The organism is Melioribacteraceae bacterium 4301-Me, from assembly GCA_041538185.1.
Classification (GTDB): Bacteria; Bacteroidota; Ignavibacteria; order Ignavibacteriales; family Melioribacteraceae; genus Pyranulibacter; species Pyranulibacter aquaticus.
On the sequence record JBGORM010000004.1, the window covers coordinates 173,015 to 230,685 of the forward strand.

47 protein-coding genes (2 of these 47 running past the window's edge) are annotated in these 57,671 nt (G+C 32.6%); 33 read left to right on the forward strand and 14 right to left on the reverse strand.

The window, feature by feature from the left end:
* The 6 genes from hpnC to ABRY23_08585 all read left to right on the forward strand — a co-directional run.
* A protein-coding gene (gene hpnC, locus ABRY23_08560; GenBank protein MFA3783099.1) for a squalene synthase HpnC crosses the window boundary here: on the forward strand, nucleotides 1-295 show its final stretch. Its footprint begins 557 nt before the window's first position; only the last 295 of its 852 coding nucleotides appear in the window; its start codon lies beyond the left edge, outside the window; the stop codon is at nucleotides 293-295.
* A 1-nt stretch (nucleotide 296) separates the two neighbouring features.
* Nucleotides 297-1,139: a presqualene diphosphate synthase HpnD gene (gene hpnD / locus ABRY23_08565; GenBank protein MFA3783100.1), complete on the forward strand. Its 843-nt coding sequence runs from the start codon at nucleotides 297-299 to the stop codon at nucleotides 1,137-1,139.
* A complete protein-coding gene (gene hpnE, locus ABRY23_08570) occupies nucleotides 1,139-2,425 on the forward strand; it encodes a hydroxysqualene dehydroxylase HpnE (protein ID MFA3783101.1) in 1,287 nt (428 codons plus the stop codon). Before hpnD ends, hpnE begins: the two co-directional genes overlap by 1 nt.
* Nucleotides 2,426-2,555: 130 nt before the next feature.
* A complete protein-coding gene (locus tag ABRY23_08575; protein ID MFA3783102.1) occupies nucleotides 2,556-3,878 on the forward strand; it encodes a citrate (Si)-synthase in 1,323 nt (440 codons plus the stop codon).
* Nucleotides 3,879-4,045: 167 nt separating this feature from the next.
* A complete protein-coding gene (locus ABRY23_08580; GenBank protein MFA3783103.1) occupies nucleotides 4,046-5,053 on the forward strand; it encodes a lytic transglycosylase domain-containing protein in 1,008 nt (335 codons plus the stop codon).
* 1 nt (nucleotide 5,054) lies between these two features.
* Nucleotides 5,055-9,887: a GNAT family N-acetyltransferase gene (locus ABRY23_08585; GenBank protein MFA3783104.1), complete on the forward strand. Its 4,833-nt coding sequence runs from the start codon at nucleotides 5,055-5,057 to the stop codon at nucleotides 9,885-9,887.
* A 76-nt stretch (nucleotides 9,888-9,963) separates the two neighbouring features.
* Here ABRY23_08585 and ABRY23_08590 read toward each other — a convergent pair whose 3' ends face one another.
* Nucleotides 9,964-11,619 (reverse strand): exonuclease domain-containing protein, encoded by a 1,656-nt coding sequence (locus ABRY23_08590; GenBank protein ID MFA3783105.1) that lies wholly within the window; start codon nucleotides 11,617-11,619, stop codon nucleotides 9,964-9,966.
* A gap of 409 nt (nucleotides 11,620-12,028) precedes the next feature.
* Here ABRY23_08590 and ABRY23_08595 point away from each other — a divergent pair, with 409 nt between their 5' ends.
* From ABRY23_08595 to aroA, 6 genes are all read left to right on the forward strand, one after another.
* Nucleotides 12,029-12,838, forward strand: a complete 810-nt coding sequence (locus ABRY23_08595; protein MFA3783106.1) for a TIGR00282 family metallophosphoesterase — start codon at nucleotides 12,029-12,031, stop codon at nucleotides 12,836-12,838.
* 7 nt (nucleotides 12,839-12,845) lie between these two features.
* Complete coding sequence (gene folD / locus ABRY23_08600; protein MFA3783107.1) at nucleotides 12,846-13,736, forward strand: bifunctional methylenetetrahydrofolate dehydrogenase/methenyltetrahydrofolate cyclohydrolase FolD; 891 nt, start codon at nucleotides 12,846-12,848, stop codon at nucleotides 13,734-13,736.
* A gap of 194 nt (nucleotides 13,737-13,930) precedes the next feature.
* The gene (gene deoC / locus ABRY23_08605) at nucleotides 13,931-14,608 is read left to right on the forward strand and encodes a deoxyribose-phosphate aldolase (protein MFA3783108.1); all 678 of its coding nucleotides are present in this window, start codon (nucleotides 13,931-13,933) and stop codon (nucleotides 14,606-14,608) included.
* Nucleotides 14,609-14,610: 2 nt separating this feature from the next.
* Nucleotides 14,611-14,850 (forward strand): type II toxin-antitoxin system HicB family antitoxin, encoded by a 240-nt coding sequence (locus ABRY23_08610; protein MFA3783109.1) that lies wholly within the window; start codon nucleotides 14,611-14,613, stop codon nucleotides 14,848-14,850.
* A complete protein-coding gene (locus ABRY23_08615; protein ID MFA3783110.1) occupies nucleotides 14,834-15,433 on the forward strand; it encodes a TrmH family RNA methyltransferase in 600 nt (199 codons plus the stop codon). Before ABRY23_08610 ends, ABRY23_08615 begins: the two co-directional genes overlap by 17 nt.
* The gene (aroA, locus tag ABRY23_08620; protein MFA3783111.1) at nucleotides 15,430-16,707 is read left to right on the forward strand and encodes a 3-phosphoshikimate 1-carboxyvinyltransferase; all 1,278 of its coding nucleotides are present in this window, start codon (nucleotides 15,430-15,432) and stop codon (nucleotides 16,705-16,707) included. Before ABRY23_08615 ends, aroA begins: the two co-directional genes overlap by 4 nt.
* Here the strand turns inward: aroA and bshC are convergent.
* Nucleotides 16,704-18,329 carry a bacillithiol biosynthesis cysteine-adding enzyme BshC gene (gene bshC / locus ABRY23_08625; protein ID MFA3783112.1) on the reverse strand — a complete coding sequence of 542 codons (1,626 nt, stop codon included), beginning with the start codon at nucleotides 18,327-18,329 and terminating at the stop codon, nucleotides 16,704-16,706. The two genes, aroA and bshC, sit on opposite strands and share 4 nt — an antisense overlap.
* A 269-nt stretch (nucleotides 18,330-18,598) precedes the next feature.
* Here bshC and ABRY23_08630 point away from each other — a divergent pair, with 269 nt between their 5' ends.
* Both ABRY23_08630 and ABRY23_08635 read left to right on the forward strand, forming a co-directional pair.
* The gene (locus tag ABRY23_08630; protein MFA3783113.1) at nucleotides 18,599-19,399 is read left to right on the forward strand and encodes a DUF6662 family protein; all 801 of its coding nucleotides are present in this window, start codon (nucleotides 18,599-18,601) and stop codon (nucleotides 19,397-19,399) included.
* Entirely contained in the window at nucleotides 19,396-19,632 is a 237-nt protein-coding gene (locus ABRY23_08635; protein ID MFA3783114.1) for a hypothetical protein, read from the forward strand. The genes ABRY23_08630 and ABRY23_08635 overlap by 4 nt, the downstream gene beginning before the upstream one ends.
* Before the next feature lie 73 nt (nucleotides 19,633-19,705).
* Here ABRY23_08635 and ABRY23_08640 read toward each other — a convergent pair whose 3' ends face one another.
* The 4 genes from ABRY23_08640 to ABRY23_08655 all read right to left on the reverse strand — a co-directional run bounded on the left by ABRY23_08640 (nucleotide 19,706) and on the right by ABRY23_08655 (nucleotide 25,672).
* A complete protein-coding gene (locus tag ABRY23_08640; protein MFA3783115.1) occupies nucleotides 19,706-21,661 on the reverse strand; it encodes an ABC-F family ATP-binding cassette domain-containing protein in 1,956 nt (651 codons plus the stop codon).
* 11 nt (nucleotides 21,662-21,672) lie between these two features.
* Complete coding sequence (locus tag ABRY23_08645) at nucleotides 21,673-23,895, reverse strand: two-component regulator propeller domain-containing protein (protein MFA3783116.1); 2,223 nt, start codon at nucleotides 23,893-23,895, stop codon at nucleotides 21,673-21,675.
* A 266-nt stretch (nucleotides 23,896-24,161) separates the two neighbouring features.
* A complete protein-coding gene (locus tag ABRY23_08650) occupies nucleotides 24,162-24,986 on the reverse strand; it encodes a PHP domain-containing protein (GenBank protein MFA3783117.1) in 825 nt (274 codons plus the stop codon).
* A gap of 8 nt (nucleotides 24,987-24,994) precedes the next feature.
* Nucleotides 24,995-25,672, reverse strand: a complete 678-nt coding sequence (locus ABRY23_08655) for a Crp/Fnr family transcriptional regulator (protein ID MFA3783118.1) — start codon at nucleotides 25,670-25,672, stop codon at nucleotides 24,995-24,997.
* A gap of 185 nt (nucleotides 25,673-25,857) precedes the next feature.
* On the opposite strand from ABRY23_08655, the gene gap reads away from it, so the two are divergent.
* From gap to ABRY23_08675, 4 genes are all read left to right on the forward strand, one after another.
* Nucleotides 25,858-26,931 carry a type I glyceraldehyde-3-phosphate dehydrogenase gene (gene gap, locus ABRY23_08660; protein ID MFA3783119.1) on the forward strand — a complete coding sequence of 358 codons (1,074 nt, stop codon included), beginning with the start codon at nucleotides 25,858-25,860 and terminating at the stop codon, nucleotides 26,929-26,931.
* A gap of 92 nt (nucleotides 26,932-27,023) precedes the next feature.
* Nucleotides 27,024-28,223 (forward strand): phosphoglycerate kinase, encoded by a 1,200-nt coding sequence (gene pgk, locus ABRY23_08665; protein ID MFA3783120.1) that lies wholly within the window; start codon nucleotides 27,024-27,026, stop codon nucleotides 28,221-28,223.
* Between the two features lie 162 nt (nucleotides 28,224-28,385).
* Nucleotides 28,386-29,315 carry a rhomboid family intramembrane serine protease gene (locus tag ABRY23_08670; protein ID MFA3783121.1) on the forward strand — a complete coding sequence of 310 codons (930 nt, stop codon included), beginning with the start codon at nucleotides 28,386-28,388 and terminating at the stop codon, nucleotides 29,313-29,315.
* Nucleotides 29,293-29,616, forward strand: a complete 324-nt coding sequence (locus tag ABRY23_08675; protein MFA3783122.1) for a hypothetical protein — start codon at nucleotides 29,293-29,295, stop codon at nucleotides 29,614-29,616. The genes ABRY23_08670 and ABRY23_08675 overlap by 23 nt, the downstream gene beginning before the upstream one ends.
* Nucleotides 29,617-29,619: 3 nt before the next feature.
* Here the strand turns inward: ABRY23_08675 and ABRY23_08680 are convergent, their stop codons facing one another.
* Nucleotides 29,620-32,211, reverse strand: coding sequence for a RecQ family ATP-dependent DNA helicase (locus ABRY23_08680; GenBank protein MFA3783123.1), 2,592 nt, complete (start codon nucleotides 32,209-32,211; stop codon nucleotides 29,620-29,622).
* A 151-nt stretch (nucleotides 32,212-32,362) separates the two neighbouring features.
* Between ABRY23_08680 and ABRY23_08685 the strand changes: the two genes are divergently transcribed.
* The 7 genes from ABRY23_08685 to ABRY23_08715 all read left to right on the forward strand — a co-directional run bounded on the left by ABRY23_08685 (nucleotide 32,363) and on the right by ABRY23_08715 (nucleotide 39,492).
* On the forward strand, nucleotides 32,363-33,295 hold the full coding sequence (locus ABRY23_08685) for an ATP-binding cassette domain-containing protein (GenBank protein ID MFA3783124.1): 933 nt from the start codon (nucleotides 32,363-32,365) through the stop codon (nucleotides 33,293-33,295).
* A 1-nt stretch (nucleotide 33,296) separates the two neighbouring features.
* Nucleotides 33,297-34,124: an ABC transporter permease gene (locus tag ABRY23_08690; protein MFA3783125.1), complete on the forward strand. Its 828-nt coding sequence runs from the start codon at nucleotides 33,297-33,299 to the stop codon at nucleotides 34,122-34,124.
* Between the two features lie 83 nt (nucleotides 34,125-34,207).
* A complete protein-coding gene (locus ABRY23_08695; protein ID MFA3783126.1) occupies nucleotides 34,208-35,143 on the forward strand; it encodes a 3-hydroxyacyl-CoA dehydrogenase family protein in 936 nt (311 codons plus the stop codon).
* Between the two features lie 14 nt (nucleotides 35,144-35,157).
* Nucleotides 35,158-36,378, forward strand: a complete 1,221-nt coding sequence (locus tag ABRY23_08700) for an acetate/propionate family kinase (GenBank protein ID MFA3783127.1) — start codon at nucleotides 35,158-35,160, stop codon at nucleotides 36,376-36,378.
* 87 nt (nucleotides 36,379-36,465) lie between these two features.
* Nucleotides 36,466-37,062: a MarC family protein gene (locus tag ABRY23_08705; protein MFA3783128.1), complete on the forward strand. Its 597-nt coding sequence runs from the start codon at nucleotides 36,466-36,468 to the stop codon at nucleotides 37,060-37,062.
* Nucleotides 37,063-37,066: 4 nt separating this feature from the next.
* A complete protein-coding gene (locus tag ABRY23_08710) occupies nucleotides 37,067-37,858 on the forward strand; it encodes an SDR family oxidoreductase (protein ID MFA3783129.1) in 792 nt (263 codons plus the stop codon).
* 68 nt (nucleotides 37,859-37,926) lie between these two features.
* Nucleotides 37,927-39,492 carry an FAD-dependent protein gene (locus ABRY23_08715; GenBank protein ID MFA3783130.1) on the forward strand — a complete coding sequence of 522 codons (1,566 nt, stop codon included), beginning with the start codon at nucleotides 37,927-37,929 and terminating at the stop codon, nucleotides 39,490-39,492.
* 274 nt (nucleotides 39,493-39,766) lie between these two features.
* On the opposite strand, the gene ABRY23_08720 is transcribed toward ABRY23_08715, so the two are convergent.
* Entirely contained in the window at nucleotides 39,767-40,999 is a 1,233-nt protein-coding gene (locus tag ABRY23_08720; GenBank protein ID MFA3783131.1) for a C1 family peptidase, read from the reverse strand.
* 189 nt (nucleotides 41,000-41,188) lie between these two features.
* Nucleotides 41,189-41,728, reverse strand: coding sequence for a helix-turn-helix domain-containing protein (locus tag ABRY23_08725; GenBank protein MFA3783132.1), 540 nt, complete (start codon nucleotides 41,726-41,728; stop codon nucleotides 41,189-41,191).
* A 283-nt stretch (nucleotides 41,729-42,011) separates the two neighbouring features.
* Here ABRY23_08725 and ABRY23_08730 point away from each other — a divergent pair, with 283 nt between their 5' ends.
* Both ABRY23_08730 and ABRY23_08735 read left to right on the forward strand, forming a co-directional pair.
* A complete protein-coding gene (locus ABRY23_08730; GenBank protein ID MFA3783133.1) occupies nucleotides 42,012-42,380 on the forward strand; it encodes a cupin domain-containing protein in 369 nt (122 codons plus the stop codon).
* 233 nt (nucleotides 42,381-42,613) lie between these two features.
* Nucleotides 42,614-42,943, forward strand: a complete 330-nt coding sequence (locus tag ABRY23_08735; GenBank protein ID MFA3783134.1) for a hypothetical protein — start codon at nucleotides 42,614-42,616, stop codon at nucleotides 42,941-42,943.
* On the opposite strand, the gene ABRY23_08740 is transcribed toward ABRY23_08735, so the two are convergent.
* Entirely contained in the window at nucleotides 42,944-43,558 is a 615-nt protein-coding gene (locus ABRY23_08740; protein MFA3783135.1) for a YqaA family protein, read from the reverse strand. It abuts the gene before it with no gap.
* Nucleotides 43,559-44,131: 573 nt separating this feature from the next.
* Between ABRY23_08740 and ABRY23_08745 the strand changes: the two genes are divergently transcribed.
* Both ABRY23_08745 and ABRY23_08750 read left to right on the forward strand, forming a co-directional pair.
* A complete protein-coding gene (locus ABRY23_08745) occupies nucleotides 44,132-46,306 on the forward strand; it encodes an ATP-dependent helicase (protein ID MFA3783136.1) in 2,175 nt (724 codons plus the stop codon).
* A gap of 37 nt (nucleotides 46,307-46,343) precedes the next feature.
* Nucleotides 46,344-47,390 (forward strand): 6-phosphofructokinase, encoded by a 1,047-nt coding sequence (locus tag ABRY23_08750; GenBank protein MFA3783137.1) that lies wholly within the window; start codon nucleotides 46,344-46,346, stop codon nucleotides 47,388-47,390.
* 138 nt (nucleotides 47,391-47,528) lie between these two features.
* Here the strand turns inward: ABRY23_08750 and ABRY23_08755 are convergent, their stop codons facing one another.
* Together ABRY23_08755 and ABRY23_08760 are read right to left on the reverse strand one after the other, a co-directional pair.
* Entirely contained in the window at nucleotides 47,529-47,960 is a 432-nt protein-coding gene (locus tag ABRY23_08755; protein MFA3783138.1) for a hypothetical protein, read from the reverse strand.
* Nucleotides 47,957-48,187, reverse strand: a complete 231-nt coding sequence (locus tag ABRY23_08760) for a PGPGW domain-containing protein (protein ID MFA3783139.1) — start codon at nucleotides 48,185-48,187, stop codon at nucleotides 47,957-47,959. The genes ABRY23_08755 and ABRY23_08760 overlap by 4 nt, the downstream gene beginning before the upstream one ends.
* 397 nt (nucleotides 48,188-48,584) lie before the next feature.
* Here ABRY23_08760 and ABRY23_08765 point away from each other — a divergent pair, with 397 nt between their 5' ends.
* The 3 genes from ABRY23_08765 to ABRY23_08775 all read left to right on the forward strand — a co-directional run bounded on the left by ABRY23_08765 (nucleotide 48,585) and on the right by ABRY23_08775 (nucleotide 54,822).
* Nucleotides 48,585-49,871 (forward strand): Glu/Leu/Phe/Val dehydrogenase, encoded by a 1,287-nt coding sequence (locus tag ABRY23_08765; GenBank protein MFA3783140.1) that lies wholly within the window; start codon nucleotides 48,585-48,587, stop codon nucleotides 49,869-49,871.
* Nucleotides 49,872-49,969: 98 nt separating this feature from the next.
* Nucleotides 49,970-51,637, forward strand: a complete 1,668-nt coding sequence (locus ABRY23_08770; GenBank protein MFA3783141.1) for a PEP/pyruvate-binding domain-containing protein — start codon at nucleotides 49,970-49,972, stop codon at nucleotides 51,635-51,637.
* Entirely contained in the window at nucleotides 51,631-54,822 is a 3,192-nt protein-coding gene (locus tag ABRY23_08775) for a PEP/pyruvate-binding domain-containing protein (GenBank protein MFA3783142.1), read from the forward strand. Before ABRY23_08770 ends, ABRY23_08775 begins: the two co-directional genes overlap by 7 nt.
* Here the strand turns inward: ABRY23_08775 and ABRY23_08780 are convergent.
* Nucleotides 54,817-55,680 carry a metallophosphoesterase gene (locus ABRY23_08780; protein MFA3783143.1) on the reverse strand — a complete coding sequence of 288 codons (864 nt, stop codon included), beginning with the start codon at nucleotides 55,678-55,680 and terminating at the stop codon, nucleotides 54,817-54,819. The genes ABRY23_08775 and ABRY23_08780 overlap by 6 nt on opposite strands.
* Before the next feature lie 128 nt (nucleotides 55,681-55,808).
* Here ABRY23_08780 and hisH point away from each other — a divergent pair, with 128 nt between their 5' ends.
* Nucleotides 55,809-56,393, forward strand: a complete 585-nt coding sequence (hisH, locus tag ABRY23_08785; protein MFA3783144.1) for an imidazole glycerol phosphate synthase subunit HisH — start codon at nucleotides 55,809-55,811, stop codon at nucleotides 56,391-56,393.
* 11 nt (nucleotides 56,394-56,404) lie between these two features.
* Here hisH and ABRY23_08790 read toward each other — a convergent pair whose 3' ends face one another.
* Nucleotides 56,405-57,671, reverse strand: partial view of an aminotransferase class V-fold PLP-dependent enzyme gene (locus ABRY23_08790; GenBank protein ID MFA3783145.1) — the 3' portion only. Its footprint extends 230 nt past the window's final position; only the last 1,267 of its 1,497 coding nucleotides appear in the window; its start codon lies off the right edge, out of view — the gene reads right to left on this strand; its stop codon occupies nucleotides 56,405-56,407.

Below are 57,671 nucleotides of genomic sequence, written 5' to 3' on the forward strand. Positions count from 1 at the left end.
AGATGAAATGAAAAAGTTTAATGTAAATGAGGAAATCTTTGAGTTAAGAAAAATAAATATTAATTTTAGATTACTTATGGAATATCAAATTAATAGAACATATAATTTGTTCAAAACGGGGAAAGGGATTTTAAGCTACTTATCGGGTAGACTAAAATTCCAAATAAAATGGACAATTTTAGGCGGAGAAAAAGTTCTTGAGAAAATAAAGAACATGAATTACGATGTATTAAATTTTCGCCCAAAGTTAAACAAGTATAATTACTTATATCTAATGATAAAATCGTTAGTTTGAAATGGGAAACCAATCAAAACAAATAGCCAAGCGAAGCCAAAGCAGTTTTTATTATGCATTTAGTCTGCTTAATCCTGTTAAACGAGATGCAATGAATACAGTTTACGCTTTTTGTAAAAGCACAGATGATATCATTGATGAAGGATATGAACCAGACGAAGTTCGATATGATAAATTGCGTAAATGGAGAATAGAATTAGAAAAATCTATAAAAGGTAACTCCGAATACCAGCTTCTTAATAAACTAGGGTTAATTATAAAACAATTTAATATTCCTTTAGAACCATTCTTTGAATTAATACGTGGAATGGAAATGGATTTGCAAAGGAAAAGGTATTTAACCTTTGACGACTTAAAAGAATATTGCTACAGAGTTGCATCAACTGTTGGTTTAATGTGTATTGAAATATTTGGCTACAAAAATAAATCAACTAGAGAATATGCAATTAATCTTGGTTTAGCTCTACAATTAACAAACATTTTAAGAGACATAAAAAAAGATGCAGACCTTGGCAGAGTTTATTTACCTCAAAACGATATGGTAAAATTTAATTATTCTGAGCATGATATTTTGACTGGCAAGTATAATCAAAATTTCATATCGCTAATGCAGTACGAAGCTAATAGAGCAAAAATTCTTTTTCAAACTGCAGATGCTAAATTAGACTTTGAGGACAAACCTTCCATGTTTGCTGCACGTGCAATGGAGCATATTTATAAAAAGCTGCTTAATAAGTTGGAGTCACAGAATTTTGACGTTTTCAACAAAAATATTAATGTAAATAAACTTGAAAAAGCAGCTATCTCACTTGGTGTTTGGGCTAAATATAGTTTAGTATATTAATGACAAAATGCATTGTGGTGGGCGGAGGTTTAGCGGGGTTATCTGCTGCAACTTTACTTTTAGAAAAAGGAATCAATGTCCACCTTATAGAATCAACTCCTAAATTTGGCGGGAAAGTTTATTCACTCTTAAATGAGAAATATGATGACGAGTATGATAATGGTCAACATATTTTAATGGGATGTTATTATTCAACTCTCAATTTTTTATCACGCATTAATTCTATTGAAAATCTTGAATTCCAAAAATCATTAAGAATACCTTTTGTGAAAAAGGGAAATTACTTTTTTTATCTTGACACTCACCCCAAGCATTATCCACTTAATCTTCTAAAAGGAATCTTGAATTACAAAGCTCTTACTTTTTATGAACGACTTAAAGTAATTGACTTTTTCATTGACTTGATTTTTACTTACGATGAAGACTTAGAAAATTTGACAGTCAAAGAATGGCTGGTTCTAAAAAAGCAAAATGCTAATGTATTAAAATCCTTTTGGAAAATATTAGTCATAGGCGCATTAAATACCGAGTTAGAAATCGCTTCAGCCTCACAATTTTCTTACATATTGAAAAAAATTTTTTTTGAAGGCAACGATGCATCAACTATACTTTTGCCAAAAGTTAGCTTAAACAAACTTTTTGTAAATAATTCACTTAAATATATTAGAGAAAAAGGAGGGAGCTTTACAACCTCAGAAAAATTAACTGAGGTAGTCTTAAATAATAGCAGAGTATCAAAACTTAAAACCAATAAAAAAAATTATTCTGATTTTGATTTTGTTGTTATTGCAGTTCCATTTTATTCGTTAATTAAAATAAAACCATTTGACATGCTTTATAAAGACAACGAAGGAAGTTTTACATATTCATCTATATTAAATGTTCATTTATGGCTTAAGGAGAACAATTTTGATGAGCCTTTTTATGGTATGATTGACTCACCAGTTCATTGGTTATTTAATCACAATAAACATATTACATTAGTTAGCAGTTCTGCTGATAAATTAATCAGCCTTTCTAATTTAGAAATCTTAGAAATTTTTTATTCAGAGTTAGAATCCTTTTTCCAATCTTTTAATAAAAAAAATGTAATTGATTGGAAAGTTGTAAAAGAAAAACGTGCAACTTTTGTACCTGATAAAAAAATAATTCACATCAGAAAAAAGATAACCTCTCCATTTAGTAATCTTTTTTTTGCAGGTGATTGGGTAGATACAAACTTGCCCTCAACAATTGAAAGTGCAATTTACAGCGGTCAATTGGCAGTAGAGAAAATAATTAACTAAATTAGTAATAGAGATATATAAGGAAATATTATTAGTAGTAAATGAATAAGAATAGATATTTAAATCTATCAAGTGAATAGATAGTTTATTTCATGTTAACCATTACATTGTTCACAAGGAGGAAGAACTAATGTCAACCCTAAAAAACAAACTAGCACAAAAAATTAATGAATGGCGTCCCCGCACTGAAAGGTTAGTCAAAGAATATGGTGATGTTAAGATTGGTGAAGTTACTATTGGTCAAGCTATTGGTGGAATGCGCGGAGTAAAAAGTCTTGTTACTGATATTTCATATCTAGATCCTTACGAAGGAATTAGATTCAGAGGCTATACCATTCCTGAGGTGTTAGAAAAACTGCCTAAGGTACCTAATTGCGAAATGCCGTATGTAGAAGGCTTTTTTTATCTGCTGTTAACAGGAGATATTCCTACAATTGAAGAAGTTAAGGAAGTACATGAAGAGTTTAACAAACGGAAAAAAGTGCCTCAATATGTTTTTGATGTAATTCGAGCTATGCCTCGTGATACTCATCCGATGACTATGTTCTCTGCTGCAATTTTAGCAATGCAAAGAGAATCTATTTTTGTTAAAAAATACCACGAAGGTATTAACAAAATGGATTATTGGGATCCATATTACGAAGATGCGATGAACTTGTTAGCTAAACTGCCGGAAATTGCTGCTCATATCTACAGAATGAAATATAAAAATGATGATATTATTCCACCCGACCCAAATTTAGATTTTGGCGGCAACTTTGCTCACATGATGGGCATTGGTAAACCTTACGACGATGTTGCTCGTCTTTATTTCATTCTTCACAGTGACCATGAAAGCGGAAACGTAAGTGCTCACACAGGTCATTTAGTCGCTAGTGCGCTGTCAGATATTTATTATGCAATCTCTGCTATGTTAGATGGACTTGCTGGGCCATTGCATGGACTTGCTAATGAGGAAGTGCTGCGATGGATTCAGGGTGTGATGGAAAAAATGGGCGGCAAGGTACCAACTGAAGAGGAAATGAAAAAATTTGTATGGGATACACTGAAAAGTGGACAAGTAATACCGGGCTACGGGCATGCAGTGTTAAGAAAAACTGACCCTCGTTACATGGCTCAAAGAGAATTTTGCTTAAAACATCTGCCTGATGACTTGATTTTTAAATATGTTGATATACTTTATAAAGTTGTACCGCCGATTTTAGTAGAACAAGGTAAAGCTAAAAACCCCTGGCCAAACGTTGATGCGCAATCCGGAGTGATTCAATGGTACTACGGCGTTCGTGAATATGAGTTTTACACTGTTTTATTCGGCGTAGGCAGAGCCTTGGGTGTTTGTTCTAATATTATTTGGGCAAGAGCATTAGGTTATCCAATTGAAAGACCTAAATCACTTACTACCGCGATGCTTGAAGAAATTGCAGCAAACGCTACTAAAAAAGTAGAAGCTTAGCGTTCTTTTTCTCTTTTTCTGCTTTAGTTCTGTAATGTAAAATTAAAAGTAATCTGAGATTCCACTTTGACATAAGTGGAATCTCTTTTTATATATACGGTGCTTTTATTTATTCAAATGCTTATTATTATTACTGTCTGATAATTGATTTAATTGACAGTTACAGCTTGTCAATTCAAAAGAAGAATTTTCCTGGTGAGAAATCTAAATTAAAAACAATACTAACTATTATGGTTAAATTAAAAAATTACTTTTCGGTTTTTTTAATCTTAGTTATTGCATTAATACTTCTTTTTACAATAAATGCAATATTTCAGAAACAACCCGGATTAAAAAAAGAAGAAATTGCAGGCAACGACTTCTTAAAAATTGTTGTTCCGCTGATGCCAAAAGAACTAAATTTTTGTGGCGAGAAAGTTCCATTGAATGATATTGATGTAAAGGAAAGATTTGAAAGGGAATTAATAGTTAATACCTATTGGCATTCTTCTACAATATTAATATTAAAAAGATCTACCAGATGGTTTCCTGTTATCGAGCCTATACTAAAAAGAAATGGAGTACCTGATGACTTTAAGTATTTATGTGCTGCAGAAAGTAATTTAAGTAATGCAACTTCGATAGCAAATGCTGTTGGATTTTGGCAGTTTGTTGAAAAAACTGCCAAGCAATATGGATTGAAAATAACAAAAGAGATTGATGAAAGATATAGTGTCGAAAAATCTACCGAAGCCGCTTGTAAATATTTAAAAGAAGCTTACTCAAAATATGGGAGTTGGACTATGGCAGCAGCTTCATTTAACATAGGCTTCGATAATCTTGATAAACAAATTGCTCGACAAAAATCAAATGACTATTATGATCTTTTATTTAACGAGGAGACTTCCCGCTATATTTTCCGCGTCTTAGCAATCAAAACAATATTATTGAATCCAGAAAACTATGGCTATATTCTTAAAAAAGATGATTATTATCAGCCAATACCTACTTATGAAATTAAAATTACTGCACCTATAAATGACTTAGCTGATTTTGCAAAAGACAATAGTATTAACTATAAATTTCTTAAGTACTTTAATCCATGGCTAAGAGAAAATTATTTACCGTTGCAAAAAGGGGAAAGTTACATTATTAAAATCCCTAAACCAGATGCAATTAATATAAGCTTGGAGTAAAATGGAAAACTTAACTAATAAACTTTCCAGAATAATTAGTGCGTTATTGGCCGGCGAAAAAGCTGCTACAGAAGAAACTGCTAACGAACTGCCAAAACTATTGGATGAATGTTTGCTGAATGTTGTTGAGTTAAATTTATTACATGAAAAAGAAATTTTAGACAAGCTTTCTCAAATTTTTTCTTACTTGTTTGCATCTAATTTGCATAAAATAATTGTAAGTAGAATTGATAAAGAAATTTACTTCCTTTTTGGAAAATCTTTAGTTAATGAAGTTGCATATTCTGACCAGTTCAAAAATATTATTTACGATTATCTCGATTTATTTAGATTGCCGGAATTTTTAACTAAAATTTATGGTGATAAAAGATGGGAAAAACTAATTCTAGATTTGATTATAGTTTCTAACTTTGATATAGCTTCCTTAGTAAGCCAGCGGTTGAAAAATTACTATAATAAAACTCTATTCAAAGTATTCGATAATGGGACAATAAAAGAATATAAATGGCGCGAAGTTAAGTCAATTATCGATATATATTCTAAATCATTACTTTCATTAATAACCAAACAGCAAAATAAATTTGTTGCTTTTTTAATGGAAAACTCTTTAGAAACTGCTTTGTTAGATATTGCCTGCTTGTCTTCTAAAATTGTAAATGTTATGATTCCAGCAAATTCAGTTTCTAATCATATATTATTTATACTGAACCAAACAAAAGCCTCAGTATTGTTTGTTTACGATGAGAAGGAATTAATAAAAATTAGATCAATTAGGAAAGAATTAAAACACTTAAAAATAGTTGTCTTAGTTAAAGGAAATGTTACTGATGAATGGGTAATTCCTTTCAACAAATTTATTGAAATGGCTAACCAGCACTCAGAAGAGGAGTTTAATCACTTTAAATTGGCTTTTGGCAGTTCTGATTTTGTTAATGATGTGGCTACAATAATGTATACTTCTGGCACTACGGGTGATCCAAAAGGAATAATGTTTTCTCAGTTGAATATAATTTATAAACGTTTTTGCAGGGCTATGGCTATACCTCAAATCGGTGAGAACGACAGATTTTTAGCTTACCTGCCTCTTTACCACACATTTGGAAGATATTTTGAATTATTTGGCTCACTTTTTTGGGGTGCAGAGTATTGTTTTATGGAAAACCCCTCTGTCGAAACTATGACAGAAAATATGCAATTGTTCAAACCTACAATTTTTATCAGTATACCTAAAAAGTGGATGCAGCTTTATGAATTTATTTCTACCAAAGTAAATATTGAAATAGATGAACACGATAAAATAAAATCTACAATAGAAAATATAACAGGCGGTAATTTAAAATGGGGACTATCTGCAGCTGGCTATTTACCCCCGGAAATTTTTCTCTTTTTTCAACGTTATGGCATTGAGTTAATGAGCGGTTTTGGTATGACTGAAGCTACTGGCGGAATAACTATGACCCCGCCAGGCAAATATATCGAAAATTCTTTGGGATGTGCGCTGCCTGGAATTGAAATAAAGGTTAATCCAGATGGCGAATTATTAATTCGTGGACCTTATGTAATGCTGGGTTATTTCGATGAAGAAAAAAAGAAAACTTTTGATGCCGAAGGTTGGTTCCATACAGGCGATATAATGGAAATGGATTCTAATGGATATGTTGAAATTGTAGACCGTAAAAAAGAAATTTATAAGAATATTAAAGGCGAAACTATAGCACCTCAAAAAATTGAAAACCTTTTTAGAGATTTCGAATTTATTAATCAAGTCTTCTTGGTAGGAGACCATAGACCATTTAATACAATTCTAATTAATCCTAAAAAAGAATTTGAAGAAACTGTGCTTGCCGAGATGACTTTTCAGCAGAAGCAAGAGTATTTTGCTTCTACTGTTGTCTCAGTAAATAAATTTCTCTCACCTTTCGAAAGAATTATAGATTTCCGCTTGATTGACAGACCATTTTCAGCTGAATATGGAGAATTAACGCCTAAAGGGACTTATAAACGGCGGGTGATAGAGGAAAATTTTAAATCAATAATCGAACAAATGTATGTGAAACCTCACACTCAAATTGAGGTAAATGGCTTAGAAGTTTGGGTGCCTAACTGGTTTTTACGTGAGAAAGGAACTTTGAGCCGCGATGTAGTGGCTGATAATTCTTTCCTTTTAATCCCTAAATTAAATTTGTCACTGCGAATTGAAAAAAAAGATAATAACCAAATTACAATTGGTAGTTTTAATTATACAGTTAACATGGAACATGTTGATATTCAATCAATATTGACTAACCCTTACCTTTGGCTGGGAAATTTTGAATTATATAGGTTTGCAGGCGAATCAATTTTTGAGTGGGTCCGACAGGTACATCATGACAAAAATATTAAATTTCATTCGGTCTCTAATGAACTAATCGATTGCTCACCTTTTATTGATGTTTTCAAAAAAATTTTTGAACAGAGAGAATATTCGCTGCGTGGACTTAACTTAGCATCTTTAATTATTCAGACAGATTGCCAAGAAGCAAAATTAGCATTAGTCTACATTTCAAATCTGCTGCAAGATTCATCTCAATCAATTTACAAAATAGCTTTAGATTTAATTCAAAGACCTCATCTGGGAAAATCTATTGAAATAAGAAGAGAAATGTTTTTAACGGCTTTAACTGCAAAAGATAACTTAAATACATTTAATCTTTTTAACACATTTTTGAATTTCGACTATGATTTGCTGAACGATTATGTTATTGAAAAAATTATTAAACTTAAACGTGATATAAACATTATAACTGTTACAGAAAATTTAATTGATAAATACACAGCAGAAGTTTCTAAAAATTTAACTAACACTTTTATTCCATCTCTTTTCAAGCTGTTGAAAGTTTACGGCAGTTATCATCCAGCATCCTATCAGAGAATTAGACAAGTTTTTGTTAAGTATATAACTATTGCTAAGCAAGCTCAGAATCGTGAGGATTTGAGCGAACTCTCAAAATTGGTTTCAATTAATCTTAATGAATTGCAAAATAATTTTAGGGAATGGTTGGGTCCAAATCAAACTATTGCAGTAGATTCGGAATCTGGCTATGAATACACTTGGGGTGATGTTATAACATTTGATGAAAATGTAGATTTTGGTGATAAAGAAATAATTACTGAGGCAATAATCGATACACCTCTTTTGAGAGAGGCAATATTTATTTTTTCTCATGGTAAACTAATTAGATTAGACGATATTTTCCCGCGCGGTATATGGATAAGTCACCTGCGAAGCTATCATGATAAGTCAGTTTATAGAATTTCAGTACAAACACGATTTTATGGCGGCTTTGAACTGGTATTGAATATAAATAAGAAATTGCCTAAAGAAAATATTCTTGAAGAGGTGAACTGGCTTATTTTAGCCGGCAGCCGGCACTTTTTACATGAATTTACAGAAGACTTTGGAGGGTATTGGGAAAATTATGATATGTGGACAGGCAAATATGTGCCCGGTGATACGGTTAAAAAATTCATTCAAAAAGAATTTAGAAAATCTGAATCGAGTGCTTCGCAGAAAGATGAATCAACTGAAGCAAAACTTTCTTTACTATGGCAGTTTTTTATATGGAACGCTGCCGCTGCCTATTGTAATTTTTGGAGGTTAACAGGCTATAAACTTCAACTTACTGATCCTTCACCAAATAATTTTATTATTCCGCCTCACGACTATCAGACAGGCACTAAAGTTGTTTCTTTCTCAGAAAGAGGTGAGTTCAGTTCATTGGTCGATTTCTTAATTAGTTTTTATAATGGTTTTGTTATAGAAATTGAAAAAGAATTTCCTTCATTAAAATCTAAATCGGCTTGGGATTATATTTTTTCCGGCATGTTAAACGCTGAAGGTGAAAGAAGTGGATTAAAATTACTGCATATGCTTAAAGAAGAAATTAGTAAAAGTGAACTTAATACTCAACTTAAAGAACTATCAGATAAATTAACTGAATTTATTGAGCAAGTAGAAAATTATGGATATATGCCTAAGCAACTCTTTTTTGCAATTAAGCGCTTTAAGAGATGGTTTGCTTTAAATAAGGATGCTGATTTAAGCGCACAAGCTACTATGCTCTATGACCTTTATGAAACATATTTCTTACCAGATTTGGAAAAGAACTTTCCGGAAACTAGAATTAGATTTTTCTTGGAAACGGTTTTTAGCGACTCTAATAATTCTCTTAGGAACGCTTTGTTCAATATTATGAAACAACAAAAATTTCATTTAATCACTAAAGATGAAGCTACTATCCGTCTGACAAATTTGCATTCGGAATTTAACTTAACAGAAAAAGAGAATTTCTTTTTAACTCGACTTACATACCCATTTCTTAAACCAACTGATTCTGCTGCTATAATTAAAATAAAAGCCGAGGGTCCAGAATCATCAAACTTGGTTGTACAATTGGTTGACTACGATGGTAATGTTTTCTTAATTCGAAAGCCAATCTCTCCAAAAGAAATTTCACGGCTGCATCAATTATTTATTGAGGCTAATTTGATTGTTAATTTTCGTCCAGAACATCAATTTTTAGTAGCACTTTCTGAAAGAGGATTTATAATTGGTGGTTTGTTTTATCTTCCAATTGATGAGAATACTGTACACATGGAAAAAATTGTAGTTTCAAATATGTATCGAAGAAAAGGTATAAGTGAAGGCCTAATGAATGAACTTTCAAAAAGGCTAAAAAACGATGGTTATAAATCGCTTACTACTGGTTATTTTAGGCCAGAATATTTCTACAGATTTGGTTTCAAAATAGAGAAAAAATTCTCTGGCTTAGTTAAAGACCTCACTGAAATTTAGTATTGTTCGAAGAATTAATTTTTATTTTAAGAAGCAAGTTTCCCCTGATGCCCCTTTTTATTAATCATAAATTTCTTTAGTGAAAAATTTGGGCTGCATATAATTGTTCGATGGAGTTGTAATCTTTTAAATAATGGACTCTAACGGATTCCTTGTTTTTAATTAGCCAATTCAATGCAATTTTTAATTTCTCTAAATCATTTTTGTCTAAATCCTGTGAACGAAAAATGCTGCCGTTAAAATAATCTTGAAGCGATATTGTAAAATCATCGTTTTCTAATTTCATTTCATTTTTTATTGTCATTTTACCATTTATAAGTAAAATATAGTCTGGGCTGTTATAACCCCTAATTTCGAAAAGAACTTTAGCTTTATTGATTGGTTCTGCTAATATTGAAGTTTTGTGTATTTGATGTAGAATTTCATTTACAAGGTCTCTTACATTTGCTGCCTCTTCATACTTTTGTTTTTGTGCAAGTTCTTTCATTCTGTTCAACAGACGATTTACAGCCCATTGGTTTTCACCGGCTAAAAATTCATAGACTAAATCCAATTCATTTTTGTAATCATTGTCAATATTTTGGACACAAGGAGCCAGACAGCGGTCAATATCGGCTAAATAACATTTTTTCTTTTTGCTGAATTCTTTGTCACTGCACTCTCTCAACCTAAAAGTTCTATCGATAATTTCTAATAAAATCTTTGCTGTTTGTTTGCTTGAATAGGGTCCGAAATAATCATTGCCGTCGAAAAAAAAATCATTTGTTTGAACTGCTGTTGGTGCATTATGAGTCAACAAAATCTTTATAAAGTAATTTTTAGAATACTGTTTAAGCATTGTGTTATAATGCGGGAAATGGATTTTAATTAACTCTGCTTCTTTTAACAAAGCGGTTAGTTCTGAATTAGTTGGAGTAAAGCCTATTCTCTCAGCTTTTCTTACTATTTCTTTTATTTTTTTGGGGGCATTATTTAAAAAATACTGCGAGACACGTTGCTTCAAAGATTTAGCTTTTCCGATATAAATTATTTTTTCTCTTTTATCTTTAAAAAAATAAACACCTGGAGAAGATGGTAAACTGCTTAAGTCATCAGCTAATTTTTTTTTGATTATTCTATAGACAAGTGCAGAGCCGGGAGTTTTCTGGAAATTAATTAAATCGCTTATAGTCTCGATATTATGTTCATTGCGCAGAAGGTTAAACATTTTTATAAAAATTTTGGCTGTAGCCATTGAATCGCCTAGCCCTCTATGAACATTTCTGTGTCTGATTTTAAGATGTCTTACTAAAATTCCTAGTGACTTGCTTTTGAGTTCAGGGTAAAGCCTGCGTGCAAGTTGTACTGTACATATTGAAGGATTTTGAGGCGGATTCAAGTATAGATTTTTACATTCGCTTTTAAGAAATGAATAATCAAATTGAAAATTGTGTGCAACTAAAACTGAACTGCCAAAAAATTTTTCTATTTCCGGAAATATTTTTTCAAAAGTAGGTGCTTTTACTAAATCCTCATTTGTTATCCCTGTCATCTCAGTAATAAAAGCAGGAATAGACATTTCTGGATTAATTAATGATTGAAAAGTATCAGTAATCTTGCCTTTTTTTATTTTTACAATTCCAATCTCAATTACTCTATCGTTAAATGGTGAGGTACCTGTTGTCTCAAAATCGAATACACAGTATTCACCGTCCTCAAACGGTACTTCGCTTATGTCTATTTCTTTCTTCATTTTTTATAGACAAATTTAAGAAAATAGAATTATTATATGCGTATGATACGATTAGTCAAATGGCTTTGTATAGTAAAGGTACAACTTGTTGTTATTCATTTTTAAGATGGAATCAAATTTCCAATACACTTAAAAATTATTTTAAAAATAATTTTTTTCTTGTATACTTATTAGTAAGCTTAATTATTGTTTATTTTAAATAGCAACAGCAAAAAATTAAGCTGGACAAATATAAATTTAGTAAAAGAATTTTATGAAAGAAGATAATTGTTACCATTCACAATATGATAAGGCAATAAAATGTATGATTTCTTAAAGTGGCGCATTTATTAAAACAATCCACTTTTCACTATTCATTTGATTTTCAATATATTTCACGTCCAAAGAAAAAAATTATGATAAAAGATTAGTGAACATAAATATTTTATTCATTGGAGATATAGTTGGCAAGCCGGGAATGGATATTGTTCAGATGTATTTACCTGGGCTGCAAAAAAAATTTAGAGCAGATGTTACGATTGTAAATGGTGAGAATGCTTCTGACGGAAAGGGCTGCACTGAAAAGGAAGCTAAACAGCTTTTTGATTTAGGGGTTGATGCAATTACAGGCGGTAATCATACATGGGATAAGCCACAATCTCAAGAATTCTTAAAAAAAGAGCCACGCTCTATTAGACCTTTAAATTATCCAAAAGGCACTCACGGAAACGGTTATTATATAATTTCAAATCATAAAGGGAAAGTAGCGGTACTGAATTTGCAAGGTAGAGCTTATATGAATCCGATAGACTGCCCGTTTAGAACATCTGACTGGATAATACCTAAATTGAAGAACGAGACGAATGTTATTATTGTAGATTTTCATGCTGAAGCTACGGCGGAGAAGCTTGCCCTCGCAAATTATCTTGATGGAAAAGTCTCAGCAGTAATTGGAACACATACACATGTCCAGACAGCTGATGAAAGAATTTTCCCCAACGGTACTGGTTATATTACAGATGTTGGTATGACTGGACCTTATGATTCTGTTATTGGAATGAAAACAGATGCAGCAATAAATAGGTTCTTATACCAGACGCCACAAAAATACCAGACAGCTACTGATAACGTTCATCTTTGCGGGTTGTTTTTTAAAGTTGATGGTCAATCAGGTAAAACTTTAGAAATAGAGAGAATATTTATGCCCGAATTTGATAAATTAGCTAAAAGTTCAGGATAAAAACTCAATGGCCGTGATTATTGATGGGAAAAAAGTAGCAGCACAAGTTAAAGCTGAGCTTAAAGAAAAAATAGAATTTTTAAAAATAAAGTACAATAAAGTGCCCGGTTTAGTTACTATACTTGTCGGTAATAACCCAGCTTCCTTAAGTTATGTTAATTCGAAAGTTAAGGCATGCAGGGAAATAGGCATAAACTCTGTGTTTGAAAAATTTGACGCAGCAATCACTCAAGATGAATTGCTTTCAATAATAAAAAAATATAACAACGACGAAAATTTTCATGGCATTTTAGTTCAGTTGCCTTTGCCCGAACATTTAAAAGAGGATGTTGTAATTGAATCTATTAATCCATTAAAAGATGTAGATGGATTCCATCCATATAATGTTGGTAATTTGGTAATTGGTAAAGATACTTTGTACCCATGTACACCTTATGGCATCCTTGAGCTTCTTTTTAGATATTCAATTAATCCAAGCGGGAAACATGTTGTTGTTGTTGGCAGAAGTAATATTGTAGGCAAACCAATAGCGAATATGCTGTTACAAAAAAAAGATGGTGCAAATGCTGTAGTAACTATATGTCATTCAGCAGCTAAAGATTTAACAATTTATACTAAACAGGCAGATATACTAATAGCTGCAATTGGGAAACCTCTTTTCATTAAAGAGGATATGGTTAAAGAGGGTGCAGTTGTGATTGATGTTGGGATTAATAGAATTGAAGATAACACAACAGAAAAGGGCTATAGAATTGTAGGAGATGTTGATTTTGAAAACGTTGTTAACAAAGCTTCTTTTATTACACCTGTGCCTGGTGGAGTCGGATTGATGACGGTTGCAATGCTGCTTAAAAATACTATAACAGCATTTGAAAAAATTGAATCACTAAAGAATTAATAAATATGAATGCATCAATAATTGACAAGGTTGTTTCGCAAGTATTTATTGAAAAGGCACTGCATGATTTTTACTGCAGGGGCAACACATGCGAAGGATGGGAACGTAATGTTGTGGACCAACCGACGGCAATTCAAAACATAATAAAAAATGGTGCTGATAGAATTGCAGCAGGTTTGGGAATTGGAGATGACCTGCATGACAAAAGCTTAGCTAAGTACATCGATCATACTCTCTTAAAACCTGAAGCTACAATTGAAGATATTAAAATATTATGTTCAGAAGCAAAAGAGTATGGTTTTGCCTCTGTTTGTGTAAATCCTTGTTTCGTGCCTATATGCCGAGATTTACTAAAAGATACTGCTGTAAAAGTTTGCACTGTTATAGGTTTCCCATTAGGGGCTACAACAACAGAAGTTAAAAGATACGAAGCTGAACAAGCCCTTGTCAACGGCGCACAAGAAATTGACATGGTGATAAATATTGGTATGCTTAAAAGCGGTAACTATGAATATGTTTTTAACGACATCAATCAAGTAGTTTTAGCAGCAAAAAAGCATAACGGCTTGTGTAAAGTAATAATTGAAACAGCATTATTAACTGATGAAGAAAAAATTAAAGCATGTTTAATTAGTAAACAGGCAAAAGCTGATTTTGTAAAGACGTCGACAGGCTTTAGTAAGGGAGGGGCAACAGTTGGTGATGTAGCACTAATGAAGTATGTAGTTGGAAGCAGTGTTGGTGTAAAGGCTTCTGGTGGAATAAGAACTGCAGAAGATGCTGCGGCAATGATTGAAAGCGGCGCTGATAGAATTGGTGCAAGTGCAAGTGTCAAAATTGTTAAAGGCGAAAAATCACCGGGTGGATATTAAAAGTGGTTCTTGATTTAATAATTACAAAAAATGTAGATGGTTATAGTGCTGAAGTACCCTCTCTTAAAGGTTGTGAATCGTGGGCTCACAATGAAGATGTTTTGATAGAAAAAATTCTGGAACTAGTACGATTTTATCTGAAATTACCTAATAATAAAAAAATTATTATTGACAAGGCGCGAAAGGTAGGAAATATTACTGTATATAAACTAGTTTTTGATAAATATGATGAGAGGATTTAAGACACAAAAAAGATTGGAGAAAATTATTAAAGCGGCTTCAGCTAGGCAGTTTACACTTAGATTAGTATTAGAAAATATTCACGACCCGCATAATGTAAGCGCAATTTTTCGCACTTGCGATGCTGTTGGCGTACAAAAAGTGTCATTAATTTACAATGTAGAAAAATTTCCTAAGATAGGGCGGGTTAGTTCTGCATCAGCAAATAAATGGGTCGAATTTGATAAATATGTGGATGCTAAAACTTGTTTTAACGAACTGCGTAATCAAGGTCTTAAGATTTACTCGACAACTTTAGATGAAAAAGCAAAGGATCTTTATTCATTGGATCTAACAGAAAAAGTTGCAATAGTAGTTGGTAATGAACATAGGGGAATATCTGACGAAGTAAGAAAATTATCCGATGAGCTTTTTTTTATTCCAATGAGCGGTATGGTGCAAAGTCTAAACGTTTCTGTGGCTGCTGCTGTTATTCTATATGAAGCTTTTAGACAAAGATTCCTTAAAGGCATGTACAGTGAAGAGTACGTTAACAAATACAAGACTGAAGTAGAAAATTTAATTGATAAATGGTGTGAGAAGTGATAAAGGAGTTTAACAGAGTAAACAGAGTTAATGGCGAATTGAAATTACCGGGTGATAAGTCTATTTCCCACCGTGCTGTTATGATTGCTTGTATGGCAGATGGAGTATCTGTAATTAAAAATTTATCTTCATCTGAAGATGTTAATTCTACCATTAAATGTTTTGAACAGCTTGGCTGTAACTTTGAAAAAAATCGCTCAACATTGAAAGTTTATGGTAAAGGATTTAAGGGATTTAATAGACCAACACAGACACTTGATTGTGGTAATTCTGGTACAACTGCAAGGTTGCTAACGGGAATTTTATCTGCTCAAGACTTTGAATCTGAATTAGTAGGCGACCAATCCTTATCAAAACGACCTATGCAAAGGATTGTTGAACCACTAAGGAAAATGAATGCGAATATATTTACTTCAAATTCGGGGACACTCCCTTTAAAAATTTATCCCTCTGTTTTAAAACCAATTGAATATGAAATGCCTGTGGCAAGTGCACAAGTTAAAAGCTCCATACTTTTTGCTGCTTTACACCTCAATGAAGAAAGCACTGTTATAGAAAATTTTTCTACAAGAGACCATACCGAAAAAATGCTTGGCTTAAGAACAAGTCAAAATAATAGTATGAAAAAAATTTATTCTTCAAAAAAATATTACCCTTCTTCTTTCGTGATGAATATACCATCCGATATATCAAGTGCATCTTTTTTTATGGTGCTCGCTTTGCTTTTGCCGGAATCAGAATTACTGCTTAAAAATATATCCTTAAATCCTACGAGAATAGGTGTTATAAAATTATTAAAAGAAATGGGGGGAAATATAGAAATTTTAAATGCAAGTCATGAAAAAAATGAAGAGATTGGTGATGTAATAGTTAAATCAAGCAAACTGAGAAACGTTGAAATTGATAAAGCAATTATTCCTAATATAATTGATGAAATACCAATTTTATCGATAGCTGGTGTTTTTGCTGAAGGCAGTTTTAAGATTACTAACGCAAGAGAATTGAGGTTTAAGGAGAGCGATAGAATAAAAGCTTTATGTGAGAATTATAAACTTGCCGGCTTGAAGGTAGATGAGTTTGATGACGGCTTTGTAGTAAATGGAAATTTATCTAATGAAACTGTAATGTTTAACAGCTACAACGACCATAGAATTGCTATGGCATTTGCAATATTGTCTACTCTTCTTCCGCAAGGCGGTAAAGTGACCGATTTTGAATGTGTGAAGATTTCAAATCCAAGTTTTTTGGAACAATTAAGCTTAATTGCAAGCTAAATTTCAATAATTTGGTGCTCAAACTTATTGATAGCTAATTCACTATAGATTCTCTTTAAAAGATCTAAGCCATACTTATTAGCAAAATAAAAAAAGTTAAGCTCGCGCTCTTGTAAATTGTTGTTAGGTAATAACGCATTACTTACTTTTTTGACTTGTCTAACTGCAACCTCATATTTTCTTTGTTCTGCTTCTTGAGTTTTGGCTTTAATCGCTTCAATTGTCTGCAAAATCTTTTCTTTTGACTTATCTATAATATCGGTAAGGGTTTTATCTATAGTAACTAAATTGTGATTAAGGTTACCCATTATTGAATTTATCTCTGTGATTGTGTTTTCAAAAATTGCATCGAGATTCAATTCCGAAAGCGAACTGATTACCATATTAACTATTTCTTGTTCTCCCTTGAATACATCAAAATAAGTAAGGTTATATTTCTCTAATATGTTCTTTATGCCTTTTTCAACAAGAGTGGCAGAGGCGCGGGGATATATAAATGGTTGTGCTATTTTATAGATTTCGTACATAGGAGTAATTTGTGCGAAGTAACTTATTTCACTTGGACCAGCAATATAAAATGCAGTTGGAAATAAATAGTCTTGACATATAGGACGTAAAATTACATTTGGACTAAACCTCTCAGGCTGAGAACTGAGTAAATTAATTAATTCTTCTCGCGAAAATTTTTTTCTTTTTCCTTTAAGTCTGTAATCGTTATCAGTTGGTTCAATCAATAGTCTTTCGTTGTTATCTATATAAAAGAGATTTATAGGTTTCACTTTTACTTGTGCATGGTAAGCATCTTCAAGTTCGGCGCTCCGTTCTACCAATTTGTCAGCATGAGAGCTGTACTCAGTAATCTCTTTTATAAATACAGGCTTCAATAATTTTTTTACCTCAGCGTCTAATGGATTAAAAATTATTAGTCCATATTCATCAAATAATTTGAATAGTAAATCTCTAAAACTTTGGGCAAATGTTTTACCTTCTGTGTAAATTGATTTTAATAATGTCATTAATTGTGGTTTAAATTCGCTTTCACGTAAATTATTGCTAAGATTATTTAGTAGTTCATTAAGACTACGGTTAAATAAAATTTCTCCTACAGAGCCCCTATTTTGTTCTTCTATTTGTCCATCATCATATTTTAAGGTAATAACGTTATTGTTGTTGTCAATGATGCTGGTAGTGCTTGCTTCATCAAAATCATGGTCATCACCCTCCATCCAAAAAATTGGAACGAAATTAAATGCATCAAAATTTTCTTTTAGATTGCTGCATAATTTTATAGCTGAAATGATTTTATAGATTGTGTACAAGGGTCCACCGAAAATCCCTAATTGTTGACCTGTAATAACAGCCAATGTGTTTGAAGACCTTAATAACTCTATATTGTTTAATGTTTGCTGAGTAGGATTGTTGTTGGCATATTGACTTTTTATAATGTTAATTAAATTTTCTCTGTTAAAGTTATTCTTAGCAGTTAGTAGCTTAAAAAATTCTTCATAACTGCTTGTATCGCGGTAATTTCTATGATAATATTTTGAAACACTCTCATTATTTTGAATGTAATCTAAAAACAACTTTTGATTATAAGGCAATTTTGCAAAATTAATAAACATTTATACCTCATCTTTATATTTAATTTATAATTAAAGAACAGCTTCTACTCAACAAATTATAAATTTAATTGCTAATATAACTTAAAAATTTATCAAATTTCCCCTCCATATTTTTAGTAAAAAACTACCATAAATTGCTTAAACACATCCTACTTCCGAATCGATTTTGATGATAAATGTTTTTTAAACAAAACCTTAATCGAGCTTGCAAATTTAATTATCTTTATTTAGATTAAGGCTAAATAATAATAAATATTTGTGAGGTATAAATGAAAATCAATAATAAACTTTTTCTTTTTTCAAATCTCATTTTTGCTGGTATCTTAATTTCTTCTTCTGTTGTAAAAGCTGACAAAAAATATTTTGCCAGGTCATACACTTCATATACATTGCCTGCAGGGGCCCTTGAACTGGAAATTTGGCAAACTGGAAGAATTTCTAAAGGCTTGGGCTATTATTCTCGCTGGCAGCCAAGAATCGAGTTTGAATACGGAATAACTGATCGCTTGACAGGGTCGATGTATTTAAATTTTAATGAGGTGAAATCTTCTGAGAATAACTATCAATCCAAACCTTTTAGTTTTTCTACTACATCTTTTGAACTTAGATACAGATTGTCCAATCCAAACCAGTGGCTAATAGATCCTGCTTTATATTTTGAATTGGCTTACGGTGGTGATAAGGTTGAATATGAACCTAAGATATTATTAACCAAAAGATTTGATAAGATTATTTCGGTTGTGAATTTTAATTCGGAAATTGAGAGAAATATAACTGAAAGTGAGACTGAGTCTGCTTTTGAAATCACTATGGGAGTAGCTTATGAACTGACTAATAATTTAGCTGTTGGATTGGAATTTAGGCAAGATAGAGGCTATGAAGATGTTTATGGTAGTGAAGTTAATCGCGCTAATTTTATAGGACCAGTTGTTAGTTTTCAGTCAGATAAATTTTATATTGTTTTCAATTTTATTGCTCAAATTAGTGGAAACCCAGCTTCAAATAGCAATTTGGAACTTATTGGTCATGAAAAATACGAACTAAGAACAATTCTTGGCATCGAGTTATGAAATACTTTTTTTTACTACTCTTACTAGGCGTAATAGCATGTTCGTCAACTGAATACTTTAACAGTAACGGTGAAAAATTGTATTATAATAAGTGTAGCGGTTGCCACAGATTGTATAAAAAAGATGAATTTACAAAGAGCAAATGGAAAGATATTATGGTCGTTATGAAAGAAAAAGCTAAATTGAGTGATGACGAAACTAAAGCTATTTTAAATTTTTTGACTGAAAAATGAATACAAAAAATTTGTGGGAATGATTTTTCTTCCTTAGGTCCAATTGATAAATTTTTCCAATAGGAATTTAGGTTTAGTTGTTCTGCAAAGATGAAAAGCTTGTTTCTATTAGCTCTAATTTGTTATTAAGGTTTGCCCATTCCTCAAATAATTTTTCGAGTTCATTTTTAATTCGGAAATATTCTATGTTTTTTTCTTTGGAAAGTAGGGGGTTGGAAAATACGTTATAATCACTTAGCTGGTTTTCCAACTCCTTTTTTTGTTTCTCAAGTCCTTCTATTTTTTGTTCAATTGCTTGAATAGAGGCTTTAATTTCTTTAGAGGCTTCGTATTTTTGTTGCCTAATTTCAGCTTCTTTACGCCTAAGGTCTTTTTTCGTAAGGTTCTTTACTTCGTATTTATCTTGATTGCTTTCTTTTTCAGAGAAATTTTCTCGTTTGCTTAAATAATAATCTATGTTACCATTATAGATTTTTACTCCGGCATTTCTTAACTCAAAAACTTTATTTACTATAGGATTTACAAAGTCAATATCATGAGTTACGATAACAAGAATACCGTTGTATTCAATCAATGCTTTTTGTAAAACTGATTTTGATGAATAATCGAGATGATTAGTAGGTTCATCCATTACAATTAAGTTAGCTGGAGTTAAAAGGAGTTTTATTAAAGCTACTCTGCTTTTTTCACCGCCGGAAAGGATATTAATTTTTTTAAAAACATCATCGTCTTTGAATAAAAAAGCACCTAAAATGGCACGAAGCTGCCAGATGGTGAGTTCTTCATTTAATTCTGATAATGTATCAAGAATATCTTTATCACTTGAAAGTTCGTCTGCAATTTCTTGAGAATAAAAGGAAGTATGAACATTATGTCCAAATATAATCTCTCCAAAATCATGTGTTAATTTCCCAGCTATTAACTTTGATAATGTGGTTTTGCCAGCACCGTTTGGACCGACAATTGCGATTTTGTCACCCCGTTCAATAGTAAATGACAGATCCTTAAGCACATAATTTTCATTAAAGGCTTTACTTACATTTCTAAATTCGACTGCAACCGCTCCACTTCTGGTTGGTTCAGGAAACTTTATATTTATTTCTTCTTCAGGCTCAGTTAATTCAATTTCATTTATTTTTTCTAATTGTTTAATTCTAGTTTGTACTTGTTTGGCCTTTGTAGCTTTATATCTAAATCGTTCAATGAATCTTTGAGTCTGCTTTATTTTTTTTGATTGTTCCTTAATTAATTTCTTCAGTGAATTTTCGCGTTCCGACTTAAAAACTAAAAAATCATTATAAGGTTTGTTGAAAAAAGTTATACTGTTGTTATATATTTCTAATGTTTTGTTTGTTACTTCATTAATGAAATGGCGGTCGTGAGAAACAACAATTAAAGCAGATTTTATGTTTTTTAAGAAATTAATTAACCATTGCAATGAATCAATATCGAGGTAGTTAGTTGGTTCATCTAATAGTATAAGATCGTTTTCACCCAATAAAATTTTTGCTAACTGAATTCTCATCTGCCAGCCACCCGAGAACTCATCAGTTATCTTGAAAAAATCGTCCTCATTAAACCCTAACCCAATTAATGTTTTTTCAATTTTCGAATCAATTGAATAAAAATCAATTTTTTCTTTAGTATGATTTAGTGCGCCAAGCTCATCTAACAATTTTTCTTTTTTCTCTGGGCTAATATTTTTTTTATTTAGTTCATTTAACAAGAATTTTTCGGTATCGATAATTTCGATTGCATCTTTTATTGATGATTTCACCTCATTAAATAATCTTTTTCCTTTTATTTCGGTTAATTCTTGCGGTAAATAACCAATCGATATTCTATTCTGTTTTTTTATTTCACCAGTTTCAGGTTGAAGTTGGCCTGCAAGTATTTTAAGAAAAGTCGATTTGCCGGAACCATTTGAACCAACAAGCGCAATTTTATCATTTTTGTCAATGTGAAGGTTGACATGTTCAAATAAGCTTTTTCCTAAGAATTGCATGGAAAGGTTAGTAATATCAATCATACTACTGAAAATTATTTTTTTATTACTGCAAGTTTAGCTGTTGAGACGTTATTTGCTTCTTCATCAAAAGCAAATATAATGTAGATACCAGAAGACACTAGATTACCAGATAAATCTTTACAATCCCAAAACGCTATTCTACCCCCTGGTGTTGATAAATCAGCTATAAGTTTACCATTAATATCATAAATTTTAATTCTGCTGTTTTTCACTAAACCATCAATAGTAATGGTATTGGCTTTGTTATTTGTGAGTATAATTGGATTTGGGTAGACAAAGAGTTCATTGAAGCTTTCTTTTGGTTGAATTGATGCAGTTTTAAGAGAAGATAAACCGAAATCAGTTCCAATGTAAATTATTCCATTTTTTTCATCTATAGCAATGCTTTTAATGTTATCACTTGGGAGTGGACTATTAGAAGCTGTAAAGTGATTAAAAAGCTGAAGACCATCTTGTGAGAGTAAATAAACGCCATTGTTAGTGCCAATCCATTTTTGATCTAGCGGGTCAACGGCAATAGCGGAAATAAATTGGTTTCTCAATGCAAACCCAACCGAATTAGTAATACTAGATAATGGATGTGTAACATCTTGAATTACACTTATGCCTTGGTTAGTCCCTACCCAAAGTTGTCCGCGCTTGTCAATGGTTAGCGTAGTAATTTCATCGCTTATCAAGCCGTTATTTTGATTTAAGTAACCCTGTTTATCATCAGTTAGATTAGTTATAGTGCCGTTTTCATTAAAATAATATAAGCCTCTATCGCCAAATGTTACAATAAACCATTTTGTATCGTATTGATCAATTGCAAGTTTACCAATTAGCTCGTTTTCAGTGATTAAAGGATTAGTAAAATTGTAGTGATAAAGTGAATCATTGGTTGTTAGTACGCTTAATGGCGTTCTGGAAGCCGATTGAAGATTTGTCATCCATGCATTTCCTTTTGAATCAGTTTTTATATCATATATAACTACGAAGTTTGGGTCCTTCGGAATGCCTACCAGAGAGGAGTTAAATGCACTGTAAGTTCGAAAAGTCCCATTTTTTAAGACACTAAAACCTTTACCCCAATTACAAAAATATTTTGTATTATCTGGTGCAGCGTAAACATTGTGGAATGCATTCGATAGGAAGCTATTTGTGTTACCTGTATTGTAAACTTTCCAGTTAGAGCCGTCAAATTCAAAAATGCCGATTCCAGATACGTCGTTGCCTGTTGCAACCCATAATTTTCCGTCGTTGTCTACAGCTAAATTAATAAAATGGTTGCTTTCTGGACCGTTTGGGAAAAGGAAGGTGATGTTACCGTTTTTGTATCTTAAAATTCCTTTGTTCGTTGCACAGTAAATTGTACCATCATTTTTAATTTTTATGGAATTAATTTTGATGCCATCATTAGAATAGATTTCAGTTGGTTGTCCATTTTCAATTAAAAATATTTTTGTGTCAGAAACTGCATAAAGCTTATTCGTATCAATAGAAGCAATTTGATTGATATTTGTCCCAGAGAGTGAAAACTGTTCCCAATTATTTCCGGCTAATCTAAATAGACCGTTATCAGTTGAGGCTAAAATTTTATTGCCAAACTTTCCAACAGAATTTATGACTGTAGCAGCAATTTGAGATTTTGTATAAAAATTATCCCAAGATTCGGGTGCAGAAAGGTTGGTTGCTCCTTGTTTTTGAATGGCAATGCCAAGTTCTGTAGCTGCGTATAAAAGCTTATCTTTAAAGATGAACTTAACTTTTGTCTCGGAAGCAAAGCTGCCAAGTTTTAAAAAAGAATCGTAGAAAGAACCATTGGCAGGATTAATCAATGAAATTCCAAAATCAGTAGCAACATAAATTGTATCGCCGACAGAAGAAATATTGTTTATTTGCTTTTGGCTTTTAGAACTGTTATAAATATCGAGTATTTTAATAATATTGGCGTTATTTGGATTATAAGAATTAATGTAGCCTTCTTGTGAGCCTATCCACACTTTACCCTCTTTATCTATGGCAATTGAAGTTAAAATTTGGCTACTTAATCCATCAGATTTATTAATGATTTTATAACTGCTGTCCTGTTCGCTAAACTTGAATATTCCACCGGAAGCAGCTGCCCAGAAACCATCATTTGTAATAACAAGTTCCATTGTTGTCTTCATATCTGAATAATTTTTCCAAACTCCAATTTCTTGTGCGAAAAAGAAAGTCGGAACAAGCAAATACAATAATAATTTTAAAAACATTTGGTAACCTTTTGTTTATAAGTTTATATATAGTAGAAAACTTAAAAGCAAATTTAATCCAAATTACTTATTAGTAAAAACTTGTTTAGTCAATTGAAAATTGCAATAATAAATTAATCAGGAATAAGCTTTTAGTTTGTTATTATTATTCGGATATTCACCTTAAACTTTTTAGCATAGCGGATAATTAAAATAGTCACTTATCAATTATTATTTTCTATTGAACAGCTTAGAGTAAAAATATTTCGATAGGGCACCTTGGAAGTCTATGAATTGTTTTTAATTAGCATTTTACGCATAGCATCTAATTGACTTTCGGTAATATAATATTTTCCTAAGTTTCCTTCATCATCTTTTTTGCCGCCATGATAATCCGAACCTCCAGAGCTTAAGAGACAATATTGACTTACGATTCCTTTAAAAAAACGAATTTGAGTTTCAGAGTGACTTGGATGAATAGTTTCTATTCCATCTATGCCGGATTTAATCAAGTAGTATAGAATTGAGTCCTTAATATTGCCTGGATGCGCAATAAATGATAATCCGCCTGCGTCACTAATTAATTTTAACGCACTTACTGGTGAGACATGGATTTTTTTTTCATAGGCAGGTGCATAATCACCAATATATTTGTGAAAAGCTTCATAATAGTCGTTTACCAGACCTAAATCAACCAATGCGTAAGCAATATGCGGTCTGCCGACGGCAGAGTTTTTGGCTTTTTCCATCACATGGTCAATTGTAATATTAAGTCCTAAATTTTGGAGTTTTTTAACTATTCTTTTTGCTCGGTAAAAACGTTCTTCTCTAAAAAATTTTAGGTATTTCTGTAATTCTTCGTTGGTAACGTCGATGAAATAAGCAAGGAGGTGAATTTCGTTGTCTTCGAGGTCGGTGCTAATTTCCAAACCTGGTATAACTTCCACATTAAGGTCTTTACCGCATTCAATTGCCTCTTTAATTCCGTCAACATTATCATGGTCGGTAATACTAATAATATTTAATCCAGCTTTAGCAGATTTTTGCACAACAGTACTAGGGTCGTAGGCGCCATCGGAATAATTTGTATGAATATGAAGATCGACTTTCAAGTTTTTTCTCAGCTGTAGATTTCTCTAAATTTTTCGTAATTAAGAATACGGAGTTTGCCCCCCTCTAATTCAATAAATCCTTTTTTCGCAAATGAATGAAGCACTCTTGATATTGTTTCTCTTGAAGTACCTGCCATGTTTGCTAAATCCTGTTGTAAAGGTAACTTTTCAATTTCTACAATACCCTGTTTAATTTTGCCTATATCGTCGGCAATTTGTAAGATTACAGTAGCAACTTTGCCTTCAGCATCTTTTAAAGAAAGTGCTTTAATTTTTATATCTGCATTTCTAAGTCTTTGTGTTAGCTCTTGCAGTAAAGCTATCGAAATTTCAGGATGTCCCTTAAGAAGGTTTAAGAAATCATTTCGTTGAATAATAAACAATTCTGTGTTTTCAATTGCTGTAACGGTAGCAGACCTGGTAAGTCCATCGAGAATTGCCATCTCGCCAAAAAAATCAGAATCCGAGAGTATAGTTAAAATTACCTCTTTACCATCAGTGCTTTGCCGAGATACCTTTACTTTTCCTTTAATAATTAGAAACATTGCTGTGCCAACTTCATCCTCTTGTAGAATAATACTGTCTTTATTATAATTTTTTCTTGTTCCTATTTGTTCAATCTTTGTTAACGTTTCGTCATTAAGATCAGAAAAAATGGGAACGTACTTTAAAAAATCTGATGGCATTAATAAATCTCCTTAATTTTTATCGACGCCCTCGTAGTTAACTTATAAATTTTAGCTGCTTTGTAATATAAATACATTTTTAATAAAAATTTAGTAAAAATTATCTTACCGTAAAATTGAAACGGCTTAATAATTTGGGTATATTTGAAATTAAAAAAACTATAAATACTTATTTGGAGGATAAAATGGCAGTAAAAGTTGGTATTAATGGATTTGGCAGAATTGGTCGTTTGGTATTTAATGCTATTGTTGATAAAGGGTTGTTGGGGAAAGAAATTGATGTAGTTGCAGTAGTCGATATTTCTACGGATGCTGGTTATTTTGCTTACCAGCTCAAATACGATTCGATTCATGGGAAATTTAAAGGGCAATTAAGTAGCGAAAAAAGCGACCCTTCTTTAGAGACTGACGATATACTCGTAGTAAATGGCAATAAAATTAAGTGTATTTTAGCTCAAAAGGAACCTTCTCAATTGCCTTGGAAAGAATTAGGGGTAGAATATGTTATTGAATCGACAGGTTTATTTACTAATTTAGAAAAAGCACAAGGTCATATTACTGCCGGTGCAAAAAAGGTAATAATTTCTGCCCCTGCTAAAGGTGGTAACATACGCACCTTTGTTATGGGTGTTAACGATAATGAATACAACCCTAAGGAACATCATGTTGTTTCTAATGCTTCGTGTACAACAAATTGTTTAACTCCAATTGTATACGTTCTCTTAAAAGAAGGTATTGGTATAGAAACTGGTTTGATGACAACAATCCATTCTTATACTGCTACTCAAAAAACAGTTGACGGACCATCCAAAAAAGATTGGAGAGGGGGCAGAGCAGCAGCAATTAATATTATACCATCGACCACTGGAGCTGCAAAAGCTGTAGGGGAAGTTCTGCCTGTAACTAAAGGTAAGTTGACAGGAATGTCATTCCGTGTGCCAACTGCCGATGTTTCTGTGGTTGACTTAACCTTTAGGTCAGAAAGAGATACTTCAATTGAAGAAATTGATTCACTGATGAAAAGAGCTTCAGAAACATATCTCAAAGATATTTTAGGTTATTGTAACGAGGAAGTTGTATCAACTGACTTCATACACGATTCAAGGTCATCAATTTATGATTCGTTAGCTACTTTGCAAAATAACCTGAAAGGCGAGAAAAGGTTCTTCAAAATAATTTCTTGGTATGATAATGAGTGGGGGTATTCTTGCAGAGTTGTTGATCTTTTAACAAAAATGATAGATGCGGACCATAAATAAATATTGCCTATAAATAATTAGACGCAGACAGCCTTTCCCCGATGGGCTCTGCGTCTTTTTTTATGTGATTAACTTGTTAACCTGGAGGAAAAATGAACAAGCTAACTATTGATCACGTTGATTTAAAAGGTAAACGTGTTTTAGTTCGAGTTGATTTTAATGTCCCTTTGGATGAAAACCTTAATATAACTGATGATACGAGGATAACAGCAGCTTTACCAACAATCAAAAAAATAATAGAAAAAGGCGGTAAAGCTATTCTTATGAGTCATCTTGGTAGGCCAAAAGGTACTGTAAATCCTAAATACAGTCTTAAACCTGTGGCTATTCGTTTAAGTGAACTTTTGGGCTGTGATGTAAGATTTGCTAAAGATTGCATTGGAGAGCAAGTAGAAAAAATTGTAAACTCACTTAAAGACGGAGATGTTTTGTTATTGGAAAATTTAAGATTTCATGCGGAAGAAGAAAAGAACGATCCCGAATTTGCAAAGAAATTAGCTTCTTTAGGTGACGTTTACATTAATGATGCTTTTGGCAGTGCACACAGAGCTCATGCTTCTACAGAGGGAATTACTAAGTATATTAAAATTTGTGCTGCAGGCTACTTGATGCAAAAGGAACTTGATTATTTGGGGAAAGCTGTTTCTTCGCCTGAAAGACCATTTACAGCAATTTTAGGCGGTGCAAAAATATCCGGTAAGATTGATGTAATTGAAAATCTGCTGCCAAAAGTAGATAATCTCCTAATTGGCGGTGGGATGGCTTATACCTTTTTTAAAGCTATGGGCTATGAAATTGGAAGATCACTTTTGGAAGAGGAAAAACTGCAGCTTGCTAAGGATATATTGAATAAATTTAACAGCTCAAAAGCAAATGTTATTTTGCCTAAAGATGTAGTAGTTGCTCCAGAGTTTAAGAATGAAGCGCCTGCCAAAATAGTCGATGCAAAATCAATACCTTCTTATGAAATGGGATTAGACATTGGACCACTAACAATAGAAGAGTTTAAAAATGTTATTCTTGGCAGCAAGACTGTTTTATGGAACGGCCCAATGGGTGTTTTTGAATTTGAAAACTATGCAAAAGGAACAAATGCAATTGCAGAAGCATTAGCTGAAGCTACTTCTAAAGGTGCTGTTACTATTATTGGTGGCGGTGATTCTGCTGCAGCTATTAAAAAAGCAGGCTTAGAAGATAAAGTTTCTCATGTATCAACTGGCGGCGGTGCTTCACTCGAATTTTTGGAAGGCAAAATTCTGCCCGGTGTTGCCGCTTTAACCAACATTGAGTAATTCTTACTTTGGCATTTAATCTTATACTCTTGCTTGAAGGTACTTTAATTAAGAAATAAGAAGATTATAGACGGCTTTCTATTTCTATGTTATTTAGTTTGAGTCTTTTTATTCTCATTAAAATAATTTAATTTGCATTAGGGATACAATAAGGGAAGTTAAATGGGTTTAGATAGTAGAGATTATTATAGGCCAACAGGCTTTGGAGGTTTTTCTTTTTTTCCCCCTGTAATAAAAAACTTAATAATCATTAATGTTATCGTCTTTTTTATTCAAATGATTTCCGACAATATTTCTTTTGGCGGTATACCAGCTTCTGTCTTGCTTGATCGATACTTTGCTTTAAATCCGTTGACGGGTTATTATCGCTATCCTGACATCCCTTATAATTTTCAGATTTGGCAGTTATTTACTTATCAATTTATGCATGGGGGTTTTACTCATATTTTGTTTAATATGTTTTTCTTGTGGATGTTTGGGATGGAGATTGAAAATTTAATGGGTTCAAGGAAGTTTTTAATATTTTATCTTCTATGTGGTTTAGGAGCGGGTTTAGTTCAGTTACTTTTGCCACCTTTATTTTCAGATACTCTTGCTCCAACAATTGGTGCTTCGGGTGCTGTATTTGGTGTAATGATTGCTTTCGGAATGTTTTTCCCAGATAGGTATATTTATATTTATTTCCTAATCCCTGTTAAAGCTAAGTATTTAATTGCTTTCCTTGTAGTTATTGAATTTATGTCGGTCGGTAACCAAAGTCTTATTGCTCATTTTGCACATATCGGTGGTGCATTAACTGGCTTTTTGCTGGTAATGTTAGATAGAAGCAATAATTTTAATGTGAATTGGTTATTTAATAAATTTAGAGGTCACAGGGGTGAAATAAAAACCCCTTTTAGAACCCGAAAGCGTTCAATTTACGACGATGATGAAATTCAAGAGGCTAAGTTTTATGATATTGACGATAAAAATGATGAAATAATTACTCAAGAGGAAATTGACAGAATCTTAGATAAAATTAGCCAGAGCGGTTATCAAAATTTAACTGAACGTGAAAAAAGAATTTTGTTTGAAGCTAGTAAAAGAAAATAATATTTATTTGCTTATTTGGATTTTTTGCTCATTAGTGTTGTTAATTAATGGATGTAAAAAATCGAGTCGTTATGATGTAAAATTCCTTTCTAAAATTTATGTTGAAAATTTAGTTATAAAACAAAAGTATAGCCAAGATTCTCTTAAAATCATGCAAGAAAGATTATTTAAAAATTACGGGATAACTCAAGAAGAATTTGAAAATGAATTAAACTCATTTGCTGATAATCAAAAAAAGTGGTCAGAGTTCTTTAACGAAGCCCAAAATTATTTAACTGAGATTCAACAAACTAAAAAGTAAAGGTCAAGAATATTTATTTTTGGCAAGCACAATACGAATTTTGCCGTAACTAATATTACTAGGTAAAGATTTTTTTAATTCTTTTAAGTCTGTTAATCCTCCTAAAATGTTCTTTTGTATTAAATCTAATTCATCTTTCTTGATTAGTGATTTAATATTTGTTTCGGGAAATAGTTCAATAATTGATTCAATTTGCATCGATACTACCGCTTCTGGCAATTTTACAAGTTTACAAATATCTTCTAATAAATATTTTTTATTTATCAGCTCATATATTTGTTTTATGTTCTGCGGAATATCTTTGTCAATAAATTTTTGATTTACTTTCTCCTTCTCAATAAATTCCTTTATAGCTGATAAGAAATTTTCACCCACCTTATTGAACATTCTTAACGTGAAGTTTTTAATTGACATTAATTCGCTTGGATTTTTAGGCCTGACCCTGACAATTTCTCTAAGTATTTCATCACTGCAAATCATATATGGAGGTTGGCTGAATTTATCAGATGCTTCTTGACGAATTGTTCTTAATTTATTGTAAAGTTCAAGGTCAGCTTCGTAATCGTGGCTGTTTTCTTGTTCGATTTCTTTTTCATCGGTGTTTTTTTCTGGTGCGGTTAAAAGTCCATTTTTGTTTATAATTTTCTTTTGGTCGATTAGTTCATTTAAACAGAATAATAATTCTTGCTCAGAAAAAAGTCTGCAGCTTCCAAAACTTGAAACAACACTGAAATTGTTCGAAGATTTATCACCTCTCAAAATATTAATTAGAGTTTTAGAATTTATTTCATTGTCGACTTCTAAAATTGTATCTAAAATAATTTCCTTAAGGTATTGGTTTTTTGTCGTAGATAATGGAGTGCTGCCAGTGCAGTTATCGCATTTGCGGCATTCAAAATTTTTTGCTTCTTCTCCAAAATAATCGATGATAAACTTAAATCTGCATTCGTTTGAATGAACAAATTCAATCATTTTGTTGAGTTTTTCTTTAGCATTATTTAACAGTGAATTAACTTGCTCAAGGTCCAGCAGTAGATTATCAATCTTGACCCTTGTCTTTAAAAATTTGATAGTAGGGAAAATTGACGGCTTTTCGAGTTCAATTATTCCTGAGTTAGATAACGCATCAAAACTTTCAATTAATTCTACTTTTGGTATTCCTAATTCGCTTGAGATTTTTTCAATATTTATTTGCTGCATTGATATAAAAAGTCTGTTGCCGTATTTTCTTAAAAGATAGATTATAATTTCTTTAAGATTATTGCTTAAAGATTTCCTTAAATAATTTTTAAGCTGATTTTCTTCACACGCGAATTTGATGTAGTGCGCTTTGTAATATTCATCTTTAATTGAAATGTATTCTGAGTTGGTTAGCACATTAAGAATTGACGGCAGAAGATTTTTATTTATGCCTTTGGATTCCAAGAATGATGTTAGGTTTTCATCTATAGGGATTTCTTTGTCGCTTATATTACCCAGAGCAATTTTTGCATAATCGTTTAGTAAATTATAAGTACGAGAAACCAATTCAAATGTTGGGTGGGAATTTAAAATAAGAAATTCTTGAATTGCTCTATCAAAATTATTGTAAAGCAGGTAAACTTTTGATTCGAGATTGTCTCTTCCAGCTCGTCCAATTTCCTGATAATAATTTTCAATTGAACCAGGCATGTTATAATGAATAATAGTACGAATATCACTTTTATCTATTCCCATTCCAAAAGCATTTGTAGCAACAATTACTTTTAGCCTGCCGCTAATAAAATCATCTTGAATAATTTTCCTTAATTGGGAATTTACCCCGGCGTGATAAAATGCTGCATTAATTTTGTTCATAACTAAATATTCCGTCAGCTCTTCAGTGTTTCTACGGGTTGCAGTATATATTATCGCCGGCTTCTTTTCCCTTGAAAGAATTTCGACACACTTTTCTTTTTTATTGTTTGTCTTAATTACATTTATGGAAATGTTTGCTCTTTCAAAACCTGTTACAAAAATTTTCGGCTCTTTTAAATTTAACTGCTCTATTATATCTTTTCTTACCTCTGGTGTGGCAGTTGCAGTAAAAGCTGAGACTTTATTTATTGAACAAAATTGTGCAAAGTCTTTAATTTTTCTGTAACTAGGTCTAAAATTGTGTCCCCATTGGCTTACGCAATGTGCTTCATCAACAAAGAGATATTCTGGATTTAGACTTTTAATTTTTTCAATAAAACTTTGATTTGTAAGTTTTTCAGGGGATAGGTAAAGAAGTTTAGTTTTGTTTAACGATATTTCGTTTAAAACTTTTTCAGATTCTCTGTAGTCTAATGTGCTGTTAATAAAAGCTGCAATAGATTGACTTTCGCCTGCATTGCGGCAAATATGGTTTAGGGAGTCAACCTGATCTTTCATAAGAGCAATTAATGGCGAAATTATTACAGCAAATGAGTTACAAATTAAAGCAGGAATTTGGTAGCAAATGGACTTTCCCGCACCTGTTGGAAGAATTGCTAATACATTGTTACCTTTAATTATTGCTTCAATGATTTCTTGTTGCCCGGGTCTAAATTTTTCGTATCCGAAATATTTTTTGAGAATATCAGTTAATTCCAATTTCGGGTTTCCCTTTATGTTGGTCAATTATAATTAACTGTAATTTCTATAACAAAAATAAGATAAAAAAATGTCGGTGATAAATAAAAACATTAAATTAGCTACACGATAAAACGTGTTCAATTAAAATCAATTAATAGTGAGAAATTTTATGAATGCTGTTGAGGTCTACGACATTACTAAAATCTATAACGGCGGATTTAGAAAGCCAAAGGTTGCTGCTCTTAAGAATTTATCTTTGACTGTGCCAGAAGGAACAATTTTCGGCCTGCTTGGACCAAACGGTGCAGGGAAAACAACTCTTATTAAAATTTTATTGGGAATAACTTATCAAACAAGTGGAGAAGCAAAAATACTTGGGCAATCTGTTACAGATTATAAAATAAAACATAGGATAGGTTATTTGCCTGAAAATCATAAATTCCCGCCTTACTTAACTGGCGAACAGTTATTGAAATTTGCTGCCAAATTAACCAATACTCAAGAAAAAAATCTAAATAAACGAATTGATGCACTGCTGTCACTTGTTAAAATGAGTAAATGGAAGAAAACAAAAATTAAAAAATATTCGAAAGGTATGATGCAGAGGATTGGATTAGCACAAGCAATGATAAACAATCCGGATTTAATTTTTCTAGATGAACCAACAGATGGAGTTGACCCAATTGGAAGAAAAGAAATTAGAGACATTCTTATTGATTTGAAGTCGCAAGGGAAAACAATTTTTCTTAATAGTCATTTACTTTCTGAAGTTGAACTTGTTACAGACCGCGTGGCAATTTTAAATAAAGGAACTTTAATACAAGAAGGTACAGTTGAAGAACTAACTACAGCCAAAGAGATATATAAAATTACTTTGGAATATAAACTTTCTGAAGAACACCTTAAAAAATTTTCAGAGTACTCAATAAAATATGAAGAAAATAATTCTTATGTGGTTAAAGTAACTGAACTGGCAAAATTAAATTCACTTATTGATGAGATAAGAAGAAATAACATCAATATTAAATCGATTGTACCTTTACGAAAATCACTTGAGGATATGTTTATTTCATTAATTAAAGAAACTGAAAAAGAGAGATAAGATGAAAAATATACTTACAATCACACAATTGACAATTAACGAAGCATTGGCAAGGAAAAATTTCATAATGTTATCTTTAATTTCAACTTTTGTACTTCTTATAATACTTGGGATTTTTGCTTCGACCGATGTAAATGGGCTGATTGGCTCAATTAAAATAGAAGGAGAAAATTTTAATGGTGATATGTTAATGCAGCTGTCACATTTTTTTAGACTGATTATAATTATGCCTTTGTTTGCTGGTGGACTGTTTTTGTCAATTTTCTCTGTTTCCAGTTTTATTCCACATTTATTAGAAAAAGGTAATATTGATATTTTTCTTTCAAAGCCAATTTCCAGGGCACAATTAATTTTAGGTAAGTATTTGGGTGGAATTATAGTTGTCTTAGTAAATGTTTTTTATCTTGTAGTAGGAATTTGGATATTAACCGGTTGGAAATTTGGTGATTGGAATGTCTCGTTCCTTTTCACCGCAGTATCGATTACTTACGCGTTTTCAGTTCTGTATGCATTGATAATTCTTATTGGCATAATTACTCAAAGTTCTATACTTGCAATGATGCTTTCGTATTTAATCTTTTTTGTGTTTTCTCCATTATTAGTTGATAGACAACGGATTGTTAATTTCTTCGGCGGTGGTAGCCTCTTAAAGACTGTTTTAGAAGCACTTTATTATTTAGTTCCTCAAACTGCTGATTTGGGTACTTTAACACGTAACATTGCAGTTAATAATTCAGTGAATACCTTTTTGCCAATCTACGTTTCTTTTATTTTCATCGTTCTTATTCTTTCTCTCAGTATTATTATTTTTAATAAAAAGGATTATTAAAACACCATATTTAATCCTAATTAGCGGTAAATTTGTGGTATATAATTTGTTTTATATTAACAAAAACTTATTAGCAGGTAATTATGGCAAATGAAAAGTTAAAATTAGAAGACCTTCTAGAAGGCGTTCAAAAAAATGAGGAAGATGGAAGGATTGAATATGTTGCTATAATAGGGGGTGGACAGATGGGACAAGGGATTGCTCATACTGTTGCAGCCGCTGGTTTAGATGTGTTGCTTATAGAAAAAGATGAAGAGCATATTCAAAAAGCTCAAGATGGTATTAGAGCTGAAATGGAAAGAGAAATTTCGCGTTGGGCAATGACCCAAAGTGAAATGAAATCAATATTAAGCAGAATAATGTGGTCGACAGACAAAAACGAAATACCCGAATGCGACCTTATTATAGAAGCTGTTGATGAAAATCTTGAGCTTAAGAAAAAAATATTTAGAGAACTAGATGAGATAGCAAGACCTGATACTATATTTATCTCAAATACTTCTACTTTGAGTCTTACTAAAATTGCTGAAGCAACAAAAAGAAAAGATAAAATTATTGGTATGCACTTCCTTAATCCAGTTCCAAAAGTTCCACTTGTTGAACTAGTACGAGCATTAGATACCTCAGCTAAGACTGTTGAAATCATAAAAAAATTTGCCGAGAGAATTGGCAAAACTCCAGTAGAAGTGTATGAATATCCCGGCTTTGTAACTACAAGAGCAATAGTTCCACTTCTTAATGAAGCAATGCATATTTTGTTAGAGGGACTTGCATCTGCAAAAGATATTGATACTGCTATGAAGCTTGGTTACAATTTTAAGGCGGGACCATTAGAAATGGCTGATGCCATGGGATTAGATGAAGTATTGGCATGGATGGAGTCTCTTTGGGCTTCGTTAGGTGAACCGAGGTTTAGACCTTGTCCAATCTTAAGGAAATTAGTAAGAGAAAGAAAACTTGGCAAAAAAACTGGTGAAGGGTTTTATAAGTATAATTCAGAAGGTAAAATTATAGAATAACTTTGGAGCAATGAATGAAAGTTCTCGTTTTAAATTGCGGCAGTTCTTCAATTAAATATCAGTTTATTGATACAGAAACAAAAATTGCTTTGGCGAAAGGCATGGTAGAACGAATTGGAATGGCGAGTGCTGTTTTAACTCATACTCCGTACGGCAAAGATAAAATAAAAATAGTTGGTGAAATTTTAGATCATACTATTGCAATTGAATATGTTATTGCTGTCTTGCTTAGCCCTAATCATGGTGTTATTAAAGACAAGAAGGAAATTGAAGCGGTTGGTCACAGAGTAGTTCATGGCGGCGAGACTTTTTTCAAATCTGCTTTGATTACCGACCAAGTTATGCAGGCAATAAAAGATAATATTGAATTAGCACCATTACATAATCCATCAAATATTAAAGGAATTAGAGCCACAAAAGAACATTTGCCGGACATACCTCAAGTAGCAGTTTTTGATACTGCCTTTCACGTTAAAATGCCGCCCTATGCTTATTTGTATGGAATCCCTTATGAACTTTACAGAAGATATAAAATACGTAGATATGGTTTTCATGGTACATCACATAGCTATGTTTCCTCTCGTGCTGCAGCTTTGATTGGTAAGCCAATTGAAGAACTAAAAATAATCACAGCCCACCTTGGAAATGGTTGTAGTATGGCTGCAGTTGATTGTGGCAAGTCAATTGATACAACTATGGGCTTTACTCCTCTTGAAGGTTTATTAATGGGTACTCGAAGTGGAGATATTGACCCCTCTGTAATCCTTTATATTATGGGTAAAGAAGGACTTTCTTTATCTGAAGCAAATACTTTGCTTAATAAACATAGCGGCTTAATTGGTCTTAGTGGTGAAAGTAGTGATATGCGTGAAATCGAGGAGGCAGTTAAAGAAGGTAATAAAAAAGCTATCAGCGCTCATGATGTTTTTTGCTATCGTATTAAAAAATATATTGGTGCTTACACGGCTGTGATGGGTGGTTTGGATGCTGTGGTTTTTACAGGTGGAATTGGTGAAAACTCTTCATTAGTTAGAAAAAAATCTTTGTCAAATCTTGAATACTTGGGCATTGAGTTAGATGACCAATTAAATGAAAATCCTTCAGGTGAAACACTAATTTCAAAGAGTAACTCTAAGGTGAAAGTCTTTCGTATTCCTACAAATGAAGAATTAGTTATAGCACTTGATACCGAACAGATTGTGAAGGAAGAAGCTGTATCAAAAAATTTGTTGTAAACTTTTGTTGGATTCTTTAGATATTTTTAATATTGCGAAAAACACTTTTGAACATTCCACAGTTTTGTAGTACAGAACAATTATTTTATGGATATAAACATATTCTTGTTGACATTTATACCTCTTTTTGTAGCTATGGATATTATAGGCACGACACCTATTTTTATTGGGTTCACTCAAGGTATTTCTTCATTCCAAAGAAAAAGGCTAATAATTGAAGCCTGCCTTGCAGCATTTATCGTTGCGATTGCTTTTTTGTTTGGCGGCAAAGCGGTGCTGCGCTTTTTAGGCATAACAATTAACGATTTTAGAATCGCTGGCGGGATGGTCCTGCTTACTCTTAGTATCTATGATATTTTATCTACTGCTTCCGATAGCAGACGAAATCCACATACAAATGTTGGTGTTGTTCCATTAGGTATTCCTCTTATTATGGGTCCAGCAGCACTTACTACAATATTAATTTTAGTAGATAAATATGGGTACATTCCAACTATTATATCGATGCTAAGTAATTTTATTATTGTTGTATTAGTCTTAGTTAATGCTAAATGGGTTGCGAAAGTACTTGGAGAAGGTGGCACTAAAGCTTTCGCTAAGATTGCATCCTTATTCTTGGCTGCTTATGCTGTAATGATGATCCGTGAAGGAATAAATATTATTATAGAAAATTTTAAAGGATAACTTTATGGAATTGAATTTAGTAAATAAAACAGTACTTGTAACTGCTTCGAGCAGTGGCATTGGCAGAGCAACTGCTGAACTTTTTATTAAAGAAGGCGCTAAAGTTGCAATTTGTTCAAGAAATAAAGACAACCTTGTTAAAGCTTCATCAGAAATTAAAGCCTCATTAAATGTTGAACCTCTTTGGATTGTCTGTGACATAAATAAGGTAACTGATATAGAAAACACAGTAAATGTAGTTAAGAAAAATTTTGGGAATGTTGATATTTTAGTTAATAACTGTGGAGGACCAGCACCTGGTTATTTTGAGGAAATGAAAGATGAAGATTGGGAGTTTGGATTTAATCAAGTTTTAATGAGTGCTGTCAGATTTACAAGATTGGTACTGCCTGGGATGAAAGAAAAAAAATGGGGCAGAATTATTAACATTACATCTGTCTCTGTTAAACAGCCAATCGACAATTTAATTTTGTCTAACGCTTTTAGAAGTGCTGTAACCGCTTTTGCTAAAACTCTTAGTTTACAAATAGGTAAGTACAATATTACTGTCAATAACGTAGCTCCTGGCTTTACCCTCACTTCAAGATTGTATGAGCTTGCAGTTAACAGAGCTAAACTAACTGGGGAATCTCATGAACGTGTATTAGCAAATATGGCAAATGATGTGCCTTTGAAAAGGTTAGCTAGCCCAAACGAGGTTGCTTCTTTAATAGTTTATTTAGCTTCTGAGCAAGCGGGATTTATTACAGGTTCTACTATAACAGTAGACGGCGGAATAATTAAATCAACTTATTGATAAATTTAGAATGCTGTATTAAGAAGTGTTATCTAAATTTTTTTGTAAAAGTTAATTATACGGCATTAATGAAAAAAGAATTGGAACTTATTGTTGAACCAAGCCTTATCAACAATTATGACCACCTGAAAAATTTATCTGCTCAAAAGCTAAAACTTAACATCGAAGATATTTCAGCAGTGCAGGTTATTCGTAAATCAATAGATGCTAGAGTTCGTTCTCCTGTTTTTAAATTAAAAGCAGTGGTTTATATAAATGAAAATCCCGCATCACTTTTTTATAAGACTGAATTTCACCGTATAAAGACAGATAAAAAAATTATAATAGTTGGCAGCGGGCCAGCAGGTCTTTTTGCAGCCTTAAGATTACTTGAACTTGGAATCAAACCTATTGTTTTAGAAAGGGGTAAAGATGTTAGAAATCGTCGAAAGGATTTGAGAGCAATACAGCAATTTGGCATGGTTAATTCGGATTCCAATTATTGCTTTGGTGAGGGAGGTGCTGGTACTTACAGTGATGGAAAACTTTATACAAGAGCTACTAAAAGAGGAAATGTAAACAAAATATTAAATTTATTTGTACAGCATGGTGCACCGCTTGAAATATTGATTGATGCTCATCCTCACATTGGTTCTAATCGACTTCCTAAAATAGTCTCATCAATTAGAGAGACTATAATTTCTAACGGAGGTGAACTTCATTTTAATTCCAGAGTAACTGATTTCATTGTTAAAAATAGAAAAATTTTGGGAGTTATAGTTAATTCAGAAAAAGAATTTCTGAGTAATGCGGTAATTTTAGCCACTGGTCATTCTGCAAGGGATATTTTTTACTTGCTGGATGAAAAAAATATTAGACTCGAACCTAAGCCTTATGCAATGGGTGTTCGTGTTGAACATCCTCAGGAACTAATCGATGAGATACAATATCATTCAAATAAAAGACACCCTAATTTGCCCCCAGCAAGTTATAATTTAACATGTCAAATAGATAAACGAGGTGTATATTCCTTTTGTATGTGTCCTGGCGGTATAATTATACCGGCATCTACTAAAGGTGATGAGCTTGTTTTAAACGGTATGTCTGTTTCCAAAAGAAATTCTCGCTATGCTAATTCTGGTTTAGTGGTTACAATAAATGAAAACGATTGGGTTAAGTATTCTTCTTTTGGTGTTTTTTCTGGTTTAGAATTCCAAAAGGAAATTGAAAAAAAGGCATACGTAGAAGGCGGAGGTAATCAGGTAGCCCCTGCCCAAAGAGTTACTGATTTTATTAAAGGCAGAACTTCTTCATCGCTGCCAGAGTCTTCATATATTCCTGGAACTACCTCTAGACCGCTTCATGAACTGTTTCCATTAAATATTGTAAAAGCCATAAAAAATTCGCTTTTATTGTTTGATAGAAAAATGAAAGGATACGTTACGGAAGAGGCCCTAATCTTGGCTGCTGAAACAAGAACAAGTTCTCCAATAAGAATTCCCAGAGATTCGAATACGTTAATGCATATTGATATTGAAGGGTTATTTCCTGCTGGAGAGGGTGCTGGTTATGCAGGTGGGATAGTCTCAGCTGCTATTGATGGTCAACGCTCTGCTGAAACTGCAGTTAAATTTATTTTGTCCAAAGATTCTTAGTTTTTTGTCTTACTGTTTAGTTTAAGCCCAAATTTCCTGTAGAATAATTTGTCATTCTATATAATTAATATTTAGGAACTTCTGAAAAAATTTAACCTGTCATTGATGTCAAAATCTATTTAGCTGGTAAAATATGCTTATGTTCTATTTCCTATAAAACTTACTTTTAATTACCATGATGTTTATTTGTATGTGTATCCCAGTTTGCTCAGAATAAATACTCCTAAAAAGCTATTTTTTCAGAAGCTCCAAAGATTTATACAAATTTAGTTGCTCACTTTAATTCTATAAAATTCTTAACTGCATCTTTGTGCACCATAAAGTCCATCATTTTTAATTTAACGTAATCATCACTAAAGAAATAATAACCTTTGTGTGGACCGTCAAAAGCGCTTGAGCCAGAATCTTTAATCAAATACCAGTCCTTACCATCTTTCCCTTCTTTGTAACCGATTAGGTGAATTCCATGGTCGTCAGTTGTAGTTCCATTAGAAAATCTAAATTCTCTTGAGCTGTCATCTATGTATTCAGATGGTATATCGAAAGTTGGAACCACGAAAATTTCCAAATCGGCATTTTTGCCAGGCTCTGAAACATCACCCCCTATAGCCAGTGTAAATCCATTTCTAATTGCATATTTTATAATTTTCATGAACGTATCAAGAGGTACGTTGTAATATTCTTTACTATGCCACCAATTATCGGGAACCGGGTACTCTACTTGCTCACCAAAAGGTTTTTCCATTAGGGAAAGAATGCAAACATAATCACTCAAATTTAATTTTAGATAATTATTTAAATATTCGAGTGGAGTATAAGTTTGTCCTTCAACAGTAAAGGATTTTGGTGGTTCGCCCATGTAATGGTTGAGTATTGATTTAATTGTTTCTACAACTTCTTTTTCATTCCATGCATTATTATTTTTTACGGATTCAAGGTAATCTTTCATTTCCTGAAACATTTTACTATGGTTGTAAACTTTTTGACCGGGAAGCATTCCATTATAAACTTCTTCGGGAACAATACCATACTGCGACCAAATCCTTGTTACTGCATTTGCCTCGGAGCCTTCGCCAAATTCAGAGTTTCCTCTTTCATCTACAAATCTTTTTGCTTTTTCGATATATTCCCAATATGCTGTGTACATTGGAGATAGTTTAACTTTTTTCTTAGTTAGTCTGTAAACTTCTGATTCAAAAAACGATGTAGTTGAAAATGACCAGCAAGTTCCTGTATTACCTTGGTTTTCAGGTGTTGAATGCCAGTAATACTTAAATTCTTCAAGTGATTTTGGTGCTTCAACTTTACTAAAATCCATTGTGAAAATTTTCTTCTCAGGCTTTTCTTTTTTTTCAAAATCTTGAATTTCTTTTAGTATCACGTTCTGAAAATACCCGGCTTTTCTTTCTACAAATATTCCTTTGTCTTTAATTTTTTCCTGAGGATAAACTTGTGCGGCTAATAGATAAAAACAAGCAAAAAGAAAATAACTGAGTAGCTTTTTCATTTTTTACCTCAATTTTGTGATTAATACTAATTGCAATTGTGAAAATATAGAAAATCTATTTGCTTTTGAAATTTATGATTAACTAAAAGGAAAAAGAATTTTGCAAAATATTTTTTAATTCGTTGTAAATTTTTCAGCAAAAAGCGTTATTAACGAGAATAAGATTTGTTTGTGAATCTATCTTGAAAGCTAATAAATTCCGTTTTCCTTCTTAATAATAGATGAGATTTGTTGTAAGCTGTGCTTAAGTTTTTTTATTTTTGATTCGAGCAGTTGTATTTTGTAAGACTCTAATGATTCTTTTCCCCCCAGCAGCCAATTGATATCACAACCTAATCTTAATAATCTTGCAAGAATCTTTGAACCTGGTTCACGTTTGCCACTAATGTACTGTTGAAGTTGCTGTGGGGATATTTTCATTGCCGCTGCCAATTTTTTTAATGTTCCATACTTTTGCTTTGCAAATATTCTAATTCGTTCGCCAATTCCTAAATTAAATTCTTCGGAAAACAAGTCGGGCATTTGTTCTTCCTCTTCAAATAAGTCAAGTTCAAATTGATAATTGTCTATTATTTCTTTTATCTTTTCATATAACTCGTCGTCGAACTCTTCACTTTCGTAAATAAGATAGTTCAATGTTTGTGATTTAAGCCCTACTTTTTCTGCTATTGAACTGACTTTTATCCCTAATGTGTTAATTAGGTGTTTTATTTCATCTTGCTTTTTCATTAAAATTTATTTTTAATCAACTGATTGGTAGTTAAAATAGTAAATTTCGTTCAATATTCACATTCTTAATATTTTTATAACATTGAGCTTATACCTTAATTCATTATATCAATCTTATATTCTGAATTAGATTTTAATGATTTTATTAAGCAGAAACAAAGATTGAAGCGCAATTTAATTTGGACAAAGCTAAGCACCAGCTAAATTTTGCATTTTATTTTTTGTTTACAAACTATAGCAATATTATTTTTCTTTCTCTTTTATTTTATTAAAGGGAATTTGTATGCCTTTAAAAATTAGTACACCAACTAAGATTACTTCTATCGGCAACAAGACTAAAATTATTGAAGAATTCATTGGGAATGTTAATAGCCAAACTTCAGAAGTAAGTATAGCTAAGATGAAGGCTCCGCCAAATTGGATTGAGCCCGGTCAACGACCAATGTTTGATGAGTATACAATTGTGTTAAAAGGTCAGCTAAATGTTAAAACTGAAAGTGGAGAAATTATTGCCGTCAAAGCTGGCCAAGCTTTGATAGCAAAAAAAGGAGAGTGGGTTCAATACAGCACACCTGATTCTACAGATACAGAGTATATTGCAGTTTGTATACCGGCATTTTCACAGGAAATTGTTAACAGGGATAAATACTGAAGCATGACTTAATAAATGTTGTGATTAAACACTTTGAGACTATCAGCTTAAGAATTGAAAAATGTCTATGTGAAATAGGCGAAGAAAATTTATAGACTGACTTCAATGAAAATCTTGTTTCCATGTGTAATTTAATTTTGCATTTATGCGGTAACTTAACTCAATATGTTATTTCTGGCTTAGGAGGTGAAAAATTCTTTCTTTTGTTAATGAATTGATTAAGGTGAGAGATTATGATTGAAACTATAGTTAATATTTTTCTTGTAATTGAACATGGTTTTGTTGTTAGTTTTAGAGCTAAATCATATCGGATAGATGGTAGCGACGAGGAAAAAATTAAATTCTTAAAGAGAAAAGCTAAGGAAGATTTTGAAAATGCTATGATTTTTGATGCGCCAATAAATAGTAAAGGTCAGTTTATGAAGTACAGTAAATTTGCTAAACTTGAAAATGAGGGAATGCAATACCAATTATTTGAAGAGATATTTCAAAAATTTGGACTTCCTCAAAACCCATTGATTTGTGTAACACCAATAGTAGATGGTAAAAATTTAGGTCAATAATTATAAAAAGTATTTAATTACTACGAAGCCACCAACAAGCAAGATTGTAAAAGCTATTGCAAGCCAATTGAAATACTTATCAATAAACCCTTTTATCTGTTGTCCAAATTTCCAGATTAAGAAAGATACCAAGAAAAATCTTCCTGCTCTGCCAGCTAACGAAGCAAATATAAAGGCAATTAAGTTAATCTGAAAAGCCCCACTTGAAATTGTAAAGACTTTATAAGGAATAGGAGTAAATCCAGCAGTAAAAACAATCCAAAAATCCCACATCTCGTATAATTTTTGCACCTCAAAAAATGTTTTTGTGGAAAAACCAGGTACATGATTAAAGAAGAACAAGGCTATTGAAGAAAATTGATTTTCACCGTTCCACCATAGAAAATAGCCAATATAATAGCCAAGTAATGCTCCGCTAATTGAACCAATTGTACAATTCAATGCAAGCTTAAATGAGTTTGAGCGCGAACCTAAAGCTAATGCAATCAAAAGTGCGTCGGGCGGGATTGGAAAGAATGAAGCTTCTGCAAATGCTAACAAAAATAATGCTGCCGGGCCATAAGGTGTTTCAGCCCAATGCAATACCCAGTCATAAAGCCAACGTAATGTTTTCATCAATCAAGTTTCTTTTGAGTGCGCAATTATAGGAAAAATAAACTTATAAGAAAAAAATAGAGCATCTTTATTTTTTTATTTTAAGAAATTTATAGAACTAATCTATGCCAAAAAATTTTTTTAATGATGACATCTTTCCATTTTAATTATTTTTTGAGTAATAGAATAAAGATTCACCCACTGCTGTCCAAAATAATTTTGAAATCAAATTCCGAAGGGATGAATTACCAAATAAATTTTGAAAACTTCATGATTTTGGACTATTCTACTTGTCTTGTAAATCAATCCCTATCTCGTCCCTATGGGACTTTTAACTTCAGTTTGATATTTATTTATTCTATAACTATATAATCCCATTACATTGGTTTAAGCATAATCAAAGCTTTATTGTCCCGTCAGGACAAAATATTTATAGGATAAAGAACAAAGAAATAGATTAAGTCCCTTTAGGGACGAAATAAAAAATATATTGGACAGATATGGATTCACCAATTGATTGTAAATTTATGTTAGTGAGCTTAATTGATAATAGTGCTTAATTTTTATAAATTTGCCGACTAAAAATTGGCAAAAATGAAAATATTAAACGACCTAAACGAAAAACAAAAAGAAGCTGTTCTCTACAACGCTGGCCCTCACATGATTGTTGCAGGTGCCGGTTCAGGAAAAACAAAAGTATTAACGTATAAAATTGCATATTTAATCAGCGAAGGCATTGAACCCTCCACAATTTTAGCCTTAACTTTCACTAACAAAGCTGCACGTGAAATGAAAGAAAGAATTCGTGCGTTAATTGGTAAAAAAGTTGATTTACTTTGGATGGGGACATTTCATTCTATTTTTGCAAAAATTTTACGTGCTGAGTCTGATTCAATTAATTACAAGAGTAATTTCTCAATTTACGACAGGGAAGATTCTGTCTCATTGGTTAGTAACGTAATGCAGGCACTTAATATTAATATCGATACTCTAACTCCAGGTGGTGTCCAGCATAAAATTAGTTGGCTGAAAAATCAAATGATTAGTCCAGAAGATTATTTAAAAAGTTTTGCAACGACCCTGCCCGAAAAGAAAATTGCTGAAATTTATACTGAATACAATAAAAGACTTAAAGAAAACAATTCAATGGACTTTGATGATTTGCTGTTAAAGCCAATTGAACTTTTTAACTCATCACCTAAGATTTTGCAAGATTATAAAAAGCAGTTTAAGTATATCTTAGTTGATGAATACCAAGATACTAATCGTGCTCAGTATCAGCTGTTAAAAATGCTCAGTCCAGTTAAAGATAAAATTTGTGTCGTTGGTGATGATGCCCAGAGCATTTATGGATGGCGAGGAGCTGAAATTAGAAACATGCTCGATTTTGAAAAGGATTTTCCCAAGGTAAAAATATTCAGATTAGAACAAAATTATCGTTCTACTAAAACTATACTTGCAGCTGCCGATTCTGTTATTAAAAATAATATTGACCAAATACATAAAACGTTATGGACAGAAAATAACGATGGTGAGCAGCTCACCATTATGAAATGCTCTGACGAAAAAGACGAAGCTTTTCAAATTGCAAAAAGGATAAAAAAAGAAATTTCTACAAGAAAACTCTCGTTGAACGACATTGCTATTTTGTACAGAATTAACGCACAATCCCGAGCACTCGAAGATGCCTTGCGTAGAGAAAAAATTCCCTATAAAATTATTGGCGGAGTTGAGTTTTACAGAAGAAAAGAAGTTAAAGATGTTATTGCATATTTGAGGGTGTTAGCAAACCAAAACGATGAAGAAAGTTTATTAAGAATTATGAATTTCCCTCAAAGAGGGATAGGAAATACATCAATTTCAAAAATGATTGCCTTTGCAAGGAAATTAAATATTACTTTGTTCAAAACAATGGCAAGAGTTTTTGAAGTAATTGAAGTAAAAGAAAGAATACAAAAAAATGTTAAGCAGTTTAAACTTTTGCTTGATAAGTACATCGATTTAAAAGAAAAATTATCTTTGTATGAACTGATTTCTACTTTAGTTGATGAATTAGGTATTTTAAAAATTTACAAAGAAGAAAATACACCTGAGTCGTTGGCCAGATACGATAACATTCAAGAGCTTCTCGCAGCAATTCAAGAGTTTACAAAAGAAAATCCAAAAGCTACAATAGATGAATTTTTAGCTGAAGTATCATTAATTAGCGGTGTAGACCAGTTTAATGAAAAAGAAAATTCAGTTACATTAATGACAATTCATAGTGCAAAAGGATTGGAGTTCCCTCTTGTATTTATAACTGGACTGGAAGAAGATATTTTTCCCTTAAATCAAAAATTTGATCCCGATTCAAGAATTGAAGAAGAACGCAGGCTGTTTTATGTGGCTCTTACTAGAGCTAAGGAAAAAGTATTTATTACTTATGCTCGGTCAAGATATAGATTTGGTGAAGTTGCCTACCAGAGTAAATCCCGATTTTTGGAAGAACTAGACCCTAATACCTATCATGAGTTGAATGGTACCAGTGGAAGAAAATCTGGCAGAAGAAGAAAGGGCTTTTATGATGAATTCTATCAAGATAGTTACGAAGACTACGACCAAGAGAGACGTTCGTTTAGGGTTGGCAGCAGGGTGGTTCACAGTATTTTTGGGACGGGAAAAGTGCTCCAAATTACTGGTACTGGCGATATGACAAGAGTAACTATTGCGTTTGAAGAGCATGGCACTAAAACTCTTCTCGCTAAATTTGCGAACTTAAAGTTGGTATAATTAATAATAATTTATTCAAATTAAAGATGAGGTGAAAATGAAAATTGGTGTTTTAACTGGGGGTGGTGACTGCCCAGGATTAAATGCTGTAATTAGGGCAGTGGTACGTAAAGCACTTCTTCTTGGTCATGAATGTATTGGTATTAAAGAGGGTTGGAGAGGGCTCCTAGAAAAAAATTTTGTAAAATTAGACTTAGATTCAGTTTCGGGGATCTTACATCGCGGCGGCACTATCTTGGGTACTTCACGAACAAATGTTTATAAAGTAGAAAATGGTGAAAAAATAGTTAAAGAAAATATAAAAGAAGCTAACATCGATTGTATATGTGCAATTGGCGGTGAAGATACATTGGGTGTTGCTGCTAAATTATTTAAAGCTGGCGTAAATATAGTTGGTGTACCAAAAACTATTGATAATGACCTCAATGCAACCGATTACACTTTTGGCTTCGATACAGCGGTAAATATTGCTACTGAGGCAATAGATAGATTGCATACTACTGCAGAATCTCATAATAGAGTTATTGTTGTAGAAGTTATGGGGCGTCACGCTGGCTGGATTGCCGTTCATGCTGGTATGGCCGGCGGTGCCGACATAATTTTAGTACCAGAAAAACCAGTCAACCTTGAGGAAGTATGTGATATTTTAACTAAACGTCATTCAAGAGGAAAATCTTTTAGTATCGTGGTCGTTTCAGAAGGTGTTAAACTTCAAACTGAAGAACAAACCGATAAGGATGGTTCTTTTGTATTAAGTAGTATGCAAAAAGATGCTTTTGGCCACGTCAGACTTGGCGGAGTTGGCAATATTTTAGCTGAAGAAATTGAAAAAAGAACAGGATTTGAAACCAGAGCAACTGTATTAGGCCATATCCAAAGAGGAGGTTCACCAACTGCTTTCGACCGTGTATTAGCTACTCGTTTTGGCGTCTTTGCAGTTGAGCTAATTGAAAAAAGAAGATTCGGTTATATGGCTGCTCTAAGAGGCAACGAAATTGTCGAAGCATCCTTGGATGATGCTGTGGGTAAATTAAAAACCCTTGATTTAAGATTGTATGATGTTGCCGCTACTTTCTTCGGTTAATAATTTTTTCTGATAATAAATTCAAGAAATTGATTTATAACAAAATCACTATCTCAAAGTGAAGTTGGTAATTTAAGTGACTAAGTAATTTTATGCCGACTTCACTTTTTTATTTATATTTTACTGTTAATTGTATGATTATTGACCAATAGCCTTTTGGGTTAAAAGTTTGGTTATCTCAAATTCTAATTCACCATTTGTATTTTTACTCTCTGCTTTTAATGAATCAATTTTTTTAATGCACCACAGCTTGTCTATCTCATTTTTTTCTGCTACCGAAATAAGCCAGCTCAACTCCGACAGGTGAAAGTTTCCATCAGCACAGGCAAGATTTATACCATCAGTTAAAAAAGAAATAGCTACTTCTTTGCTCGAAAATTTAGGTGCTTCTTCTATAATATACTTGTTTTCTAACAATTCATTAATTGCATCTTGACAAAATTTAGTATCGAATCCTAAAATTTTACCTAATTGCAGAATAGCTCTTTCTTCTTCTTTAGATATTATTTTATCTTTGCCAATTAGAATTAGCAATCCTTTAAGATAATTACTTTTGTCCTGTAAAGTCATTTTTCAATTTTGTACCCACTGTTTTTTATTTGTTGAACCTTTTCTTTCAACTTTTCTAGGACCTTCTTAGCCCAAAGGAATTCGCTTGCTAAAATTGTTAAACCTAATGGAATAACTAATGAAGCAGGACCTGGTGTTATAATCATAATAATGCCTATCCCTAAAACAGTAAAACCCACTATTGCTGTCAAAATCTTTTTGAATTGTTTTAGTGTTTTTATAATCATACTTTAAGATAAAAAATAGAATTGAAGTAACAAAAAGTTTAGAAGTTTTCTACAATAATTTCATCAAGATTATTTTAATACTATAAGTTAATAAAATTAATTTTTGATTTCTGCTTGGTCGCTATCCAGGTACCTGCCGAAATCTTAATTGACGCAAATAACCAACTGATAAAACATCCTGATTAAATTCTTACAGCCAAAATGAATAAAGATGCGAGAAATTCTTGCTTAGCTTCAGGATACTATCTAATTTGGACATATCAAAATATTAATAAAAATACTAGGCTAAAGAATTCGTCAGTTAGATAATACTTGGCAAAAGCAGACTTTATTTTAAAAATTATTTTTTAGCCTAGTTGTTAATTCACAATTTTCTAAAATGTTATTGAGGTAAAAAATGAAAAGTAAAGAATTTAATCCATTCGAGATGGCACAAGCACAGTTCGATAAAGTTGCCACATTTTTAAATTTGGATGATGCTACTCGTCAATTGTTAAGAAATCCGCTGAGAGAATATCAATTTTCAATTCCAGTCCGAATGGATGATGGAAGAGTGCAAGTATTTCGAGGCTTTAGAGTTCAGCATAATGATGCAAGAGGTCCTAGCAAAGGCGGTATTAGATTTCACCCACAGGAGACAATCGACACAGTGAGAGCGCTTGCAATGTGGATGACATGGAAATGTGCAGTTGTTAACATTCCATTAGGCGGTGGTAAGGGAGGTGTAGTATGTGACCCGCACAATTTAAGTATGAGGGAACAAGAGCAAATTTGTAGAGGATGGGTTCGCCAAATGGCAAAAAATGTTGGTCCGTTGAACGATGTTCCCGCGCCTGATGTAATGACAAATGCTCAACACATGTTATGGATGTTAGATGAATATGAGGCAATTCATGGTGCTAAATATCCCGGATTTATTACCGGCAAACCAGTAGGAATGGGCGGCTCTCTCGGCAGAACGGAAGCAACTGGATACGGCGTAATTTTTACTTTACGGGAAGCTTTAAAAGAATTAGGTATTAGGATTGAAGATACAACAGCAAGTGTACAAGGCTTTGGTAACGTTGCCCAATACGCAATTCAACTTTATACTCAAATGGGCGGGAAAGTTATTAGCGTTGCCTCTTGGGATCAAGATGACCAAACTTCTTATTGTTTTAGAAAAAAAGAAGGTATAAATATGTCGCAGCTGCTTGCTATAACAAATAAGTTTGGCGGGATTGATAAAAATAAGGCAAAAGAGTTAGGTTACGAAGTCTTAAAAGGCGATGAATGGATTGAACAAGATGTTACAATTTTAATCCCAGCTGCACTTGAAAATCAAATTCGTGAAGATAATGTTAATAAAATTAGTAAAAGCGTAAAGGTTATAGTTGAAGGCGCAAACGGTCCTACTACTCCTGAGGCTGATAAAGTAATTGAAGAAAGGGGTATATTTTTAATCCCAGATTTCTTAGCAAACGCTGGTGGTGTGACTTGCAGTTATTTCGAACAAGTGCAATCAAATATGAATTATTATTGGGAAAAAGATGAAGTGCTTGGTAAACTTGATGTTAAAATGACATCTGCGTTTTTGTCTGTTTATGAACTTGCTAAGAAGCAAAAACTTTATATGAGAGATGCCGCTTATGTTATTTCTGTTAGTCGTGTTGCACAAGCTTGTAAAGATAGAGGTTGGGTATAAGATTAAAATTATTTTAATAGGTTCACGTGGGACAAAAAACAACGAAAAACTTTTCTGAGAACTTTGACAGGAAGTTCCTAGAATCTTCAAATGACTTTATGTGGTTAGGTGATGGAAGCTTTGGTGGTAAGGCTTCGGGGTTGGGCTTTATTAAAAAAATATTGCATGAAAATGAAATGCTGATTAAATCACCGCAAGTTCAAATTTCTATTCCCAAAATGGTTGTCCTGCGCTCAAGTATTTTTGATAATTTTATGCAACGCAATAATCTTTACGATATTGCTTTTTCAGATGCATCGGACATAAACATAATTAACAGTTTTCAGCAAGCTGAACTGCCGGTAGAAATTTTAGGTGATTTATGGTCCCTAATCTCATCAGTGACAATTCCATTAGCTGTCAGGTCGTCAAGTATATTAGAAGATGCATTATATGAACCATTTGCCGGTGTATATGCGACAAAAATGGTTTCTAATGTTCAGCCTTCAGCAGAAGTTCGATTCCAAAAATTGATAGAGGCAATAAAATTTGTTTATGCGAGCTTGTACTTTCATGAAAGTAAGGACTACTTTAATTCTACCAAAAATAAAATTGAAGAAGAAAAAATGGCAATTATTATTCAAGAAGTGGTAGGAGAAAAGTATAACAAAAGATTTTATCCTAATATATCGGGCGTTGTTAAGTCATATAATTATTACGCATTTGGTAAGCTTAAACCTGAAGATGGGATAGTCAATTTAGCATTAGGACTAGGCAAAACTATCGTTGATGGGGGCATTGTTTGGAGCTATTCGCCTGCTCATCCAAAATCTGCAATGCCTTTTGCCAACCCCGAAGATATGCTAAAGAATACTCAACTTAAGTTTTGGTCTGTTAATATGTCACCATTTATAAATTATGACCCTACTAAAGAAACAGAATTTTTAATTGAATGCGATTTAAAAGATGCAGATTATGATGGAACATTGAACCACATTGCTTCGACGTATGACGTAAATTCTGGCAGAATTGTTATTGGCACTTCAACAGAAGGCCCACGTATAATCAATTTTGCGCCTTTACTTACGTTTAATGAATATAACTTTAACGAATTAATGAAAACTGTCTTAAAAATTTGCGAAGATGCTGCTGATTGCCCTGTTGAAATTGAATTTGCAATTAATTTTTATAAGGATAAAATTTACTTTGGCTTTCTTCAATTGAGAGAAATGTCGATTCCTACTGAAGTTGTAGAAATTGATGAAAAAGAATTAAATGACGAAAATGTTTTGCTTGCATGCGATAAAGCATTAGGAAATGGTGTAGTCGATGACATAAAAGATGTTGTTTATGTTGTCCCTAAAAATTTTGATAAGAGTAAAACAAAACAAATTGCGATTGAAATAGAACAAATTAATAGAGAATTAGTCCGAGAAAAAATACCATATCTGTTAATTGGTTTTGGGCGATGGGGTAGTTCTGACCCTTGGCTAGGAATTCCAGTACAATGGGCACAAATTTCCGGAGCAAAGGTCATTGTAGAATCAACTTTATTTGAAATGAATGTGGACTTAAGTCAAGGTTCGCATTTCTTTCATAATATGACTAGCTTTAATGTAAAATATTTTTCAGTTAATTTTGAGGGTAAATATAAAATTGATTGGGAATGGCTTTATCGTCAAAATGTTGTACAAAAAACTGAAAATGTTGTTCATGTGAGATTGAATCAGTCATTAAAAATAAAAGTAGATGGTAGAAAAGGAATTGGGGTGATTAAAAAATGGTAAGTGAAAATAAACCGATTGATAATTTAGTGATAGAGCTTCAAGAGAGAGCAAAAGAATTAAATTGTCTTTATACTATTGAAGATAGTTTAAATAGATCAGATATTTCTCTGCGGCAAGCGTTCCATACTGTGATTAATGCAATTCCACCTGGTTGGCAGTTCCCACATCTTTGCAGAGCTAAACTTGTTTATGGGGGAATAGTTTATCAAACAAGTGACTTTGAAGAGACCAAATGGTTCATTGAATCTCCTATTATTGTTCAGGAAAAAACCGTTGGCTACATTAAAGTGTTTTACATCGAAAATGCACCGCCAGCGGATTATGGGCCATTCCTAAAAGAAGAAAAAAAACTACTTGACACTATTGCTGAAAGATTGGGTCATTTTATACTTCATCAGAAATTAAAAAATGTTTTTGCTGAGCTCAAGGCTGCAAGAGAAAGTTTTACAGAAAATACTAAGGGTGAATGGCGCATAATTCTTGATATGATTAGGAAAACTGATCCAAATTTATTTATGAGCCTTTTACGGAAAATTCTTCACTTGCTATGCTGGAAAGGTGTTGAAGAAGCTGAAATGCTGATGAAACACGCAAGTATTAAAGGGAAAAAATTTGAGGAGATAAATATAGAAGACGAAAATAAACCAAGTAAAGTGCCTAAAATTACTAATTATGATGAGTATGTAGACTCAATTTTAAGATTGGCCGACGAAAATTTTACCGATGAAATTATTTTAGCACGAATCCAAAAATGGATACAAGAAGATAAATCTAGTTTGTTAGTTAAAGTTGTTGAAAACCAAGATACCTCTTTAACAGATATTGCCGATGCAATTAGAAAATATTACCATTTAGCACCTGAGAAATTTGAACTTCCCCCTTCTACAATTAAAGGATTAAGAGTATCTTTATTAAGAAGATTCTTTACTGACCAGCTCGAGTTTATACGCGTTGCAAAAGATTATGTGAAATTAACAGACTTTTATCGTTTAATAGATAAAATGATTTTCCCTCAAGCTAGTCACGGTAAACTTGGCGGGAAAAGTGCCGGCTTGTTTCTTGCTTACCATTTATTACAAAAAGAAAGCGATAATAATCCTATCTTTAAAGAAATTAAAGTTCCTAATACCTGGTATTTAACATCCGATTGTGTTTTGTATTTTCTGCAATACAACAACTTAGAAGAAGTATATGAACAAAAGTATAAAGAAATTGAAGAAGTAAGAATCGAATACCCTCATTTGGTTCAATTGTTTAAGAATTCTGAATTCCCGGCAGATATTGTTAAAGGCTTGTCAGTAGCGCTTGATGATTTAGGTGATAAACCACTGATTGTTAGAAGTTCTAGTTTATTGGAAGACCAGCTTGGTGCTACATTCTCCGGCAAGTATAAAAGCTTGTTCCTTGCAAATCAAGGTACGAAACAGCAGAGATTAATAGCTTTAATGGATGCAATTGCAGAAGTATATGCCTCCACATTTAGTCCAGACCCAATTGAATACAGGGCAGAAAAAGGTTTGCTGGATTTCCATGAAGAAATGGGAATTATGATACAAGAAGTTGTAGGCACAAAAGTTGGTCATTACTTTCTACCTGCCTTCGCTGGTGTGGCTTTTAGTAATAATGAATTTAGATGGTCACCAAGAATAAGAAGAGAAGATGGTTTAATAAGAATTGTACCTGGCTTAGGTACTAGAGCAGTCGATAGACTAAGCGACGATTACCCAATCTTAGCAGCACCAGCAGTGCCGTCATTAAGAGTTAATGTTACTCCAGATGAAATGGTGAGATATTCCCCCAAAAAAATTGATGTCATTAATTTGAAAACTAATGAGTTTGAATCAATTAGTTTGACTGACCTGTTAAAACAGTACGGAAACGAGTTCCCCATGCTGCAAAAAATATTTTCTGTTTACGATGGTAATATGGTGCGACCAGCAACTCAGTTTGATTTAAATGATGACAAATATGATTTTATTGCTACTTTTGACGAATTATTTTCGAGGACTGATTTTCTTAAAAAAGTTGATGTAATCCTTAAAACACTACAAGCAAAAATTGGAGCTCCGGTAGATATTGAATTTGCTCATAATGGTAAAGATTTTTATTTGTTGCAGTGTAGACCTCAAAGTTTTTCCAGCGAAATAAGTGCAGACTATATCCCTAAAGATGTCCCTTCAGAACGAATAATTTTTACGGCAAGAAAGTATGTATCAAATGGTAAAGTGCCTGAAATAACCCACATTGTTTACGTTGACCCAATTCAATACTCTCAATTGGGCGATAGGAATAAAATGCTGCAAGTAGGAAGAGCAGTGGGCAAATTAAATAAACTACTCCCTAAAAGAAGATTTGTGTTAATGGGACCAGGCAGGTGGGGTAGCAGAGGAGATATAAAACTTGGCGTTAGTGTTACTTACTCTGAAATAAATAATACTGCTATGCTAATTGAGATTGCAAGAAAAAAAGGTAACTATTTACCTGATCTTTCGTTTGGGACACATTTTTTCCAAGATTTAGTAGAATCACGCATAAGATATTTGCCACTTTATCCAGATGACCCGGGGATAATTTTTAACGAGGAATTTTTAACAAATTCTAAAAACATTCTGCGGGAAATATTGCCAGAATATTCTTATTTGGAAGAGACAATAAAAGTGCTGGATATTAGTGCTTTAACAGATGGATTAATTTTAAAAATTTTATTAAATGCCGAACTGGGTGAAGCAATAGGATATTTAACTTCTCCTTCGGCAGAAAATGAATTGGAAAGAACTTCAAAAGAAATAGTCCAACATCAAGAAGCAGACCATTGGCGATGGCGTATGAAAATGGCTGAAAAAATTGCATCTGAATTGGATGCTGAAAAGTTTGGCGTTAAGGGGATATACGTATTTGGTAGTACGAAAAATGCAGTTGCTGGTCCCGGAAGTGATATAGATTTACTTGTTCATATAGAAAATGATAAAATGAGAATTGAAGAACTTAATTTATGGTTTGAAGGATGGAGTTTATGTTTGAGCGAAATGAATTATCAACGTACGGGCTACAAATCTCAGGGACTATTGGATGTTCATTATATTACAGATGAAGACATTGCCAATAAAAACAGCTACGCAATGAAAATTGGTGCGGTAACCGATGCTGCACGTCCACTTAAAACAAAACAAAAGAAAAATTTATAATAAAATCCTTTCTGCTGTACTTAATTTTTCAAGGTCAAATTTGATGAGTGCTAATTCTTTGCCATCATGCGCAGCTGAAAAACAGTAAGTTCGGCCAATTTTATCTTTCCAGCTCCCTGTAATTCTTGCCGATTCGTGAACATGCCCATGCATTGTTAGCAAAGGCTGTTTTTTTATGATAAATTTTTTTATTGCTACACTACCTATATGTACATCAAGCGGGGCATAGTCTACCATTTTACCATCTAATGCAGCACGGTCGAGATTTGTTCTGTAAGGAGGAGAGTGCATTAGAAATATAGAACTTTCCAAATTATGATTATCTGTAAGAATTTCTAAATCCTTAGCAATTGTTGAAAGCTTTTTTTCGCTGTCAGATATTTCAATTGTGCGAAAGCCTTCTTCAGGAGAAATACAGCCAGGGTCAACATACCTTGAAACATCATATTTCTCCCAGTCCTTTAATTTGAAAGGTGATGGAACAGTGTAAGAATATCCAAATATTTTATAATTTTTATATTCACTCACCTTAAAATGTATATATTCCCAAACTCCAAGTTCTTCTGCTTGCATAATTTGTTGTTCTTCTGCTTTTGCATCGTCATTGCCTAGAATTACAAATAATTTTGGATATTTTTCTTTTAGTTCACTTTTTAGTTTTAATAAGCGAGTTATCAGGAAATTATTAATAAATTCTTTGGGTAAATTTTTTGATGAAGTAAAGTGAAATTTCCCGGAAGGGAATAAATCGCCGCCTAAAAAAACTAACTCAGGATTTTCATTTTTTATTTCGTTAAATAATTTTTCGTAACGTTCTGTATTACCGTGTAAATCAGAGACAAAAAAACAGTTTATCATTATAAAGAATAAAATGTATTATTTACTAAAACTAACCTATAAAAAAAAATCGTGTGATAAAAACTACTTTCACTTGACATAGAAAATTTATCCCCTATTTTAGCACTCGCATTTAATTATTTATTGAGATGATAGCTATAATAGATTACGGTGATGGGACCTGTAAATTAGTTTCAGATATACTTTCAAAGTATAAAATAGAAAATAAGATTACGAATACTGAGTCAGAAATAGCAAAGGCTGATAAAATAATCTTTTCTGGGATTGGTCCGGCTATTTTTGCTGCAAAAAAACTACATCTTCTAAATCTTTTTTCAATGTTTAGAATAATAAAAAAACCTTTTTTGGGTATAGGATTGGGGATGCAACTTCTTTGTGAAAAATCCAAAGAAGGAGATGTTGTTGGACTTGGAATAATTCCAGTTACTGCCGAAAAGTTTGATGGTAGTAAAGTAAAAGTTCCACAATCGGGCAAAAATAAAGTAAAGCAGATTAAAGAATGTAAGCTATTTAAGGGAATTAAAGATAATGAGTTATTCGAGTACACAAATTCTTATTATGTCCCCATAAATGAATATACAGTTGCAACGTCAGTATATGATGTAGAATTTTCCGCTGCAGTTCAAAAAGAGAATTACTATGGGGTGCAATTTCATCCCGAATTAAATGGTGAAGTTGGTCAAAAGCTTCTAATGAATTTCATTAATTTATAGCTAAGTGAAATTTACCTAAAATTTATTTCATCCTTGTTTTTTTCAGCATCAAACCAATTATGAATGAAGTCGTAAAAATTTTTTCCACCGTTGTAATTATATTCATTCGTCTTAGAGGAATAAGTATAATTTTTTGACCAGTTTTTAGCTTTCAAAATAGTTTCTTCAATAGCACTAATGATAAATTCAATTTCATCATTTGTCATTGTTGGGTGAAGAGAAATTCTTACCCAGCCTGGCTTTTCTGAAAAATCGCCTTGATTAATTTTATCTGTAATTCTTTTCGAACGAGTTGGGTCAACGTGCAGTAAATAATGTCCATAAGTGCCAGCGCACGAACAACCGCCCCTTACTTGTATTCCAAATTTATCGTTTAGCAATTTTACCATTAGATTGTAATGTATGTCTTCCACATAAAAAGATATTACTCCAAGTCGTTCTTCAATTTCTTGAGCAAGTACATGAATTTGGGGCAAGTTCTTAAGCTTGTAAAACGCAAGTTGCAATAATTCATTTTCTCGTTGTAAAATTTTTTCGACTGACATTTCTTCTTTCAGTTTAATTGCTAGGGCAGCTTTAATAGCTTGTAAAAAGCCTGGCGTACCGCCGTCCTCTCTAGATTCAATGTCGTTTAGGTACTTATGTTGCCCCCATGGGTTTGTCCAATCTACCGTGCCTCCTCCTGGGTGGTCTGGTACCTTTCTTTTATATAATTGCGAATTAAAGATTAGCACACCAGAAGAACCTGGCCCGCCTAAAAATTTGTGAGGAGAAAAAAATATTGCATCTAATGATTCCATTGGGTCGTCTGGATGCATATTTATTTGTACGTATGGTGCGGCAGCAGCAAAATCAACAAAACAAACACCCTCATATTCGTGTATCATTTTTGCCATTTTGTGATAGGGTGTGTGTATTCCAGTTACATTTGAAGCAGCTGTAAATGAACCAATTTTTATTTTTCTGTTTTCATAAAGTTTTAACAGATGTGCAAAGTGGTCTAAATTTATTAATCCTTGTGAATCGGGCTCTATTATAACTACATCAGCGATTGTCTCTAACCATGAAGTGTGATTCGAATGATGTTCCATATGAGTGATGAAAACAACCGGTTTTTCTTCTTTTGGAATGTTTAAGTAGGGGAGAAGTTGTTCTGGCACTCTTAGACCTAAGATTCTTTGAAATTTATTGACCGCTGCTGTCATACCGTAGCCGGCAAAAATTAAAATATCACTATCACTTGCATTTACATGCTGCTTTATAATTTTTCGTGCTTGA

Coding starts and splice junctions, on each gene's coding strand:
- ABRY23_08635 (MFA3783114.1), top strand. CDS start 19,396: ATGAAATACTTTTTTTTACTACTCTTACTAGGCGTAATAGCATGTTCG.
- pgk (MFA3783120.1), top strand. CDS start 27,024: ATGAACAAGCTAACTATTGATCACGTTGATTTAAAAGGTAAACGTGTT.
- ABRY23_08685 (MFA3783124.1), top strand. CDS start 32,363: ATGAATGCTGTTGAGGTCTACGACATTACTAAAATCTATAACGGCGGA.
- ABRY23_08760 (MFA3783139.1), bottom strand. CDS start 48,187: ATGATTATAAAAACACTAAAACAATTCAAAAAGATTTTGACAGCAATA.
- ABRY23_08765 (MFA3783140.1), top strand. CDS start 48,585: ATGAAAAGTAAAGAATTTAATCCATTCGAGATGGCACAAGCACAGTTC.
- ABRY23_08590 (MFA3783105.1), bottom strand. CDS start 11,619: ATGAAGAAAGAAATAGACATAAGCGAAGTACCGTTTGAGGACGGTGAA.
- ABRY23_08575 (MFA3783102.1), top strand. CDS start 2,556: ATGTCAACCCTAAAAAACAAACTAGCACAAAAAATTAATGAATGGCGT.
- ABRY23_08655 (MFA3783118.1), bottom strand. CDS start 25,672: ATGCCATCAGATTTTTTAAAGTACGTTCCCATTTTTTCTGATCTTAAT.
- ABRY23_08645 (MFA3783116.1), bottom strand. CDS start 23,895: ATGTTTTTAAAATTATTATTGTATTTGCTTGTTCCGACTTTCTTTTTC.
- ABRY23_08725 (MFA3783132.1), bottom strand. CDS start 41,728: ATGAAAAAGCAAGATGAAATAAAACACCTAATTAACACATTAGGGATA.
- hpnD (MFA3783100.1), top strand. CDS start 297: ATGGGAAACCAATCAAAACAAATAGCCAAGCGAAGCCAAAGCAGTTTT.
- ABRY23_08750 (MFA3783137.1), top strand. CDS start 46,344: ATGAAAATTGGTGTTTTAACTGGGGGTGGTGACTGCCCAGGATTAAAT.
- ABRY23_08700 (MFA3783127.1), top strand. CDS start 35,158: ATGAAAGTTCTCGTTTTAAATTGCGGCAGTTCTTCAATTAAATATCAG.
- ABRY23_08720 (MFA3783131.1), bottom strand. CDS start 40,999: ATGAAAAAGCTACTCAGTTATTTTCTTTTTGCTTGTTTTTATCTATTA.
- ABRY23_08640 (MFA3783115.1), bottom strand. CDS start 21,661: ATGATTGATATTACTAACCTTTCCATGCAATTCTTAGGAAAAAGCTTA.
- ABRY23_08770 (MFA3783141.1), top strand. CDS start 49,970: ATGTGGTTAGGTGATGGAAGCTTTGGTGGTAAGGCTTCGGGGTTGGGC.
- ABRY23_08630 (MFA3783113.1), top strand. CDS start 18,599: ATGAAAATCAATAATAAACTTTTTCTTTTTTCAAATCTCATTTTTGCT.
- gap (MFA3783119.1), top strand. CDS start 25,858: ATGGCAGTAAAAGTTGGTATTAATGGATTTGGCAGAATTGGTCGTTTG.
- bshC (MFA3783112.1), bottom strand. CDS start 18,329: ATGTTTATTAATTTTGCAAAATTGCCTTATAATCAAAAGTTGTTTTTA.
- ABRY23_08670 (MFA3783121.1), top strand. CDS start 28,386: ATGGGTTTAGATAGTAGAGATTATTATAGGCCAACAGGCTTTGGAGGT.
- ABRY23_08710 (MFA3783129.1), top strand. CDS start 37,067: ATGGAATTGAATTTAGTAAATAAAACAGTACTTGTAACTGCTTCGAGC.
- ABRY23_08705 (MFA3783128.1), top strand. CDS start 36,466: ATGGATATAAACATATTCTTGTTGACATTTATACCTCTTTTTGTAGCT.
- ABRY23_08585 (MFA3783104.1), top strand. CDS start 5,055: ATGGAAAACTTAACTAATAAACTTTCCAGAATAATTAGTGCGTTATTG.
- ABRY23_08730 (MFA3783133.1), top strand. CDS start 42,012: ATGCCTTTAAAAATTAGTACACCAACTAAGATTACTTCTATCGGCAAC.
- hpnE (MFA3783101.1), top strand. CDS start 1,139: ATGACAAAATGCATTGTGGTGGGCGGAGGTTTAGCGGGGTTATCTGCT.
- ABRY23_08715 (MFA3783130.1), top strand. CDS start 37,927: ATGAAAAAAGAATTGGAACTTATTGTTGAACCAAGCCTTATCAACAAT.
- ABRY23_08735 (MFA3783134.1), top strand. CDS start 42,614: ATGATTGAAACTATAGTTAATATTTTTCTTGTAATTGAACATGGTTTT.
- folD (MFA3783107.1), top strand. CDS start 12,846: ATGGCCGTGATTATTGATGGGAAAAAAGTAGCAGCACAAGTTAAAGCT.
- ABRY23_08690 (MFA3783125.1), top strand. CDS start 33,297: ATGAAAAATATACTTACAATCACACAATTGACAATTAACGAAGCATTG.
- hisH (MFA3783144.1), top strand. CDS start 55,809: ATGATAGCTATAATAGATTACGGTGATGGGACCTGTAAATTAGTTTCA.
- ABRY23_08745 (MFA3783136.1), top strand. CDS start 44,132: ATGAAAATATTAAACGACCTAAACGAAAAACAAAAAGAAGCTGTTCTC.
- ABRY23_08755 (MFA3783138.1), bottom strand. CDS start 47,960: ATGACTTTACAGGACAAAAGTAATTATCTTAAAGGATTGCTAATTCTA.
- ABRY23_08695 (MFA3783126.1), top strand. CDS start 34,208: ATGGCAAATGAAAAGTTAAAATTAGAAGACCTTCTAGAAGGCGTTCAA.
- ABRY23_08615 (MFA3783110.1), top strand. CDS start 14,834: ATGATGAGAGGATTTAAGACACAAAAAAGATTGGAGAAAATTATTAAA.
- ABRY23_08780 (MFA3783143.1), bottom strand. CDS start 55,680: ATGATAAACTGTTTTTTTGTCTCTGATTTACACGGTAATACAGAACGT.
- ABRY23_08775 (MFA3783142.1), top strand. CDS start 51,631: ATGGTAAGTGAAAATAAACCGATTGATAATTTAGTGATAGAGCTTCAA.
- ABRY23_08740 (MFA3783135.1), bottom strand. CDS start 43,558: ATGAAAACATTACGTTGGCTTTATGACTGGGTATTGCATTGGGCTGAA.